This is a genomic window from Erwinia sp. 2186 (genome assembly GCF_057812255.1).
In genome coordinates this window covers 2,697,426-2,755,096 of record NZ_CM173824.1, presented here as the reverse complement: position 1 = coordinate 2,755,096, position 57,671 = coordinate 2,697,426, and the positions used below count along the sequence as shown (strand labels likewise).

Annotated in this window: 50 protein-coding genes (2 of these 50 cut by a window edge); 23 read left to right on the top strand and 27 right to left on the bottom strand. The window is 56.1% G+C overall.

All coding sequences use genetic code 11. The features are described from left to right. Window positions 1-1,072, bottom strand: partial view of a dipeptide/tripeptide permease DtpA gene (dtpA, locus tag ACXKZG_RS12670; protein ID WP_488874952.1) — the 5' portion only. Its footprint begins 425 nt before the window's first position; the window shows 1,072 of its 1,497 coding nt (coding positions 1-1,072); the start codon lies at window positions 1,070-1,072; its stop codon lies off the left edge, out of view. 663 nt (window positions 1,073-1,735) lie between these two features. On the opposite strand from dtpA, the gene betI reads away from it, so the two are divergent. From betI to ACXKZG_RS12650, 4 genes are all read left to right on the top strand, one after another. Further along, the gene (betI, locus tag ACXKZG_RS12665) at window positions 1,736-2,332 is read left to right on the top strand and encodes a transcriptional regulator BetI (RefSeq protein WP_013201961.1); all 597 of its coding nucleotides are present in this window, start codon (window positions 1,736-1,738) and stop codon (window positions 2,330-2,332) included. Window positions 2,333-2,359: 27 nt separating this feature from the next. Then, window positions 2,360-3,817 carry a betaine-aldehyde dehydrogenase gene (gene betB / locus ACXKZG_RS12660; protein ID WP_082267236.1) on the top strand — a complete coding sequence of 486 codons (1,458 nt, stop codon included), beginning with the start codon at window positions 2,360-2,362 and terminating at the stop codon, window positions 3,815-3,817. 69 nt (window positions 3,818-3,886) lie between these two features. Continuing rightward, complete coding sequence (gene betA, locus ACXKZG_RS12655) at window positions 3,887-5,569, top strand: choline dehydrogenase (RefSeq protein ID WP_346594740.1); 1,683 nt, start codon at window positions 3,887-3,889, stop codon at window positions 5,567-5,569. Between the two features lie 144 nt (window positions 5,570-5,713). Beyond that, the gene (locus ACXKZG_RS12650; RefSeq protein ID WP_488874951.1) at window positions 5,714-7,087 is read left to right on the top strand and encodes an MFS transporter; all 1,374 of its coding nucleotides are present in this window, start codon (window positions 5,714-5,716) and stop codon (window positions 7,085-7,087) included. A gap of 11 nt (window positions 7,088-7,098) precedes the next feature. Here the strand turns inward: ACXKZG_RS12650 and nth are convergent, their stop codons facing one another. The 9 genes from nth to ydgT form a co-directional block, all read right to left on the bottom strand. Further along, window positions 7,099-7,734: an endonuclease III gene (gene nth / locus ACXKZG_RS12645; protein ID WP_053143459.1), complete on the bottom strand. Its 636-nt coding sequence runs from the start codon at window positions 7,732-7,734 to the stop codon at window positions 7,099-7,101. Next, a complete protein-coding gene (locus ACXKZG_RS12640) occupies window positions 7,731-8,432 on the bottom strand; it encodes an electron transport complex subunit E (protein ID WP_013201966.1) in 702 nt (233 codons plus the stop codon). Before ACXKZG_RS12640 ends, nth begins: the two co-directional genes overlap by 4 nt. Next, the gene (gene rsxG, locus ACXKZG_RS12635; protein WP_013201967.1) at window positions 8,425-9,054 is read right to left on the bottom strand and encodes an electron transport complex subunit RsxG; all 630 of its coding nucleotides are present in this window, start codon (window positions 9,052-9,054) and stop codon (window positions 8,425-8,427) included. Before rsxG ends, ACXKZG_RS12640 begins: the two co-directional genes overlap by 8 nt. Beyond that, the gene (rsxD, locus tag ACXKZG_RS12630) at window positions 9,054-10,115 is read right to left on the bottom strand and encodes an electron transport complex subunit RsxD (RefSeq protein ID WP_488874950.1); all 1,062 of its coding nucleotides are present in this window, start codon (window positions 10,113-10,115) and stop codon (window positions 9,054-9,056) included. Before rsxD ends, rsxG begins: the two co-directional genes overlap by 1 nt. Next, a complete protein-coding gene (rsxC, locus tag ACXKZG_RS12625; RefSeq protein ID WP_488874949.1) occupies window positions 10,116-12,374 on the bottom strand; it encodes an electron transport complex subunit RsxC in 2,259 nt (752 codons plus the stop codon). It abuts the gene before it with no gap. Continuing rightward, on the bottom strand, window positions 12,367-12,942 hold the full coding sequence (gene rsxB / locus ACXKZG_RS12620; protein ID WP_488874948.1) for an electron transport complex subunit RsxB: 576 nt from the start codon (window positions 12,940-12,942) through the stop codon (window positions 12,367-12,369). The genes rsxC and rsxB overlap by 8 nt, the downstream gene beginning before the upstream one ends. After that, complete coding sequence (gene rsxA / locus ACXKZG_RS12615; protein ID WP_013201971.1) at window positions 12,942-13,523, bottom strand: electron transport complex subunit RsxA; 582 nt, start codon at window positions 13,521-13,523, stop codon at window positions 12,942-12,944. Before rsxA ends, rsxB begins: the two co-directional genes overlap by 1 nt. 123 nt (window positions 13,524-13,646) lie before the next feature. Further along, window positions 13,647-14,087 carry a DUF2569 domain-containing protein gene (locus tag ACXKZG_RS12610; RefSeq protein WP_013201972.1) on the bottom strand — a complete coding sequence of 147 codons (441 nt, stop codon included), beginning with the start codon at window positions 14,085-14,087 and terminating at the stop codon, window positions 13,647-13,649. 110 nt (window positions 14,088-14,197) lie between these two features. Beyond that, window positions 14,198-14,413: a transcription modulator YdgT gene (ydgT, locus tag ACXKZG_RS12605; protein WP_013201973.1), complete on the bottom strand. Its 216-nt coding sequence runs from the start codon at window positions 14,411-14,413 to the stop codon at window positions 14,198-14,200. A 497-nt stretch (window positions 14,414-14,910) separates the two neighbouring features. Here ydgT and ytfQ point away from each other — a divergent pair, with 497 nt between their 5' ends. From ytfQ to yjfF, 4 genes are read left to right on the top strand one after another with little or no spacing between them, the layout of a single operon-like run. Continuing rightward, entirely contained in the window at window positions 14,911-15,867 is a 957-nt protein-coding gene (ytfQ, locus tag ACXKZG_RS12600; protein WP_013201975.1) for a galactofuranose ABC transporter, galactofuranose-binding protein YtfQ, read from the top strand. 54 nt (window positions 15,868-15,921) lie between these two features. Continuing rightward, complete coding sequence (gene ytfR / locus ACXKZG_RS12595; RefSeq protein ID WP_013201976.1) at window positions 15,922-17,448, top strand: galactofuranose ABC transporter, ATP-binding protein YtfR; 1,527 nt, start codon at window positions 15,922-15,924, stop codon at window positions 17,446-17,448. Further along, entirely contained in the window at window positions 17,441-18,460 is a 1,020-nt protein-coding gene (ytfT, locus tag ACXKZG_RS12590) for a galactofuranose ABC transporter, ATP-binding protein YtfT (protein WP_488874947.1), read from the top strand. Before ytfR ends, ytfT begins: the two co-directional genes overlap by 8 nt. After that, complete coding sequence (yjfF, locus tag ACXKZG_RS12585; protein WP_134824024.1) at window positions 18,453-19,439, top strand: galactofuranose ABC transporter, permease protein YjfF; 987 nt, start codon at window positions 18,453-18,455, stop codon at window positions 19,437-19,439. The genes ytfT and yjfF overlap by 8 nt, the downstream gene beginning before the upstream one ends. A gap of 48 nt (window positions 19,440-19,487) precedes the next feature. Here the strand turns inward: yjfF and ACXKZG_RS12580 are convergent, their stop codons facing one another. After that, window positions 19,488-20,432, bottom strand: coding sequence for a LysR family transcriptional regulator (locus ACXKZG_RS12580; RefSeq protein ID WP_488876267.1), 945 nt, complete (start codon window positions 20,430-20,432; stop codon window positions 19,488-19,490). Window positions 20,433-20,590: 158 nt separating this feature from the next. Between ACXKZG_RS12580 and ACXKZG_RS12575 the strand changes: the two genes are divergently transcribed. Together ACXKZG_RS12575 and ACXKZG_RS12570 are read left to right on the top strand one after the other, a co-directional pair. Continuing rightward, window positions 20,591-22,357 (top strand): adenine deaminase, encoded by a 1,767-nt coding sequence (locus ACXKZG_RS12575; RefSeq protein WP_488874946.1) that lies wholly within the window; start codon window positions 20,591-20,593, stop codon window positions 22,355-22,357. Window positions 22,358-22,390: 33 nt separating this feature from the next. Beyond that, window positions 22,391-23,740 (top strand): NCS2 family permease, encoded by a 1,350-nt coding sequence (locus tag ACXKZG_RS12570; RefSeq protein WP_488874945.1) that lies wholly within the window; start codon window positions 22,391-22,393, stop codon window positions 23,738-23,740. 69 nt (window positions 23,741-23,809) lie between these two features. On the opposite strand, the gene araA is transcribed toward ACXKZG_RS12570, so the two are convergent. Both araA and ACXKZG_RS12560 read right to left on the bottom strand, forming a co-directional pair. Continuing rightward, complete coding sequence (araA, locus tag ACXKZG_RS12565) at window positions 23,810-25,318, bottom strand: L-arabinose isomerase (protein WP_488874944.1); 1,509 nt, start codon at window positions 25,316-25,318, stop codon at window positions 23,810-23,812. A 12-nt stretch (window positions 25,319-25,330) separates the two neighbouring features. Then, complete coding sequence (locus ACXKZG_RS12560) at window positions 25,331-27,013, bottom strand: ribulokinase (RefSeq protein WP_488874943.1); 1,683 nt, start codon at window positions 27,011-27,013, stop codon at window positions 25,331-25,333. 364 nt (window positions 27,014-27,377) lie between these two features. Between ACXKZG_RS12560 and ACXKZG_RS12555 the strand changes: the two genes are divergently transcribed. From ACXKZG_RS12555 to ACXKZG_RS12535, 5 genes are all read left to right on the top strand, one after another. Continuing rightward, window positions 27,378-28,361 (top strand): arabinose ABC transporter substrate-binding protein, encoded by a 984-nt coding sequence (locus ACXKZG_RS12555; protein ID WP_134824029.1) that lies wholly within the window; start codon window positions 27,378-27,380, stop codon window positions 28,359-28,361. 69 nt (window positions 28,362-28,430) lie between these two features. After that, the gene (gene araG / locus ACXKZG_RS12550; protein ID WP_488874942.1) at window positions 28,431-29,954 is read left to right on the top strand and encodes an L-arabinose ABC transporter ATP-binding protein AraG; all 1,524 of its coding nucleotides are present in this window, start codon (window positions 28,431-28,433) and stop codon (window positions 29,952-29,954) included. Window positions 29,955-29,971: 17 nt separating this feature from the next. Then, window positions 29,972-30,961 carry an L-arabinose ABC transporter permease AraH gene (gene araH / locus ACXKZG_RS12545; RefSeq protein ID WP_013201986.1) on the top strand — a complete coding sequence of 330 codons (990 nt, stop codon included), beginning with the start codon at window positions 29,972-29,974 and terminating at the stop codon, window positions 30,959-30,961. A gap of 12 nt (window positions 30,962-30,973) precedes the next feature. Then, window positions 30,974-31,891 (top strand): arabinose operon transcriptional regulator AraC, encoded by a 918-nt coding sequence (gene araC, locus ACXKZG_RS12540; protein WP_013201987.1) that lies wholly within the window; start codon window positions 30,974-30,976, stop codon window positions 31,889-31,891. Between the two features lie 87 nt (window positions 31,892-31,978). Further along, window positions 31,979-33,019 carry an oxidoreductase gene (locus ACXKZG_RS12535; RefSeq protein ID WP_134824031.1) on the top strand — a complete coding sequence of 347 codons (1,041 nt, stop codon included), beginning with the start codon at window positions 31,979-31,981 and terminating at the stop codon, window positions 33,017-33,019. A 126-nt stretch (window positions 33,020-33,145) separates the two neighbouring features. On the opposite strand, the gene add is transcribed toward ACXKZG_RS12535, so the two are convergent. The 3 genes from add to malX form a co-directional block, all read right to left on the bottom strand. After that, entirely contained in the window at window positions 33,146-34,144 is a 999-nt protein-coding gene (gene add / locus ACXKZG_RS12530) for an adenosine deaminase (protein WP_013201989.1), read from the bottom strand. A gap of 147 nt (window positions 34,145-34,291) precedes the next feature. Next, window positions 34,292-35,464 carry a MalY/PatB family protein gene (locus ACXKZG_RS12525; RefSeq protein ID WP_488874941.1) on the bottom strand — a complete coding sequence of 391 codons (1,173 nt, stop codon included), beginning with the start codon at window positions 35,462-35,464 and terminating at the stop codon, window positions 34,292-34,294. An 85-nt stretch (window positions 35,465-35,549) separates the two neighbouring features. Then, the gene (gene malX, locus ACXKZG_RS12520) at window positions 35,550-37,136 is read right to left on the bottom strand and encodes a maltose/glucose-specific PTS transporter subunit IIBC (protein WP_338568756.1); all 1,587 of its coding nucleotides are present in this window, start codon (window positions 37,134-37,136) and stop codon (window positions 35,550-35,552) included. A 197-nt stretch (window positions 37,137-37,333) separates the two neighbouring features. Here malX and ACXKZG_RS12515 point away from each other — a divergent pair, with 197 nt between their 5' ends. Further along, window positions 37,334-38,365: a Mal regulon transcriptional regulator MalI gene (locus tag ACXKZG_RS12515; RefSeq protein WP_134824033.1), complete on the top strand. Its 1,032-nt coding sequence runs from the start codon at window positions 37,334-37,336 to the stop codon at window positions 38,363-38,365. Between the two features lie 43 nt (window positions 38,366-38,408). Here ACXKZG_RS12515 and ACXKZG_RS12510 read toward each other — a convergent pair whose 3' ends face one another. Continuing rightward, on the bottom strand, window positions 38,409-39,911 hold the full coding sequence (locus ACXKZG_RS12510) for a YdgA family protein (protein ID WP_488874940.1): 1,503 nt from the start codon (window positions 39,909-39,911) through the stop codon (window positions 38,409-38,411). Window positions 39,912-40,053: 142 nt separating this feature from the next. Next, entirely contained in the window at window positions 40,054-41,226 is a 1,173-nt protein-coding gene (gene manA / locus ACXKZG_RS12505; protein ID WP_488874939.1) for a mannose-6-phosphate isomerase, read from the bottom strand. A gap of 198 nt (window positions 41,227-41,424) precedes the next feature. On the opposite strand from manA, the gene fumC reads away from it, so the two are divergent. Next, complete coding sequence (fumC, locus tag ACXKZG_RS12500) at window positions 41,425-42,822, top strand: class II fumarate hydratase (RefSeq protein ID WP_105759107.1); 1,398 nt, start codon at window positions 41,425-41,427, stop codon at window positions 42,820-42,822. 59 nt (window positions 42,823-42,881) lie between these two features. Here fumC and tus read toward each other — a convergent pair whose 3' ends face one another. Both tus and ACXKZG_RS12490 read right to left on the bottom strand, forming a co-directional pair. Beyond that, a complete protein-coding gene (gene tus, locus ACXKZG_RS12495; protein ID WP_488874938.1) occupies window positions 42,882-43,811 on the bottom strand; it encodes a DNA replication terminus site-binding protein in 930 nt (309 codons plus the stop codon). A gap of 168 nt (window positions 43,812-43,979) precedes the next feature. After that, window positions 43,980-44,381 carry an H-NS family histone-like protein gene (locus ACXKZG_RS12490; protein WP_013201997.1) on the bottom strand — a complete coding sequence of 134 codons (402 nt, stop codon included), beginning with the start codon at window positions 44,379-44,381 and terminating at the stop codon, window positions 43,980-43,982. Between the two features lie 647 nt (window positions 44,382-45,028). On the opposite strand from ACXKZG_RS12490, the gene ACXKZG_RS12485 reads away from it, so the two are divergent. After that, window positions 45,029-46,105: an AbrB family transcriptional regulator gene (locus ACXKZG_RS12485; RefSeq protein ID WP_134824038.1), complete on the top strand. Its 1,077-nt coding sequence runs from the start codon at window positions 45,029-45,031 to the stop codon at window positions 46,103-46,105. An 85-nt stretch (window positions 46,106-46,190) separates the two neighbouring features. Here the strand turns inward: ACXKZG_RS12485 and ACXKZG_RS12480 are convergent, their stop codons facing one another. The 3 genes from ACXKZG_RS12480 to bhsA (ACXKZG_RS12470) form a co-directional block, all read right to left on the bottom strand. Beyond that, window positions 46,191-48,233, bottom strand: a complete 2,043-nt coding sequence (locus ACXKZG_RS12480; protein ID WP_013201999.1) for a choline transporter — start codon at window positions 48,231-48,233, stop codon at window positions 46,191-46,193. Window positions 48,234-48,603: 370 nt separating this feature from the next. Further along, window positions 48,604-48,861 carry a multiple stress resistance protein BhsA gene (bhsA, locus tag ACXKZG_RS12475; protein WP_013202000.1) on the bottom strand — a complete coding sequence of 86 codons (258 nt, stop codon included), beginning with the start codon at window positions 48,859-48,861 and terminating at the stop codon, window positions 48,604-48,606. Window positions 48,862-48,915: 54 nt separating this feature from the next. After that, window positions 48,916-49,170 (bottom strand): multiple stress resistance protein BhsA, encoded by a 255-nt coding sequence (gene bhsA / locus ACXKZG_RS12470; RefSeq protein WP_134824039.1) that lies wholly within the window; start codon window positions 49,168-49,170, stop codon window positions 48,916-48,918. Between the two features lie 304 nt (window positions 49,171-49,474). Between bhsA (ACXKZG_RS12470) and ACXKZG_RS12465 the strand changes: the two genes are divergently transcribed. Further along, window positions 49,475-50,116, top strand: coding sequence for a TetR/AcrR family transcriptional regulator (locus tag ACXKZG_RS12465; protein ID WP_013202002.1), 642 nt, complete (start codon window positions 49,475-49,477; stop codon window positions 50,114-50,116). A 30-nt stretch (window positions 50,117-50,146) separates the two neighbouring features. Further along, window positions 50,147-50,677, top strand: a complete 531-nt coding sequence (msrA, locus tag ACXKZG_RS12460) for a peptide-methionine (S)-S-oxide reductase MsrA (RefSeq protein WP_013202003.1) — start codon at window positions 50,147-50,149, stop codon at window positions 50,675-50,677. Between the two features lie 36 nt (window positions 50,678-50,713). Here the strand turns inward: msrA and ACXKZG_RS12455 are convergent, their stop codons facing one another. Further along, the gene (locus tag ACXKZG_RS12455; protein ID WP_013202004.1) at window positions 50,714-51,967 is read right to left on the bottom strand and encodes an MFS transporter; all 1,254 of its coding nucleotides are present in this window, start codon (window positions 51,965-51,967) and stop codon (window positions 50,714-50,716) included. Window positions 51,968-52,061: 94 nt separating this feature from the next. Between ACXKZG_RS12455 and ACXKZG_RS12450 the strand changes: the two genes are divergently transcribed. From ACXKZG_RS12450 to bioD, 3 genes are all read left to right on the top strand, one after another. Next, entirely contained in the window at window positions 52,062-52,973 is a 912-nt protein-coding gene (locus ACXKZG_RS12450) for a LysR family transcriptional regulator (RefSeq protein ID WP_134824040.1), read from the top strand. 117 nt (window positions 52,974-53,090) lie between these two features. Further along, a complete protein-coding gene (gene mlc, locus ACXKZG_RS12445; protein WP_134824041.1) occupies window positions 53,091-54,308 on the top strand; it encodes a sugar metabolism global transcriptional regulator Mlc in 1,218 nt (405 codons plus the stop codon). Between the two features lie 130 nt (window positions 54,309-54,438). Beyond that, complete coding sequence (gene bioD, locus ACXKZG_RS12440) at window positions 54,439-55,107, top strand: dethiobiotin synthase (RefSeq protein ID WP_134824042.1); 669 nt, start codon at window positions 54,439-54,441, stop codon at window positions 55,105-55,107. An 82-nt stretch (window positions 55,108-55,189) separates the two neighbouring features. On the opposite strand, the gene osmV is transcribed toward bioD, so the two are convergent. The 3 genes in view from osmV to ACXKZG_RS12425 are tightly spaced (at most 9 nt apart) and all read right to left on the bottom strand, a layout consistent with a single transcriptional unit that may run on beyond the window. Then, on the bottom strand, window positions 55,190-56,329 hold the full coding sequence (gene osmV, locus ACXKZG_RS12435) for an osmoprotectant ABC transporter ATP-binding protein OsmV (RefSeq protein ID WP_013202008.1): 1,140 nt from the start codon (window positions 56,327-56,329) through the stop codon (window positions 55,190-55,192). Next, on the bottom strand, window positions 56,329-56,976 hold the full coding sequence (gene osmW / locus ACXKZG_RS12430; protein ID WP_013202009.1) for an osmoprotectant ABC transporter permease OsmW: 648 nt from the start codon (window positions 56,974-56,976) through the stop codon (window positions 56,329-56,331). Before osmW ends, osmV begins: the two co-directional genes overlap by 1 nt. A 9-nt stretch (window positions 56,977-56,985) precedes the next feature. Then, window positions 56,986-57,671 carry the 3' portion of a glycine betaine ABC transporter substrate-binding protein gene (locus ACXKZG_RS12425; protein WP_134824043.1) on the bottom strand. It continues 241 nt past the right edge of the window, so the window shows 686 of its 927 coding nt (coding positions 242-927); its start codon lies beyond the right edge, outside the window; its stop codon occupies window positions 56,986-56,988.

Sequence of the window (57,671 nt, the reverse complement as noted above, 5' to 3'; positions counted from 1 at the left end):
GGATCATCCCCAGCGCAAACTTGTGCGGCATCGGCATCCGATCGCCCATCTTGTTATAGATGGCGGCCAGAATCGGGCTGAAAATCATGATCCAGAACGGGTTCAGGGCCTGGAACTGCTCTGGCTCAAACGCGATACCGAGAATGCTGTGCTCAACGTTGCGGATGGCAAAGAAGTTCAGCGAGGTTGGCATCTGCATATACAGAACGAAGAACACCACCGCCTGAACCATCAGGATGAAAGCGACGATCATCTTACGACGGGCCGCCCCTTTCATGGCGAAGGCTTCTTTGGCGAAAATCAATACGATACCGGCAGCAATCACGGCCAGCACCAGGCGCGCGATGCCCTGGTTATGCAGCAGCCAGGTCGCCAGTGCCACCAGCGCGGCGACACCGACCAGCGTTGCCAGCAGTTTGCCGATGTGCAGCGGCTGGAAGTCCGGCCTGGAGCCGTAATTCTTCACCCACTTGCGGAACATCATAAAGTTGACCAGCGTCAGCAGCATGCCCACAAACGACAGTGAGAACGCCACGCTCCAGCCAAATTTCGCGGCCAGCCACGGGGTGGCGAGCATAGAGAAGAAGGAGCCGATGTTGATCGCCATGTAATACATGGTGAACGCGCCATCCAGACGGGGATCGTCTTTGTCATAGCAGGTTGAAAGCAGGGCGGAGGGGTTGGCTTTAAACAGGCCGTTACCGACGGCAATGGTTGCCATGCCGATATACACCAGGCCGACGTCATGACCTGACCAGGCGACCAGCGCGTAGCCCAGAGCCAAAACCAGCGTACCCAAAACGATAACGCGTTTGGTGCCAAGGACCTTATCGCCCAGCCAGCCGCCGACGGCAACCAGACCGTAAACCAGCGCACTGAACGAGGAGAACAGGGTGATCGAGTCGGCTTCTGACATGCCCAGCTGTTTCACCAGGTAGACGGCCATGATGCCTTGCAGGCCGTAATAACCGAAGCGTTCCCACAGTTCGACTGAGAAGATCAGGTAGAACGATTTAGGTTGCTTGAACGCATTGAGGCTGCTTGCCTCGGGATGTTTGTTTGCAGTTGACACTGGTACCTCTGGAGTTCGTATCCTGATTCGACATAGAAAATAAGTCGTCGTCATTCAAGGTGGGCATTCGCCGCATGATTATAAGAGTGGAAAAGCGGCGATTAATTTCGCTCATCGGGCCACATCAGGCAAGTGTTTTTTCATATGTCGCCCGCGCACCGCTCGGAAGTGTTAAAGATAAGTTAATAGCGGCGGGGCGGATGATTACACTGATAAATTCTACAACGGCGATATAAGTGGCTTAAATAAGACGTAAGTTTATCCAACTGGCGGAGTAACCAACTTAGCGCATAAAGATAGAGCAATCTGTCGCCAGAGATTAACCCGGCAATATTAATGACCATTCGGGCGGTTTTAATCAGTCTTACAGACCCGAAAGCATCGAAAAGCGCAATTTTAGCGCAGGCGGAACGCCTGAATGTGATTTAGATCACTTTAAAATCACATATTAAATCTTGAAAAATAAGCCTGAACCTTCCCGAGCGGCTTTACAGCTGAAATCACACATTTTTTTTGCTCTCGCAGTGATTTTTCACCGCAATGTGATTTTTATAACATTTTAACCACGGGCGCCTTCAGGCCTTGAAATTTTTTATTGATTGAACGTTCAATATAAAAAGTCTATAATCCCTGTCATTCAATAGTTAAAACCGATGATGCACGATGCCAAAAGTGGGAATGAAAGCCATACGTCAGGCGCAACTGATCCGCGCCACGCTGACGGTAATTGACAGGGTGGGACTGGCCGATGCCAGTCTGGCCTTGATTGCCAAAGAGGCCGGCGTCTCGACCGGGATTGTCAGCCACTATTTTGGCGACAAGAATGGTTTGCTGGATGCCTGTATGCGTCAGATCCTTTCCGACTTATACCTGGCGGTCGATCATCATCGTAAACAGGCGGATGACCAGCCGGCGTCGCAGATTCGCGCCATTATTGATGGCAACTTTGACGTCTCGCAGATTGCCGGGCCGGTGCTAAAAACCTGGTTGGCCTTCTGGACCAACAGCCTGCATCAGCCTGATTTGCAGCGGTTGCAGCGGATTAACGATCGCCGCCTTTATTCGAACCTGACCGCGCAGTTTGCCCGGGTTCTCCCGGCGCAGCAGGCCCGCGATGCGGGTGCCAGCCTGGCGGCACTGATTGACGGTTTGTGGTTGCGTATGACCTTAGCGCCGCAGCCGATGGCAAACGGCGTCGAAAACGCCCGTGAGCTTTGTTATCAAAATCTCGCGTTGTGGCTGAACGCCGCAGCACACTAACCCCCCAAAGGAGGATGCATGGCAGATATGCAACGCCGTGGACTTTATATTAATGGCCGTGAAGAACCCGGTCATGGCGAAACATTCACCACCATCAATCCCGCCAATGGCGAAGTGCTGGCTGAGATCACCTCTGCCAGCCAGCAGGATATTGACCGTGCCGTGGCCTCGGCTGAAGCCGGCCAGCGTATCTGGCGTGGCTATACGCCGGTTGAGCGTAGCCGTGTGCTGCTGAAAGCAGTTGCGCTGCTGCGTGAACGCAATCAACAGCTGGCGGAGCTGGAAACAGCCGATACCGGTAAGCCCATCAGCGAAACGGCGGCGGTCGATATCGTCACCGGTGCTGACGTGCTGGAGTACTACGCCGGTCTGGCAGTTGCAGTAGAGGGAGAATCCATTCCTCTGCGCGACAGCGCGCTGGTTTATACCCGCCGCGAACCGCTGGGCGTCTGTGCCGGTATTGGCGCGTGGAACTACCCGATTCAGATTGCCCTGTGGAAAAGCGCCCCGGCGCTGGCCACCGGCAACGCGATGATCTTCAAGCCAAGCGAAGTCACGCCGTTAAGCGTGCTGGAACTGGCCAAAATCTTTACCGAAGCCGGTCTTCCGGACGGCGTGTTTAACGTGGTTCAGGGCGCAGGCCCGGTCGGCCAGGGTCTCAGCCAGCATCCAAAAATTGCCAAAGTCTCCTTCACCGGTGAAGTGAAAACCGGTAAACGCGTCATGGCGGATGCGGCACTGGCGAACCTCAAATCCGTCACCATGGAACTTGGTGGCAAATCACCGCTGATCGTGTTTGAAGATGCCGAGCTTGAGCGTGCCGTCGACGGCGCGATGATGGCCAACTTCTACAGCAGCGGTCAGGTGTGCACCAACGGCACCCGCGTCTTTGTTCACCGTTCGCTGCTGCCGGCCTTTGAAAAACGCCTGCAGGAAAAAATGGCCGGCATCAAAGCCGGTGACCCGCTGGATCCCGAGGTCAACTTTGGACCGCTGGTCAGCGAAGGGCACTGCCAGAAGGTCGTCTCTTACCTCGATATCGGTAAAAAAGAGGGCGCACGCGTATTGGCAGGCGGTTCACGTATGACTGACGGCGCGTTCGCCAAAGGGTGCTACGTCGAAGCCACGGTCTTCACCGACTGCACCGACGATATGCGCATCGTGCAGGAAGAGATCTTTGGTCCGGTGATGAGTGTGCTGGTATTTGATGACGAGCAGGAAGTGATCGATCGCGCTAACAACACCGAATACGGTCTGGCAGCGGGTATTTTCACCACCTCGCTGAACCGCGCCCATCGCGTGATCCATCAGATGGAAGCGGGGATTTGCTGGGTGAATACCTGGGGCGAATCACCGGCACCTATGCCTGTCGGTGGCTATAAGCAGTCTGGCGTCGGCCGTGAAAACGGACTGGAAACGCTGCACCACTATACCCGCACCAAATCCATCCTGATTGAGATGGGCGAGTATCCTTCCGCGTTCTGATGCGCGCGCTTTTTTTCGCAGTCTGATTTTTTTGCCGCGGCAGTACTGTCGCGGCTATCTGGAGGCTTAATGCAGAAATTTGATTATATTATTATTGGCGCTGGTTCAGCAGGTAACGTACTGGCCACGCGACTGACTGAGGATGCTGACGTATCGGTACTTTTACTGGAAGCGGGCGGGAAAGATCACCGCTGGGACTTCCGTACCCAAATGCCAGCCGCTTTGGCTTACCCGCTGCAGGGTAAACGTTATAACTGGGCGTTTGAAACCGATCCTGAGCCGAAGATGAACAACCGCCGCATGGAGTGTGGTCGTGGTAAAGGTCTGGGTGGCTCTTCCCTGATCAACGGCATGTGCTACATCCGCGGCAACGCGATGGATTACGACAACTGGGCCAGCAAGAAAGGGCTGGAAAACTGGTCGTATCTGAACTGCCTGCCGTATTTCCGCAAGGCAGAGAAACGCGACATCGGCGAGAACGACTATCACGGTGGCGAAGGTTACCTGAGCGTCACCACGCCAAAAGCCGGCAATAATCCGTTGTTCCGTGCCTTTATTGATGCGGCCACTCAGGCCGGTCACCACGAAACGGATGACCTTAACGGTTATCGCCAGGATGGCTTCGGCCCGATGGACCGCACCGTGACCGCCCAGGGCCGCCGTTCCAGCACCGCCAGAGGCTATCTGGACGTGGCCAAGCAGCGTTCAAACCTGACCATCGTCACCCATGCGCAGACGGACCGCATTCTGTTCAGCGGCAAAACCGCCACGGGCGTCAGCTGGTTACGCAACGGCAAAGAAGAGCAGGCGCACGCCACGCGTGAAGTGCTGCTGTGTGCCGGTGCGATTGCCTCGCCACAGATCCTGCAGCGTTCCGGTGTCGGCCCTGAAGAGTGGCTGCGCGAGCTGGACATTGACGTGGTGCATGCGTTGCCGGGCGTCGGTCGCAACTTACAGGATCACCTGGAAGTGTATATGCAGTTCCGCTGCAAAAAACCGGTCAGCCTGTATCCGTCGTTACAGTGGTGGAACCAGCCGGCTATCGGTGCCGAATGGCTGTTTAACGGCACCGGCATTGGTGCCAGCAATCAGTTTGAAGCCGGCGGCTTTATTCGCAGTGATGACAAGCCAGACTGGCCGGATCTGCAATACCACTTCCTGCCCGTTGCCATCAACTACAACGGCAGCAGCCCGGTAAAAGAGCACGGTTTCCAGGCACACGTGGGCCCAATGCGTTCGATGAGCCGTGGCCGCGTCAAGCTGACCTCGAAGCATCCGTATGCCGCGCCGTCGATCTTCTTCAACTACATGTCTGAAGATCGTGACTGGGAAGAGTTCCGCAACGCGGTGCGTCTGACGCGTGAAATCATGCAACAGCAGGCGCTTGCCGAATATTGTGGCGAAGAGATCCAGCCGGGTGCACATGTGCAGAGCGATGAAGATATCGATACCTTTATCCGCGAGCATGCTGAGACCGCCTATCACCCCTGCGGCAGCTGCGCGATGGGGAACGACGAGATGGCCGTGGTCGATGCCCAGGGCCGCGTACACGGTATGCAAAACCTGCGAGTGGTCGATGCGTCGATCATGCCGCAAATCACCACCGGTAACCTGAATGCGCCAACGGTAATGATTGCCGAGAAAATGGCGGATCTGATCCGTGGCAAAACGCCGCTGGCGCTGTCCACCGCGGAGTATTACCAGCTGCAGCGTGAACAGGCCGAAGTGGCGGCTGAAGAAGGCATTAAATAATCACTGACTGTCGGAGCAGGGAACACTCCTGTTACGTGAAGCCGATAGCGAAGAGGGCGGAATGAAAATTCCGCCCTTTTTTTTAACCCGCCCGCGATCATTTTTTCCTATAGTAAACTTTTAGTCCATGGACCGACGCTTAACATGACCAAAGCCACCGCCTTAGCGCTGCTTGTTGCAGTGACCTTTTTTATGGAAAACCTCGACGCCACGGTGATCACCACCGCCATCCCGCAAATGGCGAAAGAGTTCAGCGTCAGTCCGGTGTCGCTGAACATCGGTATCAGTGCCTATCTGCTGGCGGTGGCGATCTTTATTCCCATCAGCGGCTGGCTGGCGGACCGGTTTGGTGCGCGAACCATCTTTACCGCCGCCATCCTGATTTTTACCTTTGCCTCGATTCCCTGCGGCCTGAGCCAGGACCTGATGCTGTTTACCCTCAGCAGGATCCTGCAGGGTATCGGGGGTGCGCTGATGGTGCCGGTCGGGCGGATGGTGGTGCTGCGGGTGACCGAAAAGAAAGACATGGTCAAAACCATCGCCTTTATCACCTGGCCGGGTCTGATTGCACCCGTTATTGGGCCGTTGCTCGGCGGAATGATCGTCAGCTACGGTCACTGGCCGTGGATTTTTTGGCTAAACATCCCGTTGGGAATAGTGGCAATTATTGTCACCCTGTACCTGATGCCGCAGTTTAAAGCTGAAGAGAAACGGCAGTTTGATGTTAAGGGGTTCCTGCTGATCTCCTCGACCTGCACCCTGATTATCATTGCCATTGAATGTATGGGCGGCCTGTCGATGTCGCTGGGCATTCTGCTGCTGGCGCTGGGCGTGGTGTGCAGCCTGCTGGCGTGGCGTCACAGCCTGCAACATGCAATGCCGTTGCTCTCGCTGTCGATGCTACGAATTCCGACCTTCAGAAGTGCGGTGGTGGGAGGATCCTTCTTCCGTGCGTCGATTAATGCCATTCCTTTCCTGTTACCGCTGCTGTTCCAACTGAGTTTTGGCTGGAGTGCCGCGCAGGCAGGGTCGATGGTGTTGTGGGTATTTGCCGGTAATCTGGCGATGAAACCGGCGACCACCTGGCTGATGTTCAGATTTGGTTTTAAACGGATCCTGTTTCTTAACGGGGTGCTCAGCGTCCTTTCGATTCTGAGCTGCCTGTTTATCACGCCGGCGCAGGGATATGTGTTGATCGCCGCCATCCTGTTTATTGGCGGACTGTCGCGGTCGTTGCAGTTCAGCTGTTATAACAGCATGGGATTTGCCGATGTGCCGCGTGAAAAACTGAGTGAAGCCTCGGTGATCTTCAGCATCCTGTTCCAGTTCAGCATGAGCTTTGGCATTGCCATTTCGGCGATGATCCTGCGATTTTCCATGCAGCTTGCCGGGCAAACCTCACCCAGCCAGCAGGATATCCATATCGCCTTTGCGGCGATTGCCGTACTGGTGGTGATGTCGCTGGTGGATGTCTGGCGGCTGGAAAAGAATGCGGGAGAGAAGGTGCTGGCACGATAAACCGGGGCCGGTCAGACCTCGGTTTTCTCGCCAAACTCGCAGAGATCTTCAATCAGACAGGAGCCGCAGCGCGGCTTGCGCGCCACGCAGGTGTAGCGGCCATGCAGGATAAACCAGTGATGGCAGTCGACCTTGAACTCTTTCGGCACCACCTTCAGCAGTTTATCTTCGACCAGCTCAACGTTCTTGCCGGGGGCAAAGTTGGTGCGATTGCAGACGCGGAAAATATGGGTATCGACAGCGATGGTCGGCCAGCCAAAGGCGGTATTCAGCACCACGTTAGCGGTTTTGCGTCCCACACCGGGCAGCGCTTCCAGCGCGGCACGATCTTCCGGCACCACGCCCTGATGCTGCTCGTGCAGGATGCGGCAGGTCTTGATCACGTTCTCGGCTTTGGTGTTAAACAGGCCGATGGTTTTGATGTACGCCTTCACGCCCTCCACCCCTAACGCCAGCATCGCTTCCGGCGTATTGGCCACCGGATAGAGTTTAGCGGTGGCTTTATTCACGCTGACATCGGTTGCCTGCGCCGAAAGCAGTACCGCAATCAACAGCTCAAAAGGGGAGGTAAATACCAGTTCCGTGGTGGGATGCGGGTCGTTGTCCCGCAACCGGCTCAAAATTTGCTGACGTTTGTCCTTATTCACAGCGCGCTCGCTTTCCCTTCAGGCAGGCTTTGGGCTTCCTGAGCGGCTTTCAGCGCCGCACGTGCCTTCAGCTTGTTGTCGATAACGTATTTGGCGGCCAGCAACATACCGAGACCAATAAACGCGCCCGGTGGCAGCATTGCCAGCAGCATTGGCGAATCAAAATGGAACACCTGAATGCGCAGCACTTTCGCCCACGGGCCTAACAGCTGGTCTGCGCCATTGAAAATGGTGCCGTTACCGATGATCTCGCGCAGTGAACCCAACACCACCATCACGCTGGTGGCGCCAAGTCCGATGAAACAGCCGTCGAGCGCCGAAAGCGCGACGCTGCTTTTCGAAGCAACCGCCTCGGCGCGTCCCACCACGATGCAGTTGGTGACGATCAGCGGGATAAAGATCCCTAACGACTGATACAGGCCGTAGGCATAGGCATTGATCAGCATCTGTACGCAGCTCACCACCGCCGCAATGATCATCACGTAGATAGGAATGCGGATATCAGCAGGCACCCAACGACGTGAAGCCGAGATCGCCGAGTTGGTGCAGGTCAGCACCAGGGTCGTTGCCAGGCCGAGGCCAAGGGCGTTGGTGGCGGTCGAGGTGACTGCCAGCAGGGGACACAGCCCCAGCAGCTGAACCAGCGCGGAGTTATTCTTCCACAGGCCGCCGACAATCAGCGTTTTTGCTTCACTCATTGGACTCTCCACAAGGTGACAGGGAAGCGAGCTTACCTGGCAATGTTTCAATATATAGCGTGGTGCGTTTAGAGGCGTTGACCACCGCGCGGGGGGTAATGGTCGCCCCGGTGAACTGGTCGAAGGTGCCGCCATCTTTCTTCACCGCAAACTGGGTGTCGTCTTTGCCTTTCAGCTGCACGCCGTTAAAACTGTTGATCCAGTTCGAAATGCGCAGCTCAATTTTATCGCCAAGGCCCGGCGTTTCATGGTGTTCAACCACGCGCACGCCCAGTACTTTACCGTTAAAGTCGGCGCCAACAATCATCTTAATGGCTCCAGAATAGCCGTCCGGTGCCGTAGTCTCAACCGCAGCGGCCACCGGCTTGTCATCTTTACGCGCCAGGTAGACGTGCTGAGGGCCCGCGCCCAGCGCCGGATCGGTGACAATGTAACATTCCTGCTGAATGTGGTTATTATACAGGTCGGTCGGAACCACCTGATCCAGCAGGATTTTTTGCTGGAGTTCGGTCTGATGATCGATGGTTGGCTTGGTGACATTGTTAATTATCGCCGTCACGCCGGTGGTCACGGCAGCGAAAACCGCCAGCGTGACGCCATTTTTACGAATCGCATCCAGCATTATTTTTCCTTCCGGTGGCCGTAAACGCGCGGCTGCGTGTAGTAATCAATTAACGGCACGGTAATATTTGCCAGCAACACCGCAAAGGCCACGCCATCCGGATAGCCGCCAAAGCTGCGGATCAGCCACACCAGCAAGCCAATCAACACGCCATACACCAGGCGGCCTTTATTGGTGGTTGATGCGGTGACCGGATCGGTGGCAATAAAGAACGCGCCCAGCATGGTGGCACCGGAGAACAGATGCACCATTGGCGACACCAGGCTATCCGGCGAGAAGAACCAGCCCACAAAGGAAAACAGCGCCAGCGAGAGCAGGATGCTGATCGGGATGTGCCAGCGAATGCTATTGGTAAACAGCAGGAACAGGCCGCCGACCAGATAGCCGACGTTGACCCACTGCCAGCCCAGACCGGCAATCACGCCGCTGTAAATCGGCTGTGCCCGTAACTGTTCAGCGCTGTGCCCGGCACGCAGACCGGTTTTAAAGGTATCCAGCGGCGTGGCCTGACTGATGCCATCCACGCCAATCTGCAACTGCTGCATGGTATGGCCAGCCAGCGTATGACCCTGGAAGATCATGCTCAGGGTGTCCATAAAGCCCGGCGTGATCGACTGCAAGGTATCCGGCGGCAACCAGCTGGTCATCTGCACCGGGAAGGAAATCAGCAACACCACATAACCGACCATCGCCGGGTTGAACGGGTTCTGGCCCAATCCGCCATACAGTTGCTTGGCGATCACCACCGCAAACACCGTACCAATCACGATCAGCCACCAGGGTGCCAGCGGGGGAATACTGATCCCCAACAGCAGCGCGGTCAGCAGGGCGGAATTATCGCCGAGGGTTTTAGACAGCGGCAGTTTACGCATTTTCAGGATTGCCGCTTCCGCAGCGACCCCGGCGACGGCGGCAATCAGCACCTGAATCAGGTTACCCCAGCCAAAAAAGTACAGCTGGGCGGCAATGCCCGGTAAGGCAGCCAGCAACACCAGCAGCATGATGGTGCTGGTGCTGCGGCGGTTGTGGGTGTAGGGCGAACTTGCGATACGAAAAGCCATTTAATCCTCTTGCGTCGATTGCTGCGCCTTGCGCGCTTTTACACGTGCGATGGCCGCCGCCACTGCCGCTTTGCGGGGATCGTCTGAAGGTTCAGACGGCCCTGCGGAATGCGTGTCGTTATGAGCGGCAGTCTGTTCTGGCGCAACATCAGCCTGTTTGACGGGCTCAGATGCCGCCGCCTGTGCCGCTTTCCTGGCTTTAGCACGGGCGATGGCTGCCGCAACCGCCGCTTTACGCGGGTTGACCGGTTCTTCAGTCGGCTCCGGCGCAGCAGCTTGCGCCACCGGCTCAGCATCGGCTTCTTTATCAGCGGCCAGCGCGGCTTTCTTGGCTTTAGCACGGGCAATAGCGGCCGCAACAGCCGCTTTACGCGGGTCGAGCGGTTCTTCAGTCGGCTCCGGCGCAGCAGCTTGCGCCACCGGCTCAGCATCGGCTTCTTTATCAGCGGCCAGCGCGGCTTTTCGGGCTTTCGCCCGCGCCACGGCGGCTTCTACTGCGGCTTTACGCGGATCGACCGCCGGTTCGGCATCAGCTGACGCCGGTTCAACCTGCGCGGCTTTTTTGGCTTTCGCGCGCGCAATGGCGGCTTCAACCGCCGCTTTACGCGGATCGCCCACCTGACGGGTCGCCGGTTCGGTTTCAGACTGGCGTTCTGCGCCATGCGCCAGTGCCTGAGCATGGCGTGCATTGCGTTGTGCGGTCTGTACCGGATTGTCAGCGTCTGCCAACTGCTGCGCCTCAGCCTCTTTTTTCGCCTTAACGCGGGCTAACGCTGCTTCAACGTTGTCGGCATCGCTGCGGGTGACCGGGCGTTTAGCCTGCTGATGGCGCGCTTCACGGGCCAGCTTTTCACGCTCAAGGCGTTCCTGACGCGCTTCAAACCGGGCCTTGGCCTGCGCATTCCGCTCGGCTTCAAGGTCGATGGCGCGGATCTCGGCTTTTTCCTGACGGTAATACTGCACCAGCGGGATATTGCTTGGGCAGACGTAGGCACAGGCGCCGCATTCAATGCAGTCGGCGATATTGTGCTCGCGCGCTTTATCGTGATCCTTACCGCGGCTGTACCAGTACAGCTGCTGAGGGAGCAGGGCGGCCGGGCAGGCATCGGCACAGGCGCTGCAACGAATACAGGATTGCTCTGCTTCGTTGTCGCCCATTTCGTTGGCCGCCGGGGCCAGAATGCAGTTGGTGATCTTCACCACCGGCACATCAAGCGTGGGCAGCGTAAAGCCCATCAACGGGCCGCCCATCACCACCATCTGGCCGGATGCCGGACTGAAGTCGGCATTGTGCAGCAGATGGCTGATCGGGGTGCCGAGACGACCCCAGACGTTGCCGGGTTTGCCGACCGATTCGCCGGTCAGCGTCACCACGCGCTCGGTCAGCGGTTCGCCGTTGACGATCGCCCGTTTAACCGCAAAGGCGGTGCCGACGTTCTGCATCAGCACGCCAATATCGGTTGAGCGGCCGCCGTGCGGCACTTCCAGCCCGGTCAGAATCTTGGTCAGCTGCTTGGCGCCGCCCGACGGGTATTTGGTCGGCACCACGCGGATCTGGATATCTTTGGCTTCACCCAGCGCTTTTTTCAGCGCGGCGATGGCCTCAGGCTTGTTATCTTCGATGCCAATCAACACCCGGTCAGATTGCAGCACCCAGGCGAGAATGCGGCTGCCTTCGATCACTTCGTCCGCGCAGTCCTGCATCAGACGATCGTCAGCGGTAATGTAGGGTTCGCACTCGGCCGCGTTAATGATCAGCGTACTGACGCCGCGCAAACCGCCTTTAAGCTTGGTGGCAGTAGGGAAGCCTGCACCACCGAGACCGGCCACGCCCGCCTGGTGGATCAGGTTCACAATCTCACTGCGATCGGCCTGACGGTAATCCGCCACCGGCTGAAGTTCGCACCAGCGGTCTTCACCGTCAGGCGTCAGATAAATGCACATTTCAGCCAGCGCGGAAGGATGCGCGGTGATATGCGGCCCAATCGCTTCGATGGTGCCGGAGCTGGGCGCATGCACCGGCAACATCCGGCCACGACCAAAGGTCAGCGGCTGGCCGCGCAGCACGTTATCGCCAGGGCTCACCAGCAGTTCACCTTCATGGCCAATATGCTGCTTGATCGGAATAATAAAGCGCGCGGGCAAAGGAAGCTGGCGTAACGGCGTGCCGTTAGACTGGGTTTTCATTTCAGGAGGATGAATGCCCCCTTCGAAATCCCAGATTGGCTCTTTCTTTAAGAATTTGAACAGATTACGCATGACGTTCCACAGAAATAACTTTGATCGGGATAGTGTTTAAATCCCACTTCCAGCTGGCGGTGGTTGGCGCAACCGGACGCATCTCAATACAGTCAGTTGGGCAAGGGGCCACGCAGAGGTCGCAGCCGGTGCAGACGTCGCTCAGCACGGTGTGCATCGCGCGGGTCGCGCCAACGATGGCGTCAACCGGGCAGGCCTGAATGCATTTGGTACAGCCGATACAGTTCTCTTCATCGATCCAGGCGACCTTGCGCTCTGGCTCCAGCACCGCTTCGTCACCGAGCGGTTGCGGCTCAACGTTTAACAGCGCCGCCAGCTTCAGCATGGTCTGCTCGCCGCCTGGCGCGCACTTGTTGATCATCTCACCGTTGTTGCCCACCGCATCGGCGTAAGGACGGCAGCCAGGATAGCCGCACTGGCCGCACTGGCTTTGCGGCAAAATCGCATCGATCTGCTCAACAATCGGATCTTCTTCCACTTCAAAACGGCGTGAGGCGTAGCCCAACAGGCCACCAAACACGAGGCCCAACACGCTCAACACCGCAATAGCAATCCACACCGCAGTCATCAGAATTTTACCAGCCCGGTGAAGCCCATAAAGGCCAACGCCATCAGACCCGCCGTCACCAGCGCTATCGAGGAGCCTTTAAACGGGGCAGGGACTTCAGCCAGCACCAGACGTTCGCGGATGCCGGCAAACAGCACCATCACCAGCGAGAAGCCCAGCGCGCCGCTAAAGCCAAACAACGCGGCCTGCAGGAAGGTGTGATTAAGGTTAACGCTCAGCAACGGCACGCCCAGCACCGCACAGTTGGTGGTGATCAGCGGCAGGAAAATCCCCAGCAGACGATAGAGATCCGGGCTGGTTTTGCGCACCACCATCTCGGTGAACTGCACCACCACCGCGATCACCAGGATATAGGCCATCGTGCGCAGGTAAACGAGATCCAGCGGTAGCAGAATAAAGTGGTTTACCAGCCAGGCGCAGATCGAGGCCAGGGTGATAACGAATGTGGTGGCGAGTCCCATGCCAATCGCCGTCTCCAGTTTTTTGGAAACGCCCATAAAGGGACAGAGGCCGAGAAACTTCACCAGAACGAAGTTGTTCACCAGCACTGTGCCAACAAAAAGAAGCAGGTATTCGGTCATGTTTTGGCCTGATAAAAAGAAAGCCGCCTATTATCGAACATTGGCGGCTTTACGACAACATACCAGCAGTAAGGATATTCCCTAAACGCACGGAGGATTAAATTTTTGCTGGTTTTTTCGGCTTCACGGCTCAATAAAGGTGGTTTTCACCCGCTGGGAGCGTTTGAAGTACGGCACCAGCACCGCTGCGGCCAGCAGCGCAATCAGCAAAGTTCTGATCGCCGCCGCATCGCTGACCGGCGAAAACGCGAAGGTCTTGATCGCCAGCAGTACGGTAATCAGCAGCCAGATAATGTAATGACGGGGCAGCCGACGTGAGCGTTTGCAAAAAATCCATGTCACCCAAATGCTGTACGCCCAGACCACCAGAGAGGTCAACAGTGAAATACTCCACTGCAGCGTAAACGCATGGGTGTTATTAAACAGGGCGCTGCGCAGTTCTGGCGTTAATAACGCGCTCAAATACATGGCCACCACAACGGCACTGGTCAGCATGGTCATAATTAACCAGGCGAGCGGCACCAGAAGCAGTCCGGCAATGCGTGGGGGTGAAGCTGTAGCCACTCTTTAATCCTTTTAAATCGGGTAATAACGACCGTTTGTGATCCAAACCAGTCACGCACCTTGAGGACCAAAGAGTATACGGAAGGCCAGTTCATTATTGAACGGAAAATTTAGACCACATAGCGCCAGACCGATTTTGGCACGCAACCCAAATCAAACAGACGACCGCCAGAGGTCAGCTCTGCGCGGCGGTGATCGGCAGCGCGATACATATTCGAAATCTCATTATCATCGGTAAGAGAATAATTCAGATGATCGAACAGCTTTTCCAGCGTTTCAAGCGAGCTCACTTTACGAAACTTCAACAGATAATCTTCGACTGTCATGATGGCCGTTAGGGATAGGGATCAGGAGGCCCAAGTATATGGCTGGCAGGGTTTCTGTCCAGAGGACAAACGAGTAACTGACTGTAAATTCAGACTATAGCCCAGGAATTTTGCGCATTTTTAATGCCATTCGGTCAATCTGCCATCAGCTTTTCTGCTGCTGGTCTTATGCAGATGTGGTGTGAGTCACAAAACTGTTAATTACCTTCGCCGCTAAAACCGCCGCAGCGCGTGACAGAACCTGACGCGGTGTTGTAATCGCTTCCATTGAGGCAATTGTTAAGCGCTTATGTTTATTACAGTTATTTAACATGTCGTAAAAAGCCTCCGCGCGTTTTATCCATATCAGCCGCCTGCCGTTGCCAGCGGTCAAATCGCGTAACCTCTTTTAATTGTTGTGTTTTGTGAGCGTTGTCGTAAATGTTTGCTTCAGGATAGTCCAGGATTTAGTGGCGTTTGACCCTACACAACCAAATCCCATCAGAGGAAAAATGATCATGTGGAAGCGTTTACTTTTAACCACCCTCATCAGTGCAAGCCTCTCCGGCGCCGCACTGGCTGAATCAATGACGGTCGGTTTCTCGCAGGTTGGCTCCGAATCAGGCTGGCGTGCAGCGGAAACCAGCGTGGCGAAAAGCGAGGCCCAGAAGCGCGGGATCACCCTGAAAATTGCTGATGGTCAGCAGAAACAGGAGAACCAAATCAAGGCCGTGCGTTCGTTTATCGCGCAGGGCGTGGATGCGATCTTTATCGCGCCGGTGGTGCAGACAGGTTGGGAGCCGGTGCTTGAAGAAGCGAAAGACGCCAAGATCCCGGTGTTCCTGTTAGACCGCGCCATCGTGGTAAAAGACAAGTCGCTGTATATGGCGGTGGTCACCGCCGATAACGTCTACGAAGGTAAGCTGATTGGCGACTGGCTGGTCAAACAGCAGAATGGTAAGCCGTGTAACGTGGTTGAGCTGCAAGGCACCGTTGGCGCCAGCGTCGCCATCGACCGTAAAAAAGGCTTTGCTGAAGCGATCTCCAGCGCACCTGGCATCAAAATTATTCGTTCCCAGTCTGGTGACTTTACCCGCAGCAAAGGTAAGGAAGTCATGGAAAGCTTTATCAAGGCAGAGAACAACGGCAAAAATATTTGCATGGTGTATGCCCACAATGATGACATGGCCATCGGTGCTATTCAGGCCATCAAAGAAGCCGGCCTCAAGCCAGGCAAAGATATCCTGACCGGTTCAATCGACGGCGTGCCGGACATCTATAAAGCCATGCAGGCAGGCGAAGCGAATGCCAACGTTGAGCTGACGCCAAATATGGCTGGCCCGGCGTTCGATGCGCTGGAGAAATTCAAGAAAGACGGCACCATGCCGCCAAAAATCATCAAAACCGAATCGAAGCTTTATCTGCCTGCCGATGCGCAGTCTCAGTTAGACAAGAAAAAAGGCATGGGTTACTAACCACCGCGCCGCCTGCTCCTCAGGCGGCTTTTTTCATGGTTGAGGCGAAGTCGTATGAACTCCCAGAACACCTCAATGACGCCACTGCTCACCATCAGTGGCGTCAGCAAAGCCTTTCCTGGCGTTAAAGCGCTGGATAATGTCTCTTTTGATGTCCGCCCGGGCGAAATTATGGCGCTGCTGGGGGAAAACGGTGCCGGTAAATCCACCATTATCAAAGTGCTGACCGGCGTCTATAAACGCGACAGTGGCAGCGTGACGCTGGACGGCCAGGCAATCAATCCGCAAAACACCGCTGAAGCGCAGAGCATCGGCATTGGTACGGTGTATCAGGAAGTTAACCTGCTGCCGAATATGTCGGTGGCGGACAATCTGTATATTGGCCGTGAACCGCGCCGCTTTGGTCTGATCGATCGCAAAACGCTGGTGCGCAAGGCCGAGGCGTTACTGCACAGCTACGGTTTCGAACTGGATGTCACCCGGCCATTAGGGCAGTACTCGGTGGCGATGCAGCAGATTATTGCCATCTGCCGCGCGGTGGACCTGTCGGCCAAAGTGCTGATCCTCGATGAACCGACCGCCAGTCTCGATGCCAGTGAAGTGGAGATGCTGTTCACGCTGATGAATCAGCTGAAAGCTAAAGGCATGGGGCTGATTTTCGTCACCCACTTTCTCGACCAGGTTTACAAAGTCAGCGACCGCATCACGGTGCTGCGTAACGGCCAGTTCGTTGCCACACGTGATACCCGGGCGTTGCCGCAAATTGAACTGATTAAGCTGATGCTGGGACGTGAACTGCTGGAAACGGCACTGCAACGCGCCGGTAGCACCCTTAAAAGCAATCAGCCGGTGGTGGAATTTAAGGATTACGGTAAGAAAGGGACCATTGAACCCTTCAGCCTGAGCGTCCGTCCGGGCGAAGCGGTGGGTCTGGCCGGATTACTCGGTTCCGGCAGGACAGAAACCGCCGAACTGCTCTTTGGCATCCGCCGCGCCGACAGCGGTACGGCCTGGATCAAAGGCAAAAAGCGCACTATCCGCACGCCGGCGCAGGCTTCGCACCTCGGCATGGGCTTCTGCCCGGAAGATCGTAAAACCGACGGCATCGTCGGCGCGGCATCGGTGCGGGAAAACATCATCCTCGCGTTGCAGGCCCAGCGCGGCTGGCTGCGTCCCATTAAGCGCCGTGAGCAGCAGCAGATCGCCGACCGCTTTATCAAAGCGATGGGCATCCGCACGCCGAATGCCGATCAGCCGGTCGAGTTGCTGTCGGGGGGAAATCAGCAAAAAGTCCTGCTCTCCCGCTGGCTGGTGACAAAACCGCAGTTCCTGATCCTCGATGAGCCCACGCGCGGGATCGACGTCGGCGCGCATGCCGAAATTATTCGCCTGATTGAATCCTTGTGTGCGGATGGGCTGGCGCTGCTGGTGATCTCCTCTGAACTTGAAGAACTGGTGGGCTATGCGGATCGGGTGGTGATCCTCCGCGATCGTCAGCAGGTGGCGGAAATTCCGCTTGAGCAACTCTCCGTCGCCGCTATTGTTAATGCTATCGCCGCTGGGGGAACCCAACATGCTTGAGTCACATCTGGTGCCGGGGAAAACGCGCATGTTCAAACGCAAACTGCCCGCAGGGATGCCGCAAATCGCGGCGCTGGTGCTGGTGCTGATTATCGACAGCCTGGTGGCCAATAATTTCTTTGCCATTCATATTCAGGACGGCCGTCTGTTTGGCAGCCCGATCGATATCCTTAACCGTGCGGCGCCGGTGGCCATTCTGGCGATCGGCATGACGCTGGTGATCGCCACCGGCGGCATCGATCTGTCGGTGGGCGCGGTGATGGCGATTGCCGGTGCCACGGCGGCCACGCTGACCGTCTCCGGACACAGCCTGCCGGTGATCGTTCTGGCCACGCTGGGCACCGGCATTCTCTGCGGTTTATGGAATGGGGTGCTGGTGGCCCTGCTGAAGATCCAGCCGTTTGTCGCCACGCTGATCCTGATGGTGGCGGGGCGCGGCATTGCGCAGCTGATCACCCAGGGGCAAATTGTCACCTTCGACAGTGATTCGCTGGCGCGGCTGGGCAGCGGCACGCTGTTTACCCTGCCGGTGCCGGTGTGGATCACCCTGGTGATGGCGCTGCTGGTCTGGCTGCTGACCCGTAAAACGGCGCTGGGGATGTTTATCGAAGCGGTGGGCATCAACCTGCGCGCCGCACGCAATGCCGGGGTGAATGGCTGGCTGATCGTGATGACCACCTATGCGATCAGCGGCTTATGCGCGGCGGTGGCCGGGCTGATTGTGGCCGCCGATATTCGCGGTGCCGACGCCAATAACGCCGGGCTGTGGTTAGAGCTGGATGCCATCCTGGCGGTGGTGATCGGCGGCGCGTCGTTGATGGGCGGGCGTTACAACCTGCTGCTGTCACTGATTGGCGCGCTGATTATCCAGGCAATGAACACCGGTATCCTGTTGTCAGGCTTCCCGCCTGAACTGAATCAGGTCGTGAAAGCGGTGGTGGTGATGGCGGTGCTGTTGATTCAGTCGCCACGGTTTATTCAACTGTTCAAGCGAGGCCGCAAAGGTGCTTAAACGTCATCTCCCCCTGATGATTACCCTGCTGGTATTTGTTGCCGGGTATCTGTTCTGCCTCAGTCAGTTTCCCGGCTTTGCCTCCACGCGGGTGATCGCCAATATTCTGACCGATAACGCCTTCCTCGGCATTATTGCGGTCGGCATGACCTTTGTGATCCTCTCCGGCGGCATCGATCTGTCCGTCGGCGCGGTGATCGCCTTTACCGGCGTGTTCCTTGCCCGCGCCATCGGTGATTTCCATCTTGATCCCTGGCTGGCGTTTGCGCTGGTGATGGTGATGGGCTCGGCGTTTGGCGCCTTTATGGGCTGGCTGATCGACGCGCTGAAAATCCCGGCGTTTATTATCACCCTCGCCGGGATGTTCTTCCTGCGCGGCAGCAGCTTCCTGGTCTCCGAAAGCTCGTTGCCGATCGATCATCCGCTGTATAGCACGCTCTCCAGCCTGGCCTGGAAAATTCCAGGCGGCGGGCGGCTCAGCCTGCTGGCGGTGATCATGCTGGTGGTGGTGGTGTTCGGCATCGTGCTGGCGCACCGCAGCCGCTTTGGTAATCAGGTATATGCCATTGGCGGCAACGTCACTTCCGCCCAGCTGATGGGGATTTCCACCCGCAGCACCACCATCCGTATCTATATGCTGTCATCTGCGCTGGCAACCCTGGCCGGCATCGTGTTCTCGATCTACACCTCGTCCGGCTATGCGCTGGCGGGGATGGGCGTCGAGCTGGATGCCATCGCGTCGGTAGTGATCGGCGGTACGCTGCTGTCAGGCGGGGTTGGCACGGTGTTGGGCACGCTGTTTGGCGTGCTGATCCAGGGGCTGATCCAGACCTGGATTAACTTCGACGGCACCTTAAGCTCCTGGTGGACCAAGATTGCCATCGGCATCCTGCTGTTCGCCTTTATCGCGCTGCAGCGGTTGCTGACCGTGATGTGGGACCGCCAGCAGAATGCGCCGGTGAAGCGTCTGGCAGGATAAAAAACCTGGCGCTGGGTGGCCTCAGCAGGTCACCCACTGCCGGTGAAATCAGATTGGCGCTTGCCCGGCGATCTGCCGATGGAAGGAGTGCAGCAAAAACTGGAAACAGTGCTCAATTTTGGGCGATCGCAGTGGGGCAGGTTTGCGCATCATGGCAACGGTGCGGCTCAGCGTCGGCTGCTGTAAATGGATCACCCTCAGTTCGTTATCGTTTAAGGTCGCGGTGTACAGCTCGGGCAGGATGGCCAGCGCCAGACGTGACCGCACCAGTCCATACAGCGTTTCCTGAAAATCGACCCGATACCCCACCCGCAACTGCAACCGGTGACTCTCAATCATTGAGGTGACCAGTCTGCTGACGTTCCCTTTAGAAAACAGCGCGAGTTCCCGTTTGGCCAGCTGTCGCCACGGAATGTTATGGCCTTCAGCCAGCGGGTCGTCACGGCGGATCACCGCGACAAAAGGATCCTCAAGCAGCGGATACACGGCGATGGTGTCAGGCACCGTGCTGTCCGTGGCGCCAATGCCAAAGTCGACCGATCCGTTTTCTACCGCCAGCAGTAAAGCGTCGTTGGTCAGATCGTGGAACTCCACCCGCATCGCCGGAAAGTGCGCCGACAAGAGTTGCGGCACCACCGGAAAAAGCAGCGTGCTGACCGACGGCACCAGGCCAATGCGTAAGGTGCCATCGCCGCCCTGTTGCATAATTTGCTGCATATCCTCAAACGCGCTGTGCGCGGTATTCAACAGCCGCTCGGCATAGGGCAGCACCGCTTCTCCCTGTTCGGTCAGGCTCACGCCCTGCGCGGTGCGCTTCAATAACTTGCCGCCGAGCACCGACTCAATCTGGCGTAATGCGCTGCTTAACGCCGGCTGACTGATGGCCAGGCGGCTGGCGGTTTCAGTAAAGCTGCGCAGCTGCGCCAGCGCGACAAAGTACTGAATTTGCTTCAGGGATAACGCCGGAAGCCGACGCCAGGGTTCAGACATAATGGGCTGCCAATTTACGAAACAGGGAAAACGATTGCTCAGCATAACCGCATCTTATAAACGGATAAAATAATTCATCTGGGCAAAGCCTCGTCCGCTGCCTACATTAGCCTCAACCTTCCGCCACTGTGGACACCAACTTGAACGAGACAACCGCGCCCATGCCCCTGCGTCAACGGGCCATCCAGGCCGCGCTGGGCAAAATCCCCTTCGACCGCCTGCTGATTAACGCGGCGATCGTCGATATGGTCACCGGCGAGATCCGTGACGCGGATGTCGGCCTGATCGGCGGCATGATTGCCAGCGTGCATCCTCGCGGCAAATTTACCCAGGCTACCCACACCGATGACCTGTCCGGCCATTTTCTCTCTCCCGGCCTGATTGACACCCATGTGCATATCGAAAGCTCGCATCTTCCTGCGGAGAAATACGCGGAGATCGTGGTAGCGCAGGGCACCACCACGGTGTTCTGGGATCCGCATGAGCTGGCAAACGTGCTGGGCGTGGCCGGGGTGCAGTACGCCGTGCGGTCCAGCCGCAATCTGCCGCTGCGGGTGATTTGCGCCGCGCCGTCCAGCGTGCCGTCGACGCCGGGACTGGAAATGTCCGCCGCAGACGTTGGCGGCGAAGAGATGCAAACCATGCTCAGCTGGCCCGAGGTGGCGGGCGTGGCGGAAGTGATGGATATGGCCGGCGTGCTTAACGGCAGCGAAAAGATGATGGCGATCCTTGATGCGGGCCTGAAAAGCGGCAAGCTGATCGAGGGCCATGCGCGCGGTCTGAAGGATGAGCAGTTGCAAGCCTACCTTGCCGCGGGCGTCACGTCCGATCATGAACTGACCTCGGCAGAAGACGCGCTGGAAAAGCTGCGCGCCGGATTAACCCTGCAAATTCGCGGCTCCCATCCTTATCTGCTGCCCGACATTGCCCAGGCGCTGCTGGCCTTACCGCATCTCTCTTCACAAATTACCCTTTGCACCGACGACGTGCCGCCGGACCATCTGCTGGAGAAAGGCGGGATGATAGCACTGGTGAAACTGCTGGTGGCCGCGGGCATGCGTACGGAAGACGTGCTGAGAATGGCGACGCTGAACGCGGCAAACCGGCTGCAACGGGCGGATTTGGGGCTGATCGCCGCCGGTCGCACCGCCGATATTATTGCCTTTGATTCACAGGAAAACCTCAATCTGGCCTGCGTCTACGTCGGTGGTGACTGCGTTGCCCGCGAGGGAAAACTGCTGTTTACGCCGGCTGCGGCAAGCGATGTCAGCCCGCCGCGCGATACGCTGCGCATCGATGCGCTGACAGAAGCGGACTTCCAGTTGCGGGTGCCAGGTCTGCAACAGGGCACGGCCCGCCTGCGGAACATCAAGGGCGCGCGGTTCACCCAGTGGAGTGAAGTGACGGTGGCGGTGCGTGATGGCGCGGTGAAACTGCCGGATGGCTTCAGCCTGATTTGGGTCAAGCACCGTCACGGACGCCACGCGGCCACGCCACAGATGGCCCTGCTGGAAGGCTGGGGCGAATTGCGCGGGGCGATTGCCACCTCGTATTCGCATGACTCGCACAATCTGGTGGTGATAGGCCGGGATCCGCGGGATATGGCGCTGGCCGCCAATCAGCTGATCGCCTGCGGTGGCGGGATGGCGCTCAGCCAGCACGGCAAACTGCTGGCAAACGTGGCGATGCCGATTGCCGGCATGCTGTCTGAGCTGCCGGCAGAAACGCTGGCGGAGCAATTTAAAAATCTGCGTGAGCTGAGCGGTCAGGTTGCCGACTGGGAGCCGCCGTATCGCGTATTTAAGGCGATAGAGGGCACCTGTCTGGCCTGTAACGCCGGGCCGCACTTAACGGATCTCGGCCTGACCGACGGCGCAACGCGCGAAATTGTCGATCCGGTGCTGGCCATCTGGCCGGACGCGCTTTAACACAACAATAACAACATTCAGGGGAAGTGAAGCATGGCCGAAAGTGAGGTAAAAAATAGCGTCGCCGTCGCCGGAGACAACTGGCTACAGCGCCGTTTCCAGCTGCGTCAGCGCCAGACCAAAAGCAAAACCGAGTGCCTGGCGGGCATCACCGGTTTTCTTGCCGCGGCCTATCTGCTGGTGGTGATCCCCAGCCTGCTGGCGACGGGGGGCATGGATAAGGGCGCGGCCACCACCGGGGTGATTCTGGTGTTCGTGCTGGGCTCGCTGCTGATGGCGTTTTACGCCAATCTGCCGTTTATGGTCGGGCCGGGCATCGGCGGCTCGGTGCTGGTTGGCATTACCCTGGCAGGCGATGGCATCAGCTGGCCCATCGCACTGGGGATTGCCTGCTGGTCAGGGATTGTGTTCTTTGTGATGACGGTGTTGGGGCTGCGCGAGGTGGTGACCCGCTCGGTGCCGCAGTCGATCAAGCTGGGGCTGACCGCCTCAATCGGGATTTTTGTGGCGCTGCTGGGCTTTCGGAACGCCGGACTGGTGCTGGCCAATGCCAAAACGCATGCGCTGGCTCTGGGCGATTTTACCGCGCCCGGCGCGCTGATTGCGCTGCTGGGCCTGCTGGTGGCGGTCGGATTGCAGGCGCGCAAAGTGCCGGGCGCGATACTGTGGGCGATTTTGCTGGCCACTGCCGCCGGTATCCCGCTGGGCGTTACCCATCTGCCGGAACACGGCATGTCGCTGCCGCATTCGCTTGCGCCGCTGTTTGGCCAGGTCGATCTGTGGGGCGCGCTGAATATCGCCTTCCTGCCTTTCCTGTTTATCTTTTTCGCCTCGGAGTTCTTCTCCACCATGGGCACCACGCTGGCGGTCGGCGGCGAAGCGGGGCTGCTGGATGAGCACGGCAATATGCCGCAGATCAACCGGCCGTTTATCGTCGACTCGATTGCGGCGGCACTGGGGCCGATTGTTGGCATTCCTGCGGCCACCGCGCTGATTGAGTCCTCGGCCGCGGCTGACGCGGGCGGCAAAACCGGGCTGACCGCGCTGGCTGCCGCGGTGATGTTTTTGCTGATGCTGTTCTTTACGCCCGTGGCGCTGATGATCCCGAAAGAGGCGACCGCGCCTGCACTGATGCTGATTGGCCTGAACATGTTCAGCAACCTGCGCAAGGTGGATTTAGCGGATTTCACCGAAGCCTTGCCGGTGTTGATGATGGTGATGATTACGCTGATTTCCAACAGTTTCGGTACCGGCATCGCCGGTGGGCTGCTGTTTTATATCCTGATTGAACTGGTGGCCGGTAAGATCCGCGAGGTGCCGCTGGGGCTGGTGATCCTCGCCATCCCGCTGGTTTATTACTTCGCCACCCTGGTTCACCATTAATAAAAAAAGCCCTTCTGCAACCAGAAGGGCTTTTCGTTTAAGGCCTTATGAACTCAGGCCATTACTGAGTTAGTAGCGCTGATTCAGACGGTAATAGGCCTCGTTCCAGCGCAGCGCATCCTTAAAGCCGTGCAGGGTGGTTTCATCATCAATCACCAGCACTTCAATGCCATGCATCTCGCCATACTGTCGCATATCGTCAACCGTCAGCGCCTGGCTGAACACCGTATGGTGCGCGCCGCCGCCAAGGATCCAGGCTTCGGACGCGGTGGCCAGTGACGGCTGCGCATGCCACAACGCCCGCGCGACCGGCAGCTTAGGCAGCGGCTTAGGCTGTTCAATGGCATCCACCACGTTGACCAGCAGGCGGAAACGATCGCCCATATCGATCACGCTGGCGTTCACCGCGCGGCCCGCAGGGGTGGAGAAGATCATCCGCGCCGGATCGGCTTTACCGCCGATGCCCAGATACTGCACGTCAATTAATGGGCGGGTCTCTTTGGCGATCGACGGACAGACCTCGAGCATATGGGAACCCAACACCAGCTCATTGCCCGGGGAGAAGTGATAGGTGTAATCCTCCATAAACGAGGTGCCGCCCGGCAAGCCGGTGGCCATCACCTTAAACACGTGCAGCAGCGCGGCGGTTTTCCAGTCGCCTTCACCGGCAAAACCGTAGCCTTGTTGCATCAAACGTTGCACCGCCAGGCCCGGCAGTTGGGTCATGCCATGCAGCGTCTGGAAGTTGGTGGTGAACGCCATGCAGCCTTCATGTTGCAGGAAGCCCTTAATGCCCAGCTCGATTTTCGCCGCATCCAGCACGTTCTGGCGCTTGTCACCGTTGACGGCGGCCGCGGCGGTGAAGTCGTACAGGCTTTCGTACTCATCAACCAGCGCGTTGACGTCGCCGTCGCTGACGCCGTTAATCACTTCAACCAGATCGCCGACGCCCCAGCCGTTAACCGAATAGCCGAACTGGATCTGCGCCGCCACTTTGTCGCCTTCGGTTACCGCCACTTCACGCATGTTGTCGCCGAAACGCGCCACTTTCAGATTCTGGCTGGCCTGCTTCGCCGCCGCCGCACGCATCCACTGGCCCAGGCGCTCCTGCGCGACCCTATCCTGCCAGTGGCCGGTGATCACGCTGTGCTGCAGACGCATACGTGCGCCGATAAAGCCGAACTCTCGGCCGCCGTGCGCGGTCTGGTTCAGGTTCATAAAGTCCATATCCATGCTGTCCCACGGGATCTCGGCATTGAACTGGGTATGGAATTGCAGCAGCGGCTTGTTGAGAATGGTCAAGCCGCCAATCCACATTTTGGCCGGCGAGAAGGTATGCAGCCAGGTCACGATGCCCAGACAGTCTTCCGCATGATTGGCCTGACGGCACAGCGCCAGCGCTTCGTCCGGGCTTTTCACCAGCGGCTTCAGCACCAGGTTAAACGGCAGACGACCGTCACGATTAAGCCCGTCAACGACCTGCTGACCATGCTGTTCCACCTGACGCAAGGTTTCCGCGCCGTAAAGATGCTGAGTACCAATCACAAACCAGACGCTAAGCGCATTAGGCTGAGTCATTTTTCATTCTCCTTAAATTTTGGACGGTTGAGCGGCAAACTGCGGTTCGGCCACTTCACACCACTGAAGGTAACGTTGATAAAGCTGTTGATAGCGATCGACGCGGCTGGCGTCGGGCTGCAAGGTGGTGGCAATCGGGCTGGCCATTTTTTGTTGCGCGGACGGGACGTCCGGGTAGACACCGGCGGCGACGGCGGCAAAAATCGCCGCGCCCAGCGCGCAGCACTCGTCAGAGGCGACGATATCCAGCGGGCGGTTCATCACATCGCAACACACCTGCATAATTGCCGGCGATTTACGGGCAATGCCGCCGAGGGTCAGAATGCTTTCGACCGGGATATCCTGCTGCTCGAAACACTCCATAATGGCGCGCGCGCCAAAAGCGGTGGCGGCAATAAATCCACCAAACAGCGCAGGGGCGTCGGTGCCCAGATTCAGGTCGGTGATCACCCCCTGCAGACGCTGATTCGCAAACGGCGTACGGCGACCGTTAAACCAGTCCAGCACCACCGGCAGATGCTCCAGCTGCGGATCGTCAGCCCAGGCTTTGGTCAAATCGTTGAGCAGGTTCTTACGGATGGCGGCCAGGCTGGGAGCCAGCTCAGGGCTGTTTTGTGCCGCCTGATCCAGCGGCCAGCTCAGCAGACGGCTGAACCAGGCATACATATCGCCAAAGGCAGACTGGCCGGCTTCCAGACCGATCATCTCCGGCACCACGCTGCCGTCCACCTGACCACAAATACCTTTAATGGCGCGATCGCCCACGCGCTGCGGGTCGGCAATCAGAATGTCGCAGGTAGAGGTGCCAATCACTTTCACCAGCGTATAGGGACGTGCGCCCGCGCCGACGGCGCCCATATGGCAGTCAAAAGCGCCGCCAGACAGGGTCACGGTGTCGGGCAGGCCCAGGCGTTCCGCCCATTCAGCGGTGATCTGGCCAACCGGCAGATCGGCGGTCCAGGTTTCGTTAAACAGCGGGGTATCCAGCTGTTCAGTGAGCATCGGGTCCAACGCGTCAAGGAACTCGCGGGTCGGCAGGCCCTGCCATTCCGGGTGCCATAAGGATTTATGTCCCGCCGCACAGCGCCCGCGACGGATATCCTGCGGTGCCGTGGTGCCGCTCAGTAAGGCCGGCACCCAGTCACACAGTTCAATCCAGGAGACCGCCGCTTCGCGCACCGCGCGATCTTCACGGCTGACGTGCAGGATCTTCGCCCAGAACCATTCGGAAGAGTAAATACCGCCGATAAAGCGCGAATAGTCCTCGAACTTTCCGCCATGACACAGGGCATTAATCTCTTCGGCTTCTTTTATCGCGGTGTGATCTTTCCACAACACGAACATCGCGTTGGGGTTCTCGGCAAACTCAGGCAGCAATGCCAGCACGTTACCGTGGCGATCGATGGGGGCAGGGGTTGAACCGGTGGAATCCACGCCGATGGCCACCACATTCTGTCGCTGCCCGGGGGTTAGTTTAGTGACAACGTCACGAATGGCCTGTTCAAAGGCGTCGATATAGTCCTGAGGATGATGGCGGAACTGGTTGATGCGGCTTTGACAATAAAGCCCGGCTTGCCAGCGAGAGTAAGCCACTACCTGTGAATGCAATTCCTGTCCGCTGGCACAATCCACCGCCAGAGCACGAACCGAATCACTGCCAAAATCCAGACCTATTGTTATGGCTCCCAACTGCATGTTCTTCTCTCCAGACGGTATGTATAAACCTGTCTGACTACCCTAAGAAGTGGCGCGCTTTGCCGTTAGGTTAAGGACGCTGCAAATATGCACTTTTCTGTCATGGTGCGGGATTCTGTGATGTAGCTCAAAGGTTACATGAAGGTTAATTTAGCTAAATGTATGGACAGAATAACTGTAATCTCAGGGTGTGATACCGCTCTCCCTTTATCACGTAAGTTCCCGTTAAAACTAGCGCTCATCGGCACAGGTCCTGCTGTCCTGACCGAAAAACTTGCTGTTTTAAGCCCTTAAGTGGGCAGCATTCCGAATGATACCGTTTACATCACACCGCCGAAAAGCGGGAACTGAGCCGGAGAGCCTCATGCACAAAATACCCTACGCGCTTGCTGCCATTGGCCTTGCAGCCGTTATGTCACAATCAGCTATGGCTGAGACCATGAAACTCGGTTTCCTGGTCAAACAGCCTGAAGAACCCTGGTTCCAGACCGAGTGGAAATTTGCTGACAAAGCCGGGAAAGAGATGGGCTTTGAAGTGATTAAAATTGCCGTGCCAGATGGTGAAAAAACCCTGAATGCCATCGACAGCCTGGCGGCGAGCGGCGCCAAAGGCTTCGTTATCTGTACGCCCGATCCGAAACTCGGTTCTGCCATTGTTGCCAAGGCCCGCAGTTACGATCTGAAAGTTATCGCCGTGGATGACCAGTTTGTGACCGCTAAAGGCAAACCGATGGACACCGTGCCGTTGGTGATGATGGCCGCCACCAAAATTGGCGAGCGTCAGGGGCAGGAACTGTATAAAGAGATGAAAAAACGCGGCTGGGATGCGAAGGATACCGGCGTGATGGCGATCACCGCGGATGAGCTGGATACCGCGCGTCGTCGTACCGGCGGCTCAATGGATGCCCTGAAGGCCGCAGGCTTCCCGGCTAACCAGATCTACAAAGTGCCAACCAAATCTAACGATATCCCTGGCGCGTTCGATGCCGGTAACTCCCTGCTGGTACAGCATCCCGGCGTGAAACACTGGCTGGTGCTGGGCATGAACGACAACACCGTATTGGGTGGCGTGCGTGCGACGGAAGGTCAGGGCTTTAAGGCACCGGACGTGATTGGTATCGGCATCAACGGTGTTGATGCGGTGAACGAACTGTCAAAAGGCCAGGCGACCGGCTTCTACGGCTCGCTGCTGCCAAGCCCGGACGTGCATGGCTATAAGAGCATCGAGATGCTGTACAACTGGGTGAACAAAGGCGCTGAACCACCGAAGTTCACGGAAGTGACCGACGTGGTGCTGATCACCCGTGACAACTTCAAAACAGAACTGGCGAAAAAAGGCCTGATGTAACAACACCGTAGGCAACGGCGCGGATGGCGCCGTTGCCCTGCGAAGGTCGGTAACCGGTCAGGAGATAACATGAGTACGCAACCCGCATATCTGAGCTTTCACGGCATTGGAAAAACCTTTCCAGGCGTGAAGGCGTTGCAGGACATCAGTTTTGAATGTGGCGCGGGCCAGATCCACGCCCTGATGGGCGAAAACGGCGCGGGCAAGTCCACGCTGTTGAAAATTCTTAGCGGCAGCTACCAGCCAACCAGCGGCGAAATCCGTCTGAAGGGGCAGCCCGTCAACTTTACCCACACCACCGACGCGCTGGATGCGGGGGTAGCCATTATTTATCAGGAGCTGCATCTGGTGCCGGAAATGTCGGTAGCAGAGAACATCTACCTTGGTCAGTTGCCGCAGCGGGCGGGCTTTGTAAACCGCAAACTGCTGCGCTATGAGGCCGGAGAGCAGCTGAAAAACCTGGGGATGGATATCGACCCGGATACCCCGTTGAAATCTCTGTCGCTCGGCCAGTGGCAGATGGTGGAAATCGCCAAGGCACTGGCGCGTAACGCCAAGGTGATCGCCTTTGATGAGCCAACCAGTTCGCTTTCCGCCCGCGAAATTGAACACCTGTTCCGGGTGATCCGCCAGCTGCGCCAGCAGGGCCGCGTGGTGCTTTACGTCTCGCACCGTATGGAAGAGATCTTTGCCCTCAGCGATGCCATCACCGTATTTAAGGACGGGCGCTACGTGCGCACCTTTGACGACGTGCCCAACACCTCCCACGACGAGCTGGTGCAGGCGATGGTCGGCCGCGAAATCGGCGACATTTATGGCTATTCGCCCCGCGAAACCGGCGCGGTGCGCTTGCAGCTGGATAAAGTGCAGGCCAAAGGCGTACGTCAGCCGATCTCATTAAAAGTGCATGCCGGTGAAATCGTCGGTCTGTTCGGCCTGGTCGGTGCCGGTCGCAGTGAGCTGATGAAAGGGCTGTTTGGTGCCACCAAACTGACCGGCGGCGAACTGCGTCTGGATGGCGAAGTGATTGTGATCAAGGAGCCGGCCCACGCCATTCGCGCCGGGATCCTGCTTTGTCCGGAAGATCGTAAGGCGGACGGCATCATTCCGGTTCACTCGGTGCGCGACAACATCAATATCAGCGCAAGGCGCAACAACCTGACCGCCGGCTGTCTGATCGACAACCAGTGGGAAAGCAAAAATGCCGCCTCGCACATTAAATCGCTCAACATCAAAACGCCGTCAGCCGACCAGCTGATCATGAACCTCTCCGGCGGTAACCAGCAGAAAGCCATTCTTGGCCGCTGGCTCTCTGAAGAGATGAAAGTGATCCTGCTGGATGAGCCGACGCGCGGCATCGACGTTGGGGCGAAAAATGAAATTTATAACCTGATCTATGCGCTGGCAGAAAAGGGCATTGCGGTGCTGTTTGCCTCCAGCGACCTGCCTGAAGTGATGGGGCTGGCCGATCGCATCCTGGTGATGAGAGAGGGTGAAATCGCCGGTGAACTGAGCCATACCGAGGCCACCGAAGCGCTGACCCTTGGTCTTGCCATGCCGAAAACGACTCAACGCGCCGCAGCTGTGGCCTGATAAGAAGGAGTATTTAAATGTCATCTCACACCACGTCACCCGCGACGCCACCGAAACAAACCCAGCGTATTAATCTGGGCCGCATCTGGGATCACTTCGGTATGCTGGTGGTGTTTGCCGTGCTGTTTATCGGCTGCACTATTTTCGTGCCGAACTTCGGTTCACTGATCAATATGAAAGGCCTGGGGCTGGCGATGTCGATGTCCGGCATGGTGGCCTGCGGCATGCTGTTCTGCCTCGCCTCCGGCGATTTTGACCTGTCGGTGGCGTCGGTTATCGCCTGTGCCGGCGTCACCACCGCGGTGGTGATCAATATGACCGAAAGCCTGTGGATTGGCATCTTCGCCGGTCTGCTGTTGGGCGTGGTTTGCGGCTTTGTGAACGGTTTCGTTATCGCTAAGCTGAAAATCAATGCGCTGATCACCACCCTGGCGACGATGCAGATTGTGCGCGGGCTGGCCTATATCTTCTCAAATGGTCAGGCGGTAGGTATCGAAGACGAGCGCTTCTTTGCGCTGGGTTACACCAACTGGTTCGGCGTGCCTGCACCGGTCTGGCTGACCATCGGCACCATGATTATCTTTGGTTTCCTGCTGAATAAAACCACCTTTGGCCGCAACACGCTGGCGATTGGCGGTAATGAAGAAGCGGCGCGTCTGGCCGGGGTTCCGGTGGTACGCACCCGCATTATCATCTTTATTCTGTCCGGCCTGGTCTCCGCTGCGGCGGGCATTATTCTGGCCTCGCGTATGACCAGCGGCCAGCCAATGACCTCACTGGGCTATGAGCTGATTGTGATCTCCGCCTGCGTGTTGGGTGGCGTGTCGTTGAAGGGCGGGATCGGCAAAATTTCCTATGTGGTTGCCGGGGTATTGATCCTCGGAACGGTGGAGAATGCGATGAATTTATTGAATATCTCGCCTTTCTCACAGTATGTGGTGCGCGGTTTGATACTGTTAGCGGCGGTGATTTTCGACCGTTACAAACAGAAAGCTAAAGCAGCCTGATCAGGAGGCGTTATGTACCATCGCTTAGCGCCCGTGGCGCAATCTAACCCGTTGTTACCTGGCTATCAGTTCAATGCCTGGCTGGTGGCGGGACTGACGCCGATTAACGCCGGGGATGGTCTGGACTTCTTTATCGACCGTCCGCTGGGCATGAAAGGCTTTATCATTAACCTGACCACCAAAGGGCGGGGCCAGGTGTTTAACGGTGAGGATGCCTTTGACTGTGAACCTGGCGATCTGCTGCTGTTCCAGCCAAAAACCCAGCATTATTATGGCCGATCGCCAGAAAGCGACTGCTGGCACCACCGCTGGATTTACTTCCGTCCCCGCGCCTACTGGAGCGACTGGCTGGTGTGGCAGGACGAGAAGAAGGGCGTTGGCCGGCTGCGGCTGCCGGAACGTCTGCGCGGCGAGTTTGAACGCCTGTTTGCCAACATCGAACAAACGCACACCTCCGGGCGACGCTTTGCCGAAGAGCTGGCGATGAACCTGCTGGAACGTCTGCTGCTGCGGGCGGTGGAAGAGGATCCGCGTAGCCATCAGCAAATTCGCGATCCGCGGGTGATTGAGGCCTGCCAGTTCGTCACCAGCAACCTGGCCGGCGAGCTGAAAATTGACGAAGTGGCCAACCACGTCTGCCTGTCGCCCTCGCGGCTGGCGCACCTGTTCCGCGAGCAAATGGGGGTCAACCTGCTGCGCTGGCGCGAGGATCAGCGGGTGATCCGCGCCAAGCTGCTGCTGCAAACCACCCAGGAGCCGATCGCTACCATCGGCAGGATTGTCGGCTACGACGATCAGCTCTATTTCTCACGCGTGTTCCGCAAACGCGTTGGCGTCAGTCCGAGCGATTTCCGCCGCCGTTCGCTGGACGCACACGATGCGCTGGTGGCGCAGGAAAGCTGGGATTTGCCCAGAAGTGCCAATAGTTAAGCGAAACGGATAATTCAGGTAATTCCCGCTTGTCCTTACCCTGCTGATAGTCTTAAATCATCAGGGTAAGTGACAAGAGGAATGCAAATGAGCGACAAAATTCGTGTAGGGCTGGTCGGTTACGGCTTTGCCAGCAAGACCTTCCATGCGCCACTGATCGCCGGTACGTCGGGCATGGAACTGTCCGCCGTCTCCAGCAGTGATGCCAGCAAAGTGCACGCTGACTGGCCATCCACTCAGGTAGTCTCCGATCCACAAACGTTATTTGACGATCCTGGGCTGCAACTGATCGTCATCCCAACCCCCAATGATACCCACTTCCCGCTGGCCAAAGCCGCGCTGAACGCCGGTAAACATGTGGTGGTGGACAAACCTTTCACCGTGACGCTGTCGCAGGCCCGTGAGCTGGACGCGCTGGCGAAAGCCAAAGGGCTGATGCTGTCGGTGTTCCACAACCGCCGCTGGGACAGTGATTTCCTGACGCTGAAAACGCTGCTGGCCGAAGGCACGCTGGGTGAAGTGCGTTACTTTGAATCGCATTTCGACCGCTTCCGTCTGGAAGTGCGTAACCGCTGGCGCGAGCAGAAGGGCGCAGGCAGCGGCATCTGGTACGATCTGGGGCCGCATCTGCTGGACCAGGCGTTGCAGCTGTTCGGCTCTCCGGTCGCCATCAATGTCGATACCGCCGAGCTGCGTCCGGGCGCGCAAACCACCGATTATTTCCACGCCGTGCTGACCTATCCTCAGCGTCGTGTGGTGTTGCATGGCAGCATGCTGGTGGCGGCGGAATCTCCGCGTTACCAGGTCCATGGCACCAAAGGCAGCTATGTGAAATACGGCCTGGATCCGCAGGAAGACCGTCTGAAAGCGGGCGCACGTCCACCGCAGGAAGACTGGGGTTACGATATGCGTGATGGGGTATTGACGCTGGTGAATGGTGAGATGATGGCGGAAGAGACGCTGCTGACCATACCAGGCAACTACCCGGCGTACTATGCGGGCATCCGCGATGCAATCACCGGTGACGGCAGCAACCCGGTAACCGCTGAAGAAGCGATTCAGGTGATGGAACTGATTGAACTGGGCCTGCAGTCGGCCGAGAAGCGTCAGACCCTCTCTTTGAAGTAAACGCTTTACGCTAAAAAGTCGCTGCAGTAACGGCCTGAATAGTCCAGGCCATAAAAAAGCCCCGCGGGATATCCGTGGGGCTTTTTGTTGCGGTCGCCGTCAGGTCGACCTGATATTACTTCGTCTCTATGCCGCCACGCGGGCGCGCACCGCGTCTTTCTCCGCGTCGGTCAGGAACGCAATCTTCAGACCGTTTTCCTGCGCCGTGCGGATTTGCGCCAGGCTCAGACCCGCCTGTGGCGCCGCGACTTCATACTCATACGGCAACTCGATGCCCTGAACCGCCGGATCGTCGGTGTTAATGGTCGCCAGAATGCCGTGATCGAGGAATTTCGCCAGCGGATGCTGTGCCAGCGAAGCCACGGTGCTGGTCTGAATATTCGAGGTCAGGCAGGATTCCACGCCAATCTTATGCGCCGCAAGGAAATCCATCAGCGCCGGATCGTCAACGGCCTTCACGCCGTGGCCAATACGCTCGGCGCCCAGCTCACGAATGGCCTGCCAGATGCTCTCCGGGCCAGCGGCTTCACCGGCGTGAACGGTGATGCGGAAACCGGCATCGCGCGCGCGGTTAAAGTGGCTGAGGAACTGGCTGCCCGGGAAGCCCAACTCATCACCGGCCAGATCCAGCGCGGTAATGCCATCACGGTGAGCCAGCAGGCCTTCCAGCTCGCGCAGGCAGGCTTCTTCACCGAAGGTACGGCTCATTATGCCAATCAGGCGCACGTCAATATTGTGCTGCTGACAACCGGCGCGCACGCCGTCGATCACCGCTTCCACCACGCCCGCCACCGGCAGGTTGTGGGTCATTGCCATATAGCCCGGCGAGAAACGCAGCTCGGCATAATGGATCCCGGCACGGGCGGCATCTTCCACGTTTTCCTGCGCAATACGGCGGCAGGCCTCCAGTGAACCCAGTACCTTGACGCCCCAGTCCAGCTTGTTTAAAAAGCTGACCAGATCCGGCTCGGTTTGGGTGACCTGAACGTGCGGACGCAGCAGTTCCAGGGTAGTGGCGGGCAGGGTAAGGTTAAACTCGCGGCCTAAATCCAGAATGGTTTGTGCACGAATATTGCCGTCAAGGTGGCGATGAATATCGGTGAGGGGAAGCTGGGTATCAATCATGTCGGCGCACTCATGTAGTTTTAATAAGTGCATAGCAGTATAAAAACATTTTGCGCAACACCGCCAGTGAATTGCGCAAACGACGCGTCAAGTGCCGATAATTTGTGCTCAGGCTGGCCTGTCGGCCGCAGATTCAGGGATGGCAGGCTAAAGCAGGCTCTCAATGGCTGCTATCAGCCGATCGAGGCCGTCATCCAGTTTGCTGCGTGGGCAGCCGACGTTCAGCCGCAGATAACCGTTGCCGTGCGGACCGTAGGTGTAGCCCGGCATGATCGCCACTTTCTGCTGTTCGATCAGCGCTTTTTGCAGTGCCTTATCGTCCAGTCCCAGTGGATTAAGGTCAATCCACGCCAGATAGGTGGCCTGCGGCGGCTGCCAGTTCAGCTGTGGAAACGCCTGATTCAGCCGGCGGGCAACCTGCTGCAGATTAGCCCGCAGATAGTCCCGTAAGGCATCCAGCCATTCCGCCCCTTCGCGGTAGGCGGCGATGTGTGCGGCAACGGCCATCACCGCCGGGGAAGAGAGGCCATTGGCACTTTTTAGCGCGTGGAACCAGGCCTCGCGATCGGCCTCGTCGCTGATAAAGCCATAGGCACCGGTCAGCGCCGGCACGTTAAAGCTTTTGGAGGCGGAGGTGAACAGCGCCCAGCGTCCCCGCGCAACGGCGATCCACGGCACATGCGGCTGGTCGCCCATCACCATATCCATATGGATTTCGTCGCTGATCACCTGCACACCATGGCGCTGGCACAGATCGGCCATCTGCTGAAGCTCATCGCGACGCCACACTTTGCCGGTCGGATTGTGCGGGCTGCACAGCAGCATGATTTTGCACTCGTCGCGGCTCAGCAGGATCTCAAGCGCCGCCATATCGCACTGCCACTCTGCACCGTTGCGAACCAGCGGCAACGACAGTACCTGACGATCGTTGCCTTCAATCGCTTTATAAAAGGCATCGTAGGCCGGCGTGTGGATCAGCACCGCATCGCCCGCGGAGGACCAGTGGCGGATCAGCTGCGCCACCATATAGATCACCGACGGCCCGTAGACAATTTGTTGCCGATCGACGCGCAGCGCAAACCGCTGCTGATACCAGTGGTCGATGGCGGAGAGGAAATCCTCATGCTGCCAGCGGCTGTAACCCAGCACGCCATGCGTCACACGGTGCTGGAGCGCCGAAAGAATGCAGGGCGCGGTGGCGAAATCCATATCCGAAATGGTGAAGGGCAGTAAATCATCGCGGCCAAAGCGGTCGGCCACAAAATCCCACTGGGTACACCAGCTGCCGTGGCGATCGATTACCCGGTCAAAATCAAACATAATAGCCTCAACTCTGTTAATGACGGCAAAATAAAGCGGGGCTGAAATCGGCTTCAGCCCCGCGTTGCTCAGGTTCAGCGTGCGATTAGCCCGGAACCGTCGCCATCATGCTGGCCATCTCATCTTTCACCGACTGCACCTGTGGCCCAATCACCACCTGCAAACTGTGTTCGTTAAGGTGGACCACGCCAATCACCCGGTTAGCTTTCAGCGCCGCATCATCCACCAGACTCATATCGTTGATGGTCAGACGCAGGCGAGTCAGACAGTTATCCAGCGAGGCGATATTGTCCATGCCGCCAAGCGCTGCAAGGATCGCTGGCGTGTTGTAACCCGATTTGCCGACGGTGGCCGAGATATTTTTCTCAACGGTGGTGGTGTCCAGATCGCGTCCCGGCGTTTTGATATTAAAGCGGGTGATTGCGAAGCGGAAAATCAGGTAATAACCGACAAACCAGATGGCGGCAACCACCGGCACGAAATACCATTTGGTCGACAGACCGTGCAGGATCCCAAACACCACAAAGTCGATCACGTTGCCGTCAGTATTGCCGATGGTCACGCCCAGCACCGCCATCACCGTGAAGCCCAGGCCGGTTAACAGCGCATGGATCACGTACAGCACCGGCGCCACAAACAGGAACAGGAACTCAATCGGTTCGGTGGTGCCGCCCACCACGCAGGCCACCACACCCGAAATCAGCAGGCCCTTAATCTTGTGACGATTTTCCGGACGGGCACAGTGATACATCGCCAGTGCCGCACCCGGTAAGCCGCCGAGGAAGGCCGGCATTTTGCCCTGTGACAGGAAGCGCGTGGCGCTTTCAGAGAAACCAGCAGAGGTTGGGCAGGAGAGCTGGGCCTGGAAGATGGTTAACGCCCCGCTGACGCTGTGACCACAGACATCCATGGTGCCACCGGCATCGGTGAAGCGGATAATCGCCACCAGGATATGCTGCAGGCCGAAAGGCAGCAGCAGACGCTCGCCGGTGCCGAAGATCATCGGACCGAACTCGCCAGCACCGTTAATCACCCAGCCCAGGCCGGTAATTGCCGCGGCAAACCACGGCCAGATCAGCGGGATCACCAGACCGACCAGGCCCATCACCAGCGTGGTGATAATCGGCACAAAGCGCGTACCGCCGAAGAACGCCAGCGCATCCGGCAGGCGAATGGTGTTGAAGCGCTCATGCAGATAAAACACGATAATACCGACGATCACCGCGCCGAGGATGCCGGTATCGATGGACTGAATGCCGATAATATTCTGAATGTTATTGGCTTTCAGCACCGCAGCATCGGTGGATGGCAGGATGCCTTTGGCGTTCAGCCAGAAGTTCACCGCCAGGTTCATCACCGCGAAGCCGACAAAGCCGGAGAAGGCGGCAACGCCCTTGTTTTCGCGCGCCATTCCCAACGGGATAGCGATGGCAAACATCACCGGCAGATAGCTAAAGGCGAAGGAGCCGACTTTGCTCATCCACATAAAGATCAGCTGCAGCACCGAATTACCGAGGAACGGGATCAGGGTAATGACATCATGACTGCTCAACGAGCTGCCGATACCCATCATAATGCCGCAGAAAGAGAGCAGCGCGACGGGGAGCATAAAGGTTTTGCCTAAGCTCTGGAAAAACTCCCAAAGCGTAATTTTTTGTTTGGTGGCCGACATGGTCTCTCCTGGCATAAAAATGCTCAGCCGCTGCTGAGGTAAAAAATGATAAAACGTTTTACCACCCATTAATGCGCGACATGTCACACTCTTCCCGGCCAAGAAGGTTTTATTTATCGGCCTGCAGGTGTAACGTTTTACCCTGCTGTTTCGATCATGTTGTACGAACAGGTCAGCCAGGGCTGACTGGACAAAATATGTCGCTGAAAAAAATCACCATTAATGATGTTGCCGCCGAAGCGGGCGTCTCTGTGACCACGGTCTCGCTAGTGCTTTCCGGCAAAGGACGCATTTCGCCTGCCACCTCTGAACGGGTTAATCTGGCCATTCAGGCGCTGGGCTTCGTTCCCAATCGTTCTGCCACCATGCTCAGAGGCGGAGGCAGCGGCGTCATCGGCTTGATCGTGCGGGACCTGTGCCAGCCGTTTTATGCCGAGATGACCGCAGGGTTGAGCGAAGGGCTGGAGAAAAACGGCAAGGTGCTGTTTCTGACCCAAAGCGGGCCGAAAGGGCAAAAACTCGATCGCTGCTTCGACACGCTGGTGGCGCAGGGCGTGGAGGGCATCGTATTGGGTGGCGGCGCAGATAATGCCTCCCATCTGGTGGAAAAAGCGCGGGAGCAGGGCATCGCCATTATCTGTGCTTCGCGAGCCAGCAGCCTGGAGAACACCGACTCTATCCGCCCCGACAATATGCATGCGGCAAAAATTGCCACGGAATACCTGATCAAGCGCGGGCATCACTGCATCGCCTGGCTGGGCGGATCCGGTTCATCGCTGACGCGGGCCGAACGGATCGGTGGCTACTGTTCCACGCTGATGCAATACGGTCTGCCGTTTCGCAGCGACTGGATTATTGAAAGCGGTCGCCATCAGCGGGACGTGGCCGAGGTGACCGAGAATTTGATCCATCATCATCCAACCATCACCGCCATTCTCTGCCATAACGCCTCGGTGGCGCTGGGCTGCTATTTCGGCCTGCAGCGCACCGGCCGAACCATTGGCAAAGGAGGCATGGACAGCTATTACGGACAGCAGATGGCGTTAGTGGGATTTGGCGATTCGCCGGAGGCCGAGCTGACCGATCCGCCGCTGACCTTTATAACCAGTTCAGCACGTGAAATAGGGCGAAGCGCCGCACAGCGGCTGTTACAGCGTATGGCCGACCCGGAAGGCGCGGTGCAGAACGTGATCCTGCCGCCGGTGCTGATTGAACGCGGATCGGCATAAAAAAAGGGCGCGATAATCGCGCCCTTTATTACTGCTAATCAGGTTACTGCGGCATCCCTTGCGGGGCCGCACCGCCACCCAACATATAGCGAGCCAGGAACTGATCCAGCGCCATTTTGTCGCCGTTCATGGTGACCTGTCCGGTCGCGTACTGCAGGCTGGTGACAATGTTATTGTCCTGCTGGGTGGTGAGCTTAAACATCTGGCCCATTGCCGCCACGCCTTTAACCTGCTGATCGGCCAGTTTGGCGGCATCTTCTTGCTTATAGCCTTCCGCCATCGCCACGTGGGTCATCATTTCGGTGGCCATAGGCATATTGATCGACAGCTTACCGTCCAGGGTTTTCAGCACGCTGTCAACAGCCTGACCGATGTTCTGCGGTGGGGTGGTGTTGGCGGCCGGATCTTTGAAGTGGACGGCAAGGTTAAAGCTGCTCTCACCTTTATCGTTCTTCCAGCTGAATGGCGCGATGTTGACAATCGGATCGCCTTTCAGCAGCAGCGGCAGGTTTGCCGAGAAGATCTGGCTCATCCGCTGCTGGTATAGCGCAGGATTATCGCTGATACCCGGTTCGTTCATCAGCGCCTGGACCTGACTGTTGTAGTTGTCAGAGAAGGCTTTCATGCCGTTAGCGTCAAACTGGGACAGCTTGATGGCGAGTTTACCCTGGCCAAAGTTCTGGTTCTGCAGCTTCAGGGAATCCAGTGCGTAATCGATGTTGCCGGAAATCAGGCTTTTCTCTGAGTTAAACGACGATTTGCCGTTCAGGCCTTCCGCGGTAAAGGCTTCTTTGCCGTCCACCACGGCGGTCAGTTTCTTCAGGTTGATGCTCTGATCGCCAATGCGCATCCCTTCCGGGCTAAGATGGGTGCTGGCATCCAGTTTCAGGCCGTTAGCGGTAAACATCACCGGCATATCCAGCTGGTTTTTGGTGGTCAGCACCAGGCTGTCCAGATCGCCACTGAAATTGACCTTATCGCCTTTGTTATCGGCGTCGATATTGACCGTACCGCCGTTAGAGGCAAAGCGCTCGCCGGTTTGCGCATTGTTATAATCCACCGGCAGCAGGTTGATGGCAGACGCGGTTGCGCCGCTGTATCCGACGCGGGTATCAGCCTGAACGATCGACTGACCTTTGGTCATTTCAAACAGCTTCTTCACGGCATCGGTGTTCTCAAGCTGGGTATGCACCGACGCCATGCTTGGGATCAGGTTGAATTTTTTCAGCTGGGCGAACGGGAAAGGACCGTGATCGATTTTTTCATTAAACACGATGCTCTGGCCTAGCTTGATCAGCGAGTTGTCTTCAGTCTGTGAGTTAGACTGCAGGACAAAGCGGGCGGTACTGGTGAACACACCGCGCTGGAAATCCTGATAGCTCAGCTTGAGGCGGTTTTCCGGCGCCATGTTGTTCATCTGGGCATTCGCATTTTGCACCAGCTCATCCATGTGCGATTCCAGTTGTTTGCCGGTAAACCACGCGGCTCCGGTCCAAATCACGCCGAGTGCGACTACTACGCCAATCGCTATCTTTGTCTTCTTCATCTGTCAGTCGTCCTTTTAGTCACTGGCGCCGGCAAATCGATCCTGTGGGCAAATGCCTGGCGAAGAAAAAACGCCCTGAGGCGTTTTGCTTAATAATTTGATTAATAATAGCAATTGTGGCGCTTAACGTCAGCCGTAAATCCTACAGCAGGTTACAGACGCGCGCCACCCGACCATTGCCTGCCAGCGTCACCGGGGCGTCCGTGGCCGGAACAAAACAGGACTCGCCGGGTTTGAGCGTCAGCTGCTGGTCGTTATGGCTGATGACCGCCTGGCCATCCACGCAGAACAGTATCGCGGCGCTTTGCTGCTGAACGACGGTTGGCTGGGCGCTGAGCTGGTGGAGGGAGAAAGCAAAATCGTCCACCGGAACCGGGAAATTAAGCGTATCGCCTTGCTGCACCGGCTGAGTCAGCAGGTTGGCATACGGCTTGGCATCAAATTTCAGGTTCGCCATCAGTTCGGGAATATCGATATATTTCGGCGTTAATCCCGCGCGCAACACGTTATCCGAATTGGCCATCACTTCCAGCGCCACCCCTTGCAGATAGGCGTGTGGCGTCTCGGCAAACAGGAACATCGCTTCGCCAGGTTGCAGCTCAATCACATTCAGCAGCAGCGGGGAGAACAGCCCACTGTCATCAGGGTAAAAGGTTTCAATCAGCGAGATGGTGGCCCAGGGTTCGCCCTGTTGACGCGGGATTTCGCTCTTCAGCACGTCCAGCGCCAGGCTCTTCTCTTCACCTTCCATCGACAGCAGCGCGGTAAATAGCGCCTCAAGGCCACTCATCTGCGGGTTCTGCAGGAAATGGGCAATCGCCGGATGTGCACCCGCGACCGGCTGCAGCAGGGAGATGATTTCGTGAAGCTCACGAAAACCGTTGATGGCCTTAAACGGCGTCAGTGCAAACACCAGCTCGGGCTTATGGTTGGCGTCTTTGTAGTTACGGTTTGGCGCATCTAAAGGAATGCCAGCCACATTCTCTTTGTCAAAGCCGACTTCGGCTGCCGCTTTGCTTGGGTGAACCTGAATCGACAACGGCTGATCGGCGCAAAGCACCTTGAATAAGAACGGCAGTTCACCAAAGCGCGCAGCGACGGCTTTGCTGAGGATCGCCTCTTTATCGGCATCAATCACCGCACGTAATGACTGCTTGTGACCCTCAACGTCTATAAAGGAAGGGCTTTTGGGATGCGCACCCATCCAGAGTTCCGCCATCGGCAGGTTATCCGGGTTAGGAATGCCATACAGTTCGGTCAGGGCAGTGGGGCTACCCCAGGCATAATTTTGCAGCGAATTGATTAATTTTTGCATGTTAACTCACACATAATCGGATAATAACTGCGTGTATTAAAGCAGAAAACCACGTCAAAAAGACAATGCGGAGTGCAAGAAGGTCGAATGAGTCGCATAATGTTAAATTCTTGTATGCCAGAATATCGCCCGCGCTTTTGGCCCTTCAGGGCAAAGTAACGGTTCAAAATCATATTATTGTGCAAAAAGGAGAGAGTCATGGCTGCCAACCGCATTGAGAAAGATTCAATGGGTCCCATCGAAGTTCCTGCTGATAAACTGTGGGGCGCGCAAACGCAACGCTCACTGGAACACTTTCGTATCTCCACCGAAAAAATGCCTGTTGAACTGGTGCACGCTCTGGCGCTGACCAAGCGCGCTGCGGCAAAGGTGAACAGTGATTTAAGCCTGTTGCCCAATGAGCGGGCCACGGCCATTATCTCCGCCGCGGATGAAGTGCTGGCGGACCAACACAGTACAGAATTCCCGCTGGCAATCTGGCAGACCGGTTCCGGTACCCAGACCAACATGAATATGAATGAAGTGCTCGCCAACCGCGCCAGTGAAATCCTTGGCGGCGTGCGGGGCATGGAACGCCTGGTGCATCCAAACGACGATGTGAATAAAAGTCAGAGCTCCAACGATGTCTTCCCGACCGCGATGCATGTCGCGGCGGTACTGGCCATTCAGGAGCATCTGCTTCCTCAGCTTAAAATCCTGCAAAAAACTCTGAACGATAAAGCCGACGCCTTTAAGGATATCGTCAAAATTGGCCGAACCCATCTGCAGGATGCCACGCCATTAACCCTCGGCCAGGAGATCTCCGGCTGGGTGGCGATGCTGGACCATAACCTCAGGCATATTGAGCAGAGCATTCCGCATGTCGCGGAACTGGCGTTAGGCGGTACGGCGGTAGGGACGGGGCTGAATACGCACCCGGAATATGCGGTACGCGTGGCGAAAGAGCTGGCTGACCTGACCAAACAGCCTTTTGTCACCTCGCCAAATAAATTCGAAGCACTGGCAACCTGTGATGCGCTGGTCCATGCCCACGGTTCACTGAAAGGGCTGGCCGCATCATTAATGAAGATCGCCAACGACGTGCGCTGGTTATCGTCGGGGCCGCGTTGTGGTATCGGCGAAATTGCCATTCCTGAAAACGAGCCAGGCAGCTCTATCATGCCAGGTAAAGTCAATCCGACCCAGTGTGAAGCGATGACCATGCTCTGTTGCCAGGTGATGGGTAACGATGTGGCGGTCAATATGGGCGGTGCATCCGGCAATTTCGAACTGAATGTTTATCGTCCAATGATCATCCATAACTTCCTGCAATCGGTGCGGATGCTGGCAGACGGGATGGACAGCTTCAATCACCATTGCGCCGTCGGTATTGAGCCGAATCTCGATCGTATCAGCCAGCTATTAAATGAGTCATTAATGCTGGTGACGGCATTAAATACGCATATTGGCTACGATAAAGCGGCAGAAATTGCCAAGAAAGCGCATAAAGAAGGCTTAACCCTGAAAGGATCGGCGCTGAAACTGGGTTATCTGACCGAAGACGAGTTTGATGCCTGGGTTAGACCGGAAGATATGGTTGGCAGCATGAAGTCTTAATGACAGATTGATGAAGGAGCGGAATTTATTCCGCTCTTTTTTTTGCCGCCAGTAACCTGTTACAGGTTTGTATCACTATATAAATGCAACCTCGGGATCACCGCAAACAGCGGCGTGGCCTGAGGTTTAAATTTATGGGCCACGTTCGCCGCATCATAATTGCGTAATTCGCCAAGCTTCGGCAGCTGGTTTGCATCTTCGCAGAGCACCAGTAAAGGAGAAGGGCAGGCCAGCTGCGTTTGCGTTTGCTGTTGTTTATTCCATACGCGGGCAATCGGCTGCACCTTTACCGGGCGCTTAATCTTTAACTTTGCTCCCTTTGGCAGAGAATTAATTATCGCCATCTCCTCCTCCAGTTTTTCCGCCCACTGTTCACGGGTCCAGGGTGCCATTGCCCGTCCCGACGCCACGCTTTTTTTCAGCTTTTCCAGCATCTCTTCCCGGCTGACATTTTTTATAATGTGCTTATTTGCCCAGCCAAATCGCAGCGAATCGGGCGATTCCAGCAGGGTAATAGCGCGGTAGGCATTCAGCGTTATTAATCCTCTGAGATGGGTATGGACAAATTCAAAGCGTTCCTCAGCCTCTACCCCAGACTCAACGGTAATAATCTGTTCAAGGCGGTATTTCAGGCTATTAATCGCCTCAACCTGCTGACGGATAAGCGCCGATTGCTCCGGGTTGGCTTCAAAGCAAATTGCGCCAGGCAAGCGTACCGCAGCTTTAGTGCTTAATGACTCAGACTGATGTTGGATAAACAGGCGGGAATAATGACTTAGTGCCAGATTTAATGCTGATTGTGCCAGGTGCTGGGTAACGTTAATTTCCAGCAGCGGTTGATGCTCCTGGCCTTTATGCACCGGCGGCAATTCAAAAACCCGTGCCATCAGCAGACGCAGTTGAGGAAGCTGCTGGGTTAAGGCTGCCAACGCGGTCTGCAGCGCTTCCACACAGCGGTGCAGGTTATCTACGGCATCATATCGGCTCATAAGAAGTCACTCTTAGTTACAACATACTCATTATTGTCGCGCGCTTCAGGGATCAACAATCGGTCAGGCTGTTACGGGAGAGAATTATAAAGCGACAAAGAAAAGAGTCGTGAGATAAAAAGGGAAGGGAAGGTAGCCACGCCAGCGAAAACTGACGTGGCAGGAAGATTAAATCAGGAAATCTTCCAGTTTTTTACCCTGGTCCAGCGCCTGCTTAATTACCGCAGGAGTACGGCCCTGGCCAGTCCAGGATTTAGTTTCACCGTTTTCATCGGTGTACTGGTATTTGGCCGGGCGTGGAGCACGCTTAGCACGAGATTTACCGGTAGAAGTCTCTGCAGAAGTCAGTTCGCTTAAATCGATGCCGTCGTCCAACAGCATCTGACGGTATTTAGCCAGCTTCTCTTCTTTTTCCTTAACTTCAGAAGCGATAGCCGCTTCTGCATCACGACGTTCATTAACAACCGCTTCGAGTTTTTCCAGCATCTCTTCAAGTTCAGTTAAAGAAACTTCACGAGCCTGAGCACGAAGGGTTCGAATGTTATTTAATACTTTCAGAGTTTCGCTCATAAGGAATCCGTAGCGTTGAGTGGTTTAAAATTAATCAGTGTATGTATCGAGGACCAGTGTACAGAGAAAATTGACGGTAAAAAACACCTAATCATGAAAATGTTTATTTATTTTCGCTATTTTTACGCTGTTTAACTACCGGGGTCTCAATTCTGACAAGCTTATATTTACAATATTGAGACAAATCTTAACATCTGCCAGGGCATTACGTTGGGCAATTGAACAACTCCCATTCTGGCGGATAGCAATAATTGCGCTATTTTTGTCGATTTCTTATATTCAAATAAATACTTTACAGCGCCAGCATTAATATGAGTGGGCCTCCACAGGTTGGCTTAGTTAACCTGGCCTCGGGGACAACCGTTATAACCACTCTGCCAGTGAGTATTCAGGGACGATCGTCCGGTTGATAAGGCGAACGCTCAGGCAATACGTCGTAAATTCGCGTCCACCCGGCACGCAGTCAAAGAACCACCAAGGTTAACTGCTCACTTTAGTTACAACATACTAAATCCTTTTGAGAATAATAGCGTGGCTTTGAGCGCTGGGTCAGACTTATCACCGATATCGCGGTTAAAAAGTCAGGCAGGGCAGAATGAGCTGATAAAATGGAATGCGTATCTGTCAGGCACTTTATGGAGTCGTTGATGAAAATACCTCCCCTGCGTTGGTTCTGGTTGATTCTGTTTTCCACTCTGGCTGTCGTTGGCCTGGAAAGTTTGAATCTGCCGGCGGCGCTGCTGTTGGGGCCAATGGCAATGGCGATCGTTTTTGCCGCGCGAGACAAACCGTTAATCATCCATCGCAATCTGTTTTATCTGGCACAGGGCGTTGTGGGTAGCATGATTGCCCGCGCCATTCCCGCTTCAATATTTGTCGAAATCGCCAAAAACTGGCCCTTATTTATCGCCAGTATTTTCTCGGTCATTATCGCCAGTTCGTTGCTCGGCTGGTTACTGACGCGTTTTCAGGTGTTGCCCGGTTCGACGGCCATTTGGGGTTCATCGCCTGGTGCGGCTACCGCCATGACGCTGATGGCAGAAAGTTATGGTGCGGACGTACGGCTAGTGGCGTTTATGCAATATCTTCGCGTGGTGATTGTGGCGGTTGCGGCAACCATCGTGGCGCGGATTTGGGCGCCGGAGGTGCCTGCCGGTGCCGCGCCTTCCAGCTTTGATATTATTCAGCCTGTCGCCTGGGGACATTTTGCCATCACTGTTTTGGTGATCCTCGGCGGCGTGTTGGCCGGCAAAGTTTTCCGCATTCCGGCGGGACCGTTGTTAATGACCTTAGCAGGTGGGGTGATTCTGCAGGATTTTAATCTGCTGACCATTGAATTGCCGCCGGCGTTATTGATGGTGGCGTATGCGATTATTGGCTGGAGCATTGGTCTGCGATTTAATCGCGCCATTCTGCTGTATGCCGCCAAAGCACTTCCCCGACTGTTGCTGTCTATATTAAGCCTGGTGGCGATTTGTGGTTTGTTCGCATTTTGTCTGGTGCATTTCGCGGGAATCGATCCGCTGACCGCCTATCTGGCAACCAGTCCGGGTGGGGCGGATTCAGTCGCGATTATTGCCTCATCCAGTCACGTGGATATGCCTTTCGTGATGTCGATGCAAACCGGCCGCTTTATTGTGGTGTTATTAACCGGCCCGGCGCTGGCGAGGTGGGTCGCCAATTCGATGGCTTCCCGACAGCGTAAGCAGGATCGGCATCTCTGAAAAACAAAAAGCCGGGATACCGCGCAGTCATGTCAGAGGCATTTCGACATTAACGGGCGGTAACCCGGCTTTATTGCGCCGTGCTTTACTGCGTTTCAGGGAACGGCATGGCGTTTCCTGGTGCTTCACGGTGAATATGCAGGAAGGTTAAATGACGTTCGTACTGATCGAGAATGTCATTAATGATCTGCTCTTTGGTGTAATCCATCAAATCATTGCCCTGGCTGCCTTCCAGCAGGAAGGTTTCCAGTCGGTAGTAATCGGTTTTACCGCTACGCGCACGGTAGGTGAAGGCCGGAACCGAGTATTGCTGTGGCCAGATCTGATACAGGAAGCTCTGCTCTTCACCCAGCGCTACCGACATTTCAAGATGGTTCAGACGTTCATCTTCCAGCGGCGGCAGTTCATTGACCTGCACCTGAGCACCGCGACGTTCCAGTTCAAGCGCAACTTCCTGCATCGCTGGCAGACACACGGTGTCGAGCATCTTGCGGGTATGCGTACTGCCCGGATAATGCATCACGCGGGAGATACGCTGTTTCCAGTTCAGGCGATCTTCACGCGATACCGGCATAGGCTGGGTATTCACCACGCTGCTCGCGCGACGGTGATCTTCCACCCGCAGGGATTTATACAACCCGGCCATCACAAAGAAAATCACGAAGCTGAACGGCAGACCCATGATCACGGTGGTTTTCTGCAACGCGGTCACGCCATTCACCATCAGCATACCCACGGTCAGCAGGCCTATCGCCAGTGACCAGAAGATACGCAGCCAGTTCGGCGCATCATTGTTGATATCACTCAGTTTTGAGGTGAAGTTACCCAGTACCAGTGAACCCGAATCGGCAGAGGTCACATAGAACAGCAGGCCGGTAATGGTGGCGACCGAAGCACTGAAGGTGAAGGCAGGATACTGCGCCAGCAGGCTGTAGAATCCGCGTTCCGGGTGCGCCAGCGTTTCCTGGGCAAAGGCCATGTTGCCGCCGATGATTTCGTGCAGGGCGCTGTTACCAAAGATCGACAGCCATAACAGCGTGAAGATAAATGGAATAGTCAGGGTGCCGACCACAAACTGACGGATGGTACGTCCACGGGAGATGCGCGCCAGGAACAGGCCCACAAATGGCGACCAGGCAACCCACCACGCCCAGAAGAACAGCGTCCAGTTATTCATCCATTCAGTCGGGCGGTCAAAGGCGAAGCTGTTCAGCGTCATGCCCATAAAGCGGCTGATGTAATCACCCACGTTCAGCACCAGCGCATTTAGTAAGAAGCTGGTATCGCCGACAAACAGCACAAAGATGATCAGGAACAGCGCCAGCAGCACGTTCAGCTCCGACAGAATGCGGATACCTTTATTCACGCCCGAGGTAACGGAAATCGTCGCCATTATTACCGATAAGGCAATCAGCGCCGCCTGCGCGGTCAATCCTTCCGGCACATGGAACAGCACGTGCAGACCGTAGTTCAGCTGCACCACACCAATACCCAGCGTGGTGGCAATACCAAAGATGGTACCAATCACCGCCGCGATATCCACGGAGTGGCCAATCGGGCCATTAATACGCTTGCCGAAAATAGGGTATAAGGCGGAACGAATGGTCAACGGCAGACCATAGCGGTAGCTAAAGTAGCCCAGCGCGATGCCCATCAGTGCATACATCGCCCAACCGGTCAGTCCGTAGTGGAACAGCGTCCAGACCATGGCCTGACGCGCAGCTTCCATGGTTTGTCCCTGGCCTTCTGGCGGCATCATATACTGCGTCACCGGCTCGGCCACGGAGAAGAACATTAGATCGATACCGATACCCGCCGCAAACAGCATCGCTGCCCAACTGGTCAGGCTAAACTCCGGCTTAGATTGCTCCGGCCCCAGTTTGATTGAGCCAAAGCGCGAGGCGGCAATCAGCACCACAAAGACGATATAGACCGTAGCTGCCAGCAGGTAATACCAGCCGAAGGTATTGGAGACCCATTCAAGGGCACTGTTAATCCACCGATCCGATAAATCCGTGAAGAAAATAGTGGTGAGGGAGAAAAGCAGAATCAGTCCTGCTGAAGTGAAGAAAACCACTGGATTGATGCGGTCTTTTTGTTCTTTCCTGGATATTTCAGTCGTCGGCATACCATCTCCGAAAATAATCAAGATTGACCCCGATCTTTGCAAAGCGTGCCTTAGCGCATACTGGGAAATTCCGCCGCATATCCGCTAACTACACTGGGCAATAGTCAGGTTGTGAATTTATCCTTCTGATTTGGTTGTATTAATTCGTCAATTTCTCACCTTTTTTGTTGAAGATTTGTCAAAAGAGGCCACTATCATAGGTTTTATTGATTGAGCATTCAATTAAAAATAATTTCAGTATGGAAACTGTTGGCTTTATTTCCACATAAAGTGTGGCTTTATTTAACGGGGATTTTGACAGGAATATTCGGAGCGGTAGAAATAAGAATGCCGCCAGGGATGAGCTGGCGGCAGAGCGGGCGAAAAGCAATTAGTTATAAATGATGGCTGTGCCATGCAGGTTGTTCTGACCAGAGGTCGAAGTGATGAGGAAAGATTTCGCGCCCGCCAGTTGGGCCTTCTCCGAGAGTTGTGACTCCAGTGAGGCGAGGTTGGTGCTACCCGTTGCGCTGATCACGCCGATTTTCTGCTGGTTATCCGGGGCACTGCTGACCAGGTCGGCAGCCATGCTACCGAAAGACAATGAACCTAAAATCACAGCAGCTACAGCTAATTTGATGTTTTTCATGACGATACCCTTAATTTAAAATTTGTTATGGTGCAAAAAGCTCATTCGGTGCAATTACTGATAAATCTCTGCAGTAGCATGCATGCGGTTATTACCGGTGGTTGAGGTAATACGGAACGATTTTGCACCGGCTGCATCGGCTTTAGCCGACAGCTGAGATTCCAGGGAAGACAGGTTAGTGCCGGTGGCGGTAACCACGCCGACCTGCTGTTGATTAACCGGTTCCTGACCGACGATGTCAGCAGCGAAACCAGCGAAAGAAACGGAAGTCAGTGCGATAGCAGCCAGGGTCATTTTCAGGTTTTTCATAGTCTTTATTCTCTCTCAATTCGGTTTAGTTGATGTCTGCGTCGTTATTAGTTAACGATCATTAACTAAATGGTATTCCTGCCACGGCGATCCGTCAACTGCATTTTATTAACGACCGTTAATTTAATTGGCAAGCGCTTGATAAAAAATGATTTAAAGTTTCAAAAAAATTTTTCCCGACGCGGATTTCCCCCACAACATCCTGGTAAACAAGGAAAGTGACGAACAGGCTCGACATGGCCGCTTGATTGTTTTTATAATGATCGGTAATTTATTCCTCATTGCGTTGCCAAAGAGAGGATCTATGACCGATCAGGAAATCTGCACCCGTAAGGGCCGGGGACGGCCAAAAACCTTCGACCGGGAAGCGGCGTTAGACATTGCGCTTGAGCTGTTCTGGCGTCATGGCTATGAAGCCACTTCACTCTCCGATCTGGTTGAAGCGACCGGAGCGAAAGCGCCAACGCTGTACGCCGAATTTACCAATAAAGAAGGGATGTTCCGCGCCGCAGTGGATCGCTATATTGAGAAGTTTGCCGAACAGCGGCAGGCTGCTCTGGCTTGCCCTGAAAGCTGCGTAGAGAAAGGCGTGGAAGGGTATTTTCGTTCCACCGCCGCCTGCTTTACCGATGGCAAAAAACCGGCCGGCTGCTTCTTTATCTGTACCTCTACCGCACTCTCAGCGGATTCATCCGAGGTCGCTGATATGCTGCGCGCGCGCCACAACAGTCAGGAGAATCACCTGAATGAGTTTCTGCTGGCGCGTCAGGCCGCAGGTGAGCTGGACGCGAAGACCGACATCACGGCGCTTTCTGCCTATCTGGGATGCTTACTGCAGGGCATGTCCGTCCGCGCCCGCGAAGGCGCCAGCCGCGCAGAACTGGATAGCATTATTGATACGCTTATGCTGCAATGGCCGATATTAAGCCGGACAGGCTGTCACTGAGTCCGGCACGATCGTAAAAGAGGAGTCACCATGACAATTGAATATGCAACCATCGCCGGGGGCTGCTTCTGGTGCACAGAAGCGGTCTTCAAACAGATTACTGGCGTCGTGTCGGTAGAGAGTGGCTATATTGGTGGCCACACCAGCAATCCAACCTACCGTCAGGTTTGCGATGGCAACACCGGCCATGCAGAAGCCATTCGTCTTGGCTTCGATCCGGAGAAAGTCAGCTATGGCGACCTGCTGGATATCAGCTTTGCCACCCATGATCCTACCCAGCTGAACCGCCAGGGCAATGATATCGGCACGCAGTACCGTTCAGCGATTTTCCCGGCTGATGAAGCGCAGGCAGAAGAAGCCAAAGCGGCAATTGTGCGTGCGCAGGAAGATCAGACCAGCCCGATCGTGACCACCATTGAAGGTCCGGCCGAGTGGTATCCGGCGGAAGAGTATCATCAGAACTATTGGGAAGGTGAAGGGCAACAGAACCGTTATTGCCTGGCCGTGATCCCAGCCAAACTGCAGAAGCTGCACAAACGTTACGCTGACCGTACCAAGTAGCGGACAAACAAAAGAACGGGCGCAAGGCCCGTTCTTTTATAACGCTTTGCTGCGAAGACGAACGCCCACCAGCAACGCCAGCACCAGTAAGGTACAGATAAAGGCGGTAATGCCAACCCAGCCAAACTGATGCCAGAAAACGCCTCCCAACGTGCCCGCCAGGCTCGAACCCAGATAATAGCTAAACAGATACAGCGAACTTGCCTGTCCTTTGGCACGTCTGGCGCGTGGGCCAATCCAGCCGCTGGCAACCGAATGGCCGGCAAAGAACCCCGCGGTAAAGAGCATCATTCCCGGTAAAATCAGCCATACCGAACTGAACAGTGTCAGCAGAATGCCCACCACCATCATCCCGATGGAAAACAACAGTACTGCCGGGCGGCCATATTTGGCGGTCATCGCGCCCGCTTTAGGGGAACTCCAGGATCCGGTCAGATACACCACGGACAGCAGGCCCACAATGGCCTGACTGAGCCCATAAGGCGGCGCCAGCAGGCGATAGCCAATGTAGTTAAACATCGTCACAAACGCGCCCATGAGCAGGAAGCCTTCCGCAAACAGCAACGGCAGACCGCTGTCGCGCCAGTGCAACCGGAAGTTAATCAGCAAACTGCGCGGCTTGAGCGAGGCGGGCCGGAAATGGCGCGAGGGTGGCAGAATTTTCCAGAACATCAGCGCCGAAGCCAGCGCAAAGCAGCCAATTACCGCCACCGCCACCCGCCAGGAAGTGAAATCAGTGATCACGCCGCTCAGCAGCCTGCCGCTCATGCCGCCAATCGAATTGCCGCTGATATAAAGGCCCATTGAGAAGGCAATCACCCCAGGATGCACCTCTTCACTGAGATAGGTCATGCCAACGGCCGCCACGCCGCTTAATGACAGCCCGATTAGCGCGCGCATAATCAAAATGCCGTGCCAGCTGGTCATGGTGGCAGAAAGCAAGGTGCAGACTGCTGCCATCAACAGCGCGGTCACCATCACCGATTTACGGCCAATCGCATCCGACAGCGGCCCCGTTACCAACAGCCCGAGTGCCAGCAAGCCGGTCGCAACGGAAAGTGACAGGCTGCTGGCCGCCGGAGAGACGCCGAATTCCTGCGAGAGCACCGGCATTATGGGCTGCACGCAATAAAGCAGGGCAAAGGTCGCCAGTCCGGCGGAAAACAGCGCCAGCGTGACCCGCATAAACTGCGGTGTGCCGCGATTGATGTACTCATTGCTGAGCGGGAGGGGTTCAGAAGGCCGCTGCAGGCTGTCAGGAAGCGTCGCGGAAGGTGATGAGCGATTCACTGCAAATCCTTGAAATGAAATTATTCTGTTTACTGTAATAAGGGATTAATATGATGTCTAATCTATTAATAATCTCGAATGAGATGTTTAAAATATGACTATTGAGCTTCGTCACCTGCGCTACTTTATTGCGGTTGCAGAGGAGTTGCATTTTGGCCGGGCGGCGCAGCGGCTGAATATCTCACAGCCACCGCTCAGCCAGCAGATCCAAATCCTTGAGCAGCAAATTGGTGCCAGGCTGTTTGCCCGCACCAACCGCAGCGTGCAGCTTACCGCCGCAGGCAGCCAGTATTTGCTCGATGCCCGGCAAATCCTGCTGCAGGTCGATCAGGCTGCGGATAAGGCCGCCAGGCTGCACCGGGGAGATGAGGGGGAACTGCGCATAGGTTTTACCTCGTCCGCACCTTTTATTACCGCCGTCTCTGATGCGCTGTTTACCTTTCGCCAGCGCTATCCCGGCGTGCATATTCAGATGCAGGAAATCAACACCCGCCAGCAGTTGGAGCCGATCAACGAAGGACGGCTGGATCTGGGGGTGATGCGCAATACGCCGTTACCTGAAACCCTGGACCATCAGCTGATGCTGCGCGAGCCGTTATTTGCGGTATTACCTAAATCCCACCGCTTAGCTTCGCGCCCGGCGATCTCTGTCAAAGCGTTGGCGCAGGAACCTTTTGTTTTCTTCGATCCCAAAGTCGGTACGGCGCTGTACACGGAAACGCTGGCGTTGTTACAACGCTACGAGATCCAGCCCAATATTGCCCAGGAAGTGGGCGAGGCGATGACCATTCTCGGACTGGTTTCAGCGGGATTAGGCATTTCAATTTTGCCGGCCTCCTTCAGCCGCATTCGTCTTGAGGATGTCAGTTGGGTGGCGCTAAAAGAAGCAGATGCCTGGTCAGAAGTGTGGCTGGTCTGGGCAAAGCGGCGGGAGACCACCGCGCTGATGAAACACATGAAAGAACTGCTGTTACCCTCGCCAACTGATGGATTATCAGCCGGCTGAACGGCTTTTATGTGCTGCAAATCACATTCCGAATCAAATATTTGACGCCATCCGCGAAGTGTTTCACCATGACCGAAAGCTTTATTTTGAAGCGCGAAAATAAGTGGGAGCAGGGGTGTGATAGCGGACGGTCAGCCTGGCCACATTGACCAGATCAAACAGACAAATGCAGGGGCAGTTTATCGGCTGATTGATCGGTTTGGTCCCATTTCGCGTATAGAATTAGCCCGCAAGGCGCAGCTTGCGCCTGCCAGCATCACCAAGATTGTGCGTGAGATGCTGGAAGCCCATCTGGTTCAGGAAACCGAGTTTCAGGAAGCCGGCAGCCGCGGCCGTCCCGCGGTGGGATTAATTCTTGATACTCAGGCCTGGCATTACCTTTCAGTTCGTATTGGCAACGGTGATATTACCCTCTCGTTACGCGATCTAAGCAGCCAGCTGGTGACCGAGGATCTCTGCCCGTTGCCGGTGGAAAACAGCGAGCCGTTAGTCGGGCGCATTATAGCTGAAGTGGACGCCTTCTTTATCCGTCATCAGCAGAAACTCGAGCGTCTGACGGCGATCGCCATCACCTTGCCCGGCATTCTCAATGCCCGCAGCGGCATAGTTCATCGCATGCCTTTCTATCACATCACCGATATGCCGCTGGGTCCCGAGCTGGAAAAGCGGACCGGTCTGCCGGTCTATATTCAGCATGATGTTTGTGCCTGGACGCTGGCGGAATCGTTATTTGGTGCCGCTCAGGAAGCGAAGAACGTCATCCAGGTGGTGATTGACCATCAGGTGGGTGCCGGCGTGATCACCGGCGGCAGACTGTTACATAACGGCAGCAGCACGCTGGTTGAAATTGGTCATACCCAGGTCGATCCTCACGGCAAGCAGTGCTACTGCGGCAATCACGGCTGTCTGGAAACCGTTGCCAGCAGCGAGAACCTGCTGGAACAAGCGGCGCTGCGGCTCGAAACCTCCGCTGACAGCACGCTGCATGACCAACCGTTGACGCTGGAAGCGTTGTGCGATGCAGCCTTACAAGGCGACCCATTGGCTACCGAGCTGATCGTCGGTGTCGGTCACAGCGTGGGACGCATTGTGGCGATCATGGTCAACCTGTTTAATCCACAAAAAATACTGATTGGTTCTCCGCTCAATCAGGCCAGAGACATTCTCTTCCCGGCGATAGCTGATTGCATCCATCGCCAGTCTCTCCCGACTTACAGCCAGCAGATCGCCCTCGAGCCGACACAATTTCTTAACGTCGGAACGATGCCAGGTGCCGCGCTGGTAAAAGATGCCCTTTATGACGGCACCCTGCTGGTTAAACTGCTGCAGGGCTGATTCTCCTCGCTTATCGATAAAATATTGCGCTAACGCAAGCTGACTTTCCGCAGACTGTCCTACTATGCCGGTTGTTAATTGTTAATTCTTTTTAATCAATTTGATCGGTAATGACTAATGGAGGGCAGCAATGTTGAAGCGGATATTTGTGACGGGCACGGATACTGAAGTTGGGAAGACCGTAATCAGCCGCGCGCTCCTGCAGAAGCTGGCTGAAGGCAATAAAAGCACGGTGGGCTATAAGCCTGTCGCCAAAAGCAGCCAGCAAACAGAGCAGGGGCTCAGGAACAAAGATGCGCTGATCCTGCAATCTTCCTCCACGCTGCAATTGCCTTATGCCGCGATCAATCCGTTCACCGTGCTCGATGATGAGGTGAGCACCAGTCAGGACATCTTTGTTGATTACGCCACATTAAGCACCGGACTCAGTGCGTTAACTGAGCAGGCGGATTATGTGGTGGTGGAAGGTACCGGCGGCTGGCGCAGCCTGATGACTGATTTACGGCCGCTTTCTGAATGGGTGGTGGAAGAGAAAATTCCGGTGGTGTTGGTGGTCGGCATCAAGCTGGGTTGCCTGAGTCATGCGCTGTTAACGGCGGAAGCGATTATTAATGATGGTTTGCCGCTGCTGGGCTGGGTCGCGAACCGCATCAATCCGGGGCTGGCGCATTACGCTGAAATTATTAAGGTGTTGAGCAATAGCATTCAAGCACCGTTGTTAGGGGAACTGCCGTATCTGCCACGGGCTGAAACGCGCGATTTGGCGAAATACATCGATTTAAGCGCAGTCAGGTTTTGACGGTTTGCATCGGCCTGACAGGAAAAGGCCCTTAACTGACTTTCAGCGGCGTCCCTATTGCTGAAAGTCAGTTAACCTCGGATCAGGACAGGTTCAAGGCGCGACGTGTACGACCGGAACTCAGATAGCCCGCAATATAATCCTGCGAAATCTCCCCGCTGTATCGGCCTTCTTCATCGACAATCGGCATCCACACCAGATTGTGCTCATACAGTTTCGACAGCACGATACGCAGGTTCTCTTCCGCACGACCGGTGACGGTAAACTTGTTCAGCATTTCAATGCACTGTCCGGTGGCACCGCGCGCCTCACGACGTTTTACAAAGCCCAGCGGCTTGCCGTCATCATCCACTACGGTAATGGAGCGCATGTCGTTGTCATCCATCATGCCGAACGCTTCAGACAGCGGCGTATTCTTCTTCACGGTGATGGTGGGCTGCTGATCGGTAACGTCGCCGGCCTGAACCAGCAGCAGGCGTTTCAGCGTACGGTCCTGGCCAACGAAAGAGCCAACAAAGTCGTTAGCCGGCTTCGCCAGCAGCTCATCCGGGCTGGCGCACTGCACGATTTTCCCCTGACCGAATACCGCGATGCGGTCACCCAGTTTCAACGCCTCATCAATATCGTGGCTGACCAGCATCACCGTTTTCTTTAGCTGGCGCTGCATATCCAGAAACTCATTCTGGATCACTTCACGGTTGATCGGGTCGACCGCGCCGAAGGGCTCATCCATCAGCAGTACCGGTGGATCTGCGGCCAGCGCACGGATCACGCCGATACGCTGCTGCTGTCCGCCGGACATCTCACGCGGATAGCGGTGCAGGAAGGTTTTCGGATCCAGCGCCACCATGCTCATCAGCTCAGTCGCGCGCTCACGACAGCGCTTTTTATCCCAGCCAAGCATTTTTGGCACGACGGTAATGTTCTCTTCGATGGTCATGTTAGGGAACAGACCAATCTGCTGGATCACATAGCCGATGTTGCGGCGCAGCGTCACCGTATCCAGCCCGCTGGTGTCTTCGCCATTAATCAGGATTTTGCCGCTGGTTGACGGGATCAGACGGTTAATCATTTTCAGCGTGGTGGACTTCCCGCAGCCAGAAGGGCCGAGCAGCACACACATTTCGCCTTCCGGCACGTTCAGGCTGACGTTATCCACGGCATTAAAGGTGGACCCATTTTTCTGGCTAAACGTTTTAGTGAGATTTTCCAGTTTTATCATTATCGAATCCCCTTCGGAGTCAGCGCCAGCTGCAAGCGGTGCAGCAGCCAGTCGAGAATAATTGCCAGCAAACAAATCATCAGCGCGCCTGCAATCAACATACGGACGTCACTGCCGCTGATGCCATCAAGCAACAGCAGGCCGAGACCACCCGCACCAATCACGGCGGCAATCGCCATGACACCTACATTCATCACCACCGCGGTACGAATACCGCCGAAAATGACCGGCAGCGCCATTGGGATCTCCACCCAACGCAGACGCTGCGAAAAGGTCATGCCGATCCCGCGTCCCGCTTCACGCAAACCCGGCGGGATGTTTTCCAGCGCGGTATGGGTGTTGCGCACAATCGGCAGCAGGGAATAGAGGAATACCGCGGTGACCGCAGGCAGCACGCCAATTCCCTGACCGATCATGGAAAACAGCGGGATCATCAGGCCAAACAGCGCGATAGACGGGATGGTCAGCACGATAGTCGCCAGGCCCAGCACCGGCGTTGCCAGCCACTTATAGCGAACAATGACGATGCCGAGCGGTACGCCGATGACGATCGCCATACCGACGGCCAGCCCGACCAGCCACAGATGCTGAAAGGTCAGTGAGGCTAAATAGCTCCAGTTATCAATAATATAATGAATGGTATCCATACTGCCTCCTTAGATTAAGCCTTTCGATTTAAGGAAATCACTCGCGACCGTCTGCGGCGACTGATGATCGATATCAACGCGCTTGTTCATCTCGGTGATGGCTTCATCGGTGATAAACGGTGACAGGGTATTTAGCGCATCGGCCAGTCCCGGATGGGAATCCAGCGTCTCTTTGGTGACCACCGGCGTTACCGCGTAGCTTGGGAAGAAGTTCTTATCATCCTTCAGCACTTTCAGCTCGAACCCTTTTACGCGGCCATCGGTGGTATAGATCAGTCCGGCATCGACAAAACCATCACGAATGGCGTTGTACACCAGGCCTGGGTCCATCTGGCGGATTTGCGGGCGATCCAGCGGCATGTTGTAGGCTTTCTGCAGAGGTTTCATGCCATCAGAGCGGCCGGCAAATTCCAGATCCAGCCCTAACATCCAGTTATGGTCGGGATCGTTTTTGCGCACCTCTTCAATCTTCGCCACCAGCTGTGACATGGTGTCGATATGCTCTTCATCGGCACGTTTGCGCTGCATAGCAAACGCGTAGGTGTTGTTCATTGGCGCCGGATTGAGCCATACCAGGCCAAGTTTGGCATCAAGATTTTTCACCGTCTCGTAAGCCTCTTTCGAGGACATCGCCTTGTTGATATGGTTGAAAATAATCAGCGAGGTGCCGGTATATTCCCAGGTCATATCAACCT

Bases quoted from the DNA above. Each gene is read 5' to 3' on its own strand.
- bhsA (WP_134824039.1), bottom strand. From the start codon at position 49,170: ATGAAAAACCTGAAAATGACCCTGGCTGCTATCGCACTGACTTCCGTT.
- fumC (WP_105759107.1), top strand. From the start codon at position 41,425: ATGGCTGCCAACCGCATTGAGAAAGATTCAATGGGTCCCATCGAAGTT.
- rsxB (WP_488874948.1), bottom strand. From the start codon at position 12,942: ATGACTGCGGTGTGGATTGCTATTGCGGTGTTGAGCGTGTTGGGCCTC.
- ytfR (WP_013201976.1), top strand. From the start codon at position 15,922: ATGAACTCCCAGAACACCTCAATGACGCCACTGCTCACCATCAGTGGC.
- araH (WP_013201986.1), top strand. From the start codon at position 29,972: ATGTCATCTCACACCACGTCACCCGCGACGCCACCGAAACAAACCCAG.
- araC (WP_013201987.1), top strand. From the start codon at position 30,974: ATGTACCATCGCTTAGCGCCCGTGGCGCAATCTAACCCGTTGTTACCT.
- tus (WP_488874938.1), bottom strand. From the start codon at position 43,811: ATGAGCCGATATGATGCCGTAGATAACCTGCACCGCTGTGTGGAAGCG.
- manA (WP_488874939.1), bottom strand. From the start codon at position 41,226: ATGCAAAAATTAATCAATTCGCTGCAAAATTATGCCTGGGGTAGCCCC.
- rsxD (WP_488874950.1), bottom strand. From the start codon at position 10,115: ATGGCTTTTCGTATCGCAAGTTCGCCCTACACCCACAACCGCCGCAGC.
- add (WP_013201989.1), bottom strand. From the start codon at position 34,144: ATGATTGATACCCAGCTTCCCCTCACCGATATTCATCGCCACCTTGAC.
- ACXKZG_RS12465 (WP_013202002.1), top strand. From the start codon at position 49,475: ATGACCGATCAGGAAATCTGCACCCGTAAGGGCCGGGGACGGCCAAAA.
- ACXKZG_RS12485 (WP_134824038.1), top strand. From the start codon at position 45,029: ATGAAAATACCTCCCCTGCGTTGGTTCTGGTTGATTCTGTTTTCCACT.
- ACXKZG_RS12640 (WP_013201966.1), bottom strand. From the start codon at position 8,432: ATGAGTGAAGCAAAAACGCTGATTGTCGGCGGCCTGTGGAAGAATAAC.
- ACXKZG_RS12570 (WP_488874945.1), top strand. From the start codon at position 22,391: ATGGCCGAAAGTGAGGTAAAAAATAGCGTCGCCGTCGCCGGAGACAAC.
- ACXKZG_RS12450 (WP_134824040.1), top strand. From the start codon at position 52,062: ATGACTATTGAGCTTCGTCACCTGCGCTACTTTATTGCGGTTGCAGAG.
- ACXKZG_RS12555 (WP_134824029.1), top strand. From the start codon at position 27,378: ATGCACAAAATACCCTACGCGCTTGCTGCCATTGGCCTTGCAGCCGTT.
- araG (WP_488874942.1), top strand. From the start codon at position 28,431: ATGAGTACGCAACCCGCATATCTGAGCTTTCACGGCATTGGAAAAACC.
- bioD (WP_134824042.1), top strand. From the start codon at position 54,439: ATGTTGAAGCGGATATTTGTGACGGGCACGGATACTGAAGTTGGGAAG.
- ACXKZG_RS12535 (WP_134824031.1), top strand. From the start codon at position 31,979: ATGAGCGACAAAATTCGTGTAGGGCTGGTCGGTTACGGCTTTGCCAGC.
- ACXKZG_RS12515 (WP_134824033.1), top strand. From the start codon at position 37,334: ATGTCGCTGAAAAAAATCACCATTAATGATGTTGCCGCCGAAGCGGGC.
- ACXKZG_RS12510 (WP_488874940.1), bottom strand. From the start codon at position 39,911: ATGAAGAAGACAAAGATAGCGATTGGCGTAGTAGTCGCACTCGGCGTG.
- araA (WP_488874944.1), bottom strand. From the start codon at position 25,318: ATGACTCAGCCTAATGCGCTTAGCGTCTGGTTTGTGATTGGTACTCAG.
- osmV (WP_013202008.1), bottom strand. From the start codon at position 56,329: ATGATAAAACTGGAAAATCTCACTAAAACGTTTAGCCAGAAAAATGGG.
- betA (WP_346594740.1), top strand. From the start codon at position 3,887: ATGCAGAAATTTGATTATATTATTATTGGCGCTGGTTCAGCAGGTAAC.
- ytfQ (WP_013201975.1), top strand. From the start codon at position 14,911: ATGTGGAAGCGTTTACTTTTAACCACCCTCATCAGTGCAAGCCTCTCC.
- ACXKZG_RS12480 (WP_013201999.1), bottom strand. From the start codon at position 48,233: ATGCCGACGACTGAAATATCCAGGAAAGAACAAAAAGACCGCATCAAT.
- ACXKZG_RS12575 (WP_488874946.1), top strand. From the start codon at position 20,591: ATGCCCCTGCGTCAACGGGCCATCCAGGCCGCGCTGGGCAAAATCCCC.
- ACXKZG_RS12560 (WP_488874943.1), bottom strand. From the start codon at position 27,013: ATGCAGTTGGGAGCCATAACAATAGGTCTGGATTTTGGCAGTGATTCG.
- rsxG (WP_013201967.1), bottom strand. From the start codon at position 9,054: ATGCTGGATGCGATTCGTAAAAATGGCGTCACGCTGGCGGTTTTCGCT.
- ytfT (WP_488874947.1), top strand. From the start codon at position 17,441: ATGCTTGAGTCACATCTGGTGCCGGGGAAAACGCGCATGTTCAAACGC.
- rsxA (WP_013201971.1), bottom strand. From the start codon at position 13,523: ATGACCGAATACCTGCTTCTTTTTGTTGGCACAGTGCTGGTGAACAAC.
- msrA (WP_013202003.1), top strand. From the start codon at position 50,147: ATGACAATTGAATATGCAACCATCGCCGGGGGCTGCTTCTGGTGCACA.
- betI (WP_013201961.1), top strand. From the start codon at position 1,736: ATGCCAAAAGTGGGAATGAAAGCCATACGTCAGGCGCAACTGATCCGC.
- ACXKZG_RS12650 (WP_488874951.1), top strand. From the start codon at position 5,714: ATGACCAAAGCCACCGCCTTAGCGCTGCTTGTTGCAGTGACCTTTTTT.
- osmW (WP_013202009.1), bottom strand. From the start codon at position 56,976: ATGGATACCATTCATTATATTATTGATAACTGGAGCTATTTAGCCTCA.
- betB (WP_082267236.1), top strand. From the start codon at position 2,360: ATGCAACGCCGTGGACTTTATATTAATGGCCGTGAAGAACCCGGTCAT.
- rsxC (WP_488874949.1), bottom strand. From the start codon at position 12,374: ATGCGTAATCTGTTCAAATTCTTAAAGAAAGAGCCAATCTGGGATTTC.
- bhsA (WP_013202000.1), bottom strand. From the start codon at position 48,861: ATGAAAAACATCAAATTAGCTGTAGCTGCTGTGATTTTAGGTTCATTG.
- ACXKZG_RS12490 (WP_013201997.1), bottom strand. From the start codon at position 44,381: ATGAGCGAAACTCTGAAAGTATTAAATAACATTCGAACCCTTCGTGCT.
- malX (WP_338568756.1), bottom strand. From the start codon at position 37,136: ATGTCGGCCACCAAACAAAAAATTACGCTTTGGGAGTTTTTCCAGAGC.
- ydgT (WP_013201973.1), bottom strand. From the start codon at position 14,413: ATGACAGTCGAAGATTATCTGTTGAAGTTTCGTAAAGTGAGCTCGCTT.
- ACXKZG_RS12525 (WP_488874941.1), bottom strand. From the start codon at position 35,464: ATGTTTGATTTTGACCGGGTAATCGATCGCCACGGCAGCTGGTGTACC.